Here is a 57196-nt window from a genome sequence, read left to right as displayed (position 1 = left end):
CCAGCCGGTGCAAGTCAGGCCGGGATCGATGCCGATGATGATCATGCCGGCGGGGGTTAGCCCAGCTTCTCCATCACCTCGTCGGGGATTTCATAATTGCCCCATACGGTCTGCACATCGTCATCGTCGTCGAGCGTGTCGATCAGCTTGAGCAGTGTGGCGGCGGTGTCGGCATCGACGGTGGCTTTCAGCGACGGGCGCCAGGCCAGCTTCACGCCTTCGGCTTCGCCCAGCGCTTTTTCCAGTTCGCGCGCGACGGGGTGCAGGTTTTCGATCGATACCCAGATCTGGTGCGAATCCTCGTCGCTTTCCACATCTTCGGCGCCGGCCTCGATCGCGGCTTCGAGCACTTTGTCCTCGTCGCCCGCTGTGCCCGGATATTCGATCAGGCCCAGCCGTTCGAACCCGTGGCTGACCGCGCCCGATGCGCCCAGATTGCCGCCGTTTTTGGCAAAGGCGGTGCGCACATTGGTGGCGGTGCGGTTGCGGTTGTCGGTCAGCGCCTCGACGATGATGGCCACGCCGCCGGGTCCATACCCTTCGTAGCGCACTTCTTCATAGTTCTCGCCATCGCCCTTCGAGGCCTTGTCGACCGCGCGCTGGATATTGTCCTTGGGCATCGACTGCGCCTTGGCGGCGTTGATCGCGGCACGCAGGCGCGGGTTCATGTCCGGGTCGGGCATGCCCATCTTGGCCGCGACGGTGATTTCGCGCGACAGCTTGGAAAACATCGCCGAACGCTTTTTGTCCTGCGCGCCCTTGCGGTGCATGATGTTCTTGAATTTGGAATGGCCTGCCATGGTCGTGCTTCTTGCCGGGCTTTCAGGTTTCTTGATGGATTGCCGCGGGCCCTAGCGTGTTGCGCGGGTTTGGGCAATCTCCACCCGGTTTTAACCCCGCGCGCGCTAGGATCAGGCCATGTTGCGCCAGACCTTTGCCGAATTCCGTGCTTTTCTTGCCGCCCCCCGCCTGATCGCGCCCATGCCGCTTGGCGGTCACTGGTCGCGCTGGGCGGCGATGGTCGGGCTGTACCTGATGGGCCTGCTGGTGATCGGGGCAGGCCTGGCGCTGTGGCAACGGACGTTCCACGTGCCCGCGCCAGCGGCGTTCGGGGGCTATTCGCCCGCGATTCTGGCGGTGATCGTGGTGCTGGTCGCACCGATCTGCGAAGAGGCGGCGTTTCGCGGCTGGCTGACGGGGCGCCCGCGCGCGCTGTGGTTGCTGGGCGTGGGACTGGTGGCGGGCGGATGGCTGGTCGCGGTCATGCTGCACTGGCATGATCAGGTGGCCAGCCTGTGCTTTGTGGCGACCGTGCTGATCGCGCTGATTGGCTGGCTGATCTTGCGCAAACGCACCGATCCGCCGCGTTGGTTCGCGCGGGGCTTTGGCGGGTGGTTCTATCTGTCGGTCGCTGTGTTCGGCCTGTCGCATCTGGCCAATTATCCGCACCTGTCGTGGGCGCTGGTGCCGATGGTGCTGCCGCAGGTCTGGGCGGGGCTGGTGTTCGGCTATCTGCGGATGCGCCACGGCCTGATCGCGTCGATCTTGGCCCATGCCGCGGGCAACGCGGCGGCACTGGCCGCCGCGTTGCTGATTGCGGGTTAATCGATCCCGAGCGCGTTCTTGTAGGTTTCCAGCACCGCTTCCATCTCGCGGCGGTCGTCTGGCTTCATCTTGCGCAGGCGGACGATCTGGCGGATGATCTTGGCGTCATAGCCGGTGGCCTTGGCTTCGCTGTAGACGTCCTTGATATCGTCGCCGATGCCCTTCTTTTCTTCTTCAAGGCGTTCGATGCGCTCGATCAGCAGGCGCAGGCGGTCATCGGCGGCGTCAGCCATGGGTAATCTCCGGATCAGGTCAGAAAGAGTGGGCCTTTAGGCCGGTCAGGGCGATTCGTGCAAAATCGATCCTGTGGAAATCGTGAGTGCGTTGCCTGCAGATCTGTCGCCAAGCCTCAGCGCGACCAGATCAGCGCAACCCCTTGAACCCTTGCGCAATCACGTACCATTCCGACGAATCCTTGCGGCTGGCGGGCGGCTTGGCGTGCTTGACGGTGGTGAAATTGCGCTTGAGCAGCGCCAGCAGCGCCGTGTCGGTGCCGCCTGCAAACACTTTGCCGACAAACGCCCCACCCGGGGCAAGCTGGGTAATCGCAAAATCAACCGCCGTTTCGACCAGCCCCATCGTGCGCAAATGGTCGGTCTGTTTGTGCCCGACGGTGTTGGCGGCCATGTCCGACAAGATCAGGTCGGGCGCGCCATCGAGCGCACCAGCCAGCGCGTCGGGCGCGGCATCGTCCATGAAATCCATCTGGAAAATGGTCACCCCCTCGATCGGGTCGGTGGGCAGCAGATCGATGCCGACCACTTTGGCGGCGGGCGATTTCAACCGCACCACCTGGCTCCAACCGCCCGGCGCGATACCCAGATCGACCACCCGGCGCGCGCCTTTCAACAGCGTGAACTTTTCATCGAGTTCGATCAGTTTGTACGCGGCGCGGCTGCGCCAGCCCTCGGCGCGGGCCTTTTGCACATATGGATCGTTGAGCTGGCGGGTCAGCCAGCGGTTGGATGAGGCGGTACGCCCCTTGGCCGATTTGAGGCGCGTGCCGGGGTCGCGGCCGGATCGGGTCATGGTGTGTCCTTGGCAAGCGGAGCGGCGTCGCGTCGGCGTACTGCCAGCCGGGCCTTTTCGGATTCGCTGGCGGTGGCCATTAGGCTGCGCAGGATGCCTTCGCGAATGCCGCGATCGGCGATGCCCAGCCGCTCGGCGGGCCAGATGTCGAGAATGGTTTCCAGAATGGCGCAGCCCGCCACCACCAGATCGGCGCGTTCACGCCCGATACACGGCACCGCCATGCGCTCGGTCGGGGAATAGTGCGCCAGCCGCTGGCTGATCGCGCGCATCGATGCGGCGGGCACGATTACGCCGTCAACCGCGCTGCGATCATATTGCGGCAGGCCCAGGTGCAGGCTGGCCAGCGTGGTAACCGTGCCGCTGGTGCCCAGCAGGCGGATCGCGGCGGTGTCGCTGTGCGCGGCATGTTCGCCCGCCACGCGCGCGGCAAAGCTGGCAAACCCTTCGCGCACCAGCCGCCGCATTTCGGCATAGGCGGCCACCCGCGCCGGGCCGTCATCGGCGACCGCGCCGATCACTTCGGTCAGCGAAACCACCCCCCACGGCACCGATTGCCAGTCGAGAATGCGCGGCACCGGATCGGTGGTATCGACCAGCACCATTTCCGTCGATCCGCCGCCGATGTCGAAAATCATCGCCGGGCCTTCGCCGTGCTCCAGCAGGATGTGGCAGCCCAGCACCGCCAGCCGCGCCTCTTCCTGCGCGGTGATCACGTCGAGCCGGATGCCGGTTTCGCGGCGCACGCGCTCGATGAATTCGGCGCCGTTGCCCGCGCGGCGACAGGCCTCGGTGGCGACCGAACGGGCCAGATGGACATTGCGCCGCCGCAACTTGTCGGCACAGATCTGCAAAGCGGCCAGTGCGCGGTCCATTGCCGCGTCGGACAGGCGCCCCGATTGCGCCAGCCCTTCGCCCAGCCGCACCACCCGGCTGAACGCATCGATCACCACGAAATGGTCGCCCGCCGGTCGCGCGATCAGCAGGCGGCAATTGTTGGTGCCAAGATCGATCGCGGCATAGGCCTGGCGGTGAAACGGCAGCGCGCGATTGCCACCGGGAAGGCCGCGCAACGCCGGTTCCGCCGTTGCCTGTTCCAGCGGTTGCGCCGGTCTGACCGGTAACGCCATCGGGGCGCCATCGGGCGCCGCAACTGGCGGGGTGTGGTCGGCCCGGGCGGTGTCCGCGCCGGAGGCGGCAGGGCAGGCGGGGGTCTGTTTCGCGGTTGCCCTGGCAGAGACATGCTTGCGCCGCCGCTTCCGCCCGGGCCGCTTGCCCGCGTGTCCTGCCGACGCTTTGGTGTCGGCCATGGTCGTGTCAAATCGCTTATGTTTTCCCGACGTCGGGTGATGCCGACCGGGTACTTATGACAACGTGTAGCGCCGGACAGGTCTGCCTGCAAGGCATGCCGCCGAATTTGGCGCTCACCCCGTCTTGACTCGGGCCACCCCCACGCCTAATTGCGCGCCTCCATTGCCCCGTCGTCTAATGGTAAGACAACGGATTCTGATTCCGTTTATCGAGGTTCGAATCCTCGCGGGGCATCCATTTTCCTGAAGAATTTTTCGTTAAAACAGCGTGTTACGGCTGGTGATTGTGTGGCGACACACATGATCCCCCACAGCGCACGGTGAATGGCAGCGATAGTAGGCGTGGAAATGCGTCGCTGGCTCGCTCTGGCGGGATGTGGTCAGTCGTGCTATACTGATCGGGTGCGGATCATTTTGCGGCTCGGCCATCCGGCTTGATGCGCTCCGCCATCCGTAGGGATGAATGCCGTGAACACTGACCAACGTGTAGCCACCGCCAAGAGGCTGCAGGCGCAAGGACTAAGTGATAGTCGGATTATAGCTGATCGGGTTGGGCTTTCCCGCGCGGCAGTCTGCAAAATCCTGGGTAGGATCTTATTCGTCGATGTGGCGGTCGGCAGGAAAGTGAAAGGCCGGTCGGTGCAATCAGAGCTTTGTGAGATTGCGTCTTTTAGGAATGTTCGGCCAAGGTGATCGATCGCTGACAAACGTGTCAGGGGGATTTTGTGGCCCGATCAATCAGGCCGTTTATTTGAGCGCGGGTTACAGCTCCCTGTATCGTACCCAAGACAGAGTCGACACCATCGACAAGCTTTGCCTTTGGGTGGTCAAGGCAGTAGCGATCGATGCGGTGTTCAACGGTGTAAAGGGTTGTTCCGGCGAGCACGTCGGACGCCTTCTTGCCACCCACTTGCCAAAGTGAGTTCGTTCCGCTGATATATCCGGTAATCCACGCCTCCTTAGCCACGGACCCGGCGTTGTTTTCCGCACGATCTATCGTCCATTCCGAGCAGTGCCGAGCACCTGCCCCGTATACCGTGTATGTCGTGCCAGCGTGAGCCAATGCTCCATAGCCCATCAAGGCAACTGTCATCAACCTGCGCATGATACCCCCTAAATAAATCATACGACAAGCTTACCATTTATATGAATCACGGGAATGATGCAATGCGCCAGGGGATGCTGTTGGAGCCATCGGTCAGGATTGTTGACTGCTTGGATAGGCTCAGAACACAAGCGATGCTATGGACATCGCGCGACACTGAGCTTTTATACATTACCTTACTACTGGTCATGACGGCGAGCATTGCTGACGTAGTGACTTGGTCGATCCCCTCGCGCTTTGTTGCTGCCCGCGCCCGGCGTCTAGGGTTGGTCACCGTTGCACTGTGGCCGTAACATCGACGGTGGCTTCTTGTCCGTCTTTGATATGCATCGTCAGCCGTGGGATGGCGTGGCGTATCACCACTTCGCCGCCCAGATGGCGGGTGATTTCATCGAGTGCGGCCTCGGCATTGGCGTGGGGGCCGCAGACGAAGATGTCGATGGCGGCCAGTGCGTGTTCGGGCCAAGTGTGGATAGAAATATGCGATTCGGCGAGCAGGACCACGCCGGTAACGCCGCTGCCTTCGCCGAAATGGTGCAGGCGCAGGTCCAGCACGGTGACATGCGCGGCCTGTGCGGCGGCGCGCAGTGCGGTCTCGATCGCGGCGCAATCGTCCAGGCTGTGCGCGCCGGCGATGTCGGCGATCAGGTGCAGGCCGAGTGCGGTCATGCCAGCACGCTGTCGAACGGGTGGCCCAGATGGTGCATGGCCGCCTCTGCGGCGCGCACGCCGTGATAGTGCGCCTCTTCAAAGATCGACATGCCCGACAGGTCTGAATGCGCGCGCAGCAGCGGCGCGGGCGCGTTTTGTGCGGCGATGCGTGCGGGATCGGTCAGGAAACCGGGGGTCGGGCGGATCATCGCATGGCCCCAGCGCCAGACATCGATGCGCGTGATCGCTTCGGCCAGATCGGGATGCAGGGCGATCAGATCGTCGGCAATTATCGCCTGCCATTGCGCCAGCGTGCGGTCTTGCATCACGTGGCGCGCCTGTGCCGGGGGCATCGCTGACAGCGGCATGTACCAGGTCAGCACGGTCGGGCCGTCGTTGTCGCTGTTGGTCTGATGCGTGGCGACGACATAGCCCAGGCTGTCGCTGCCGGCTGACACGTTGTCCCACGCCAGCGGCACGCCCACACCTTGCGGATGGTGGCGGGTGCTGACATTGGCGACCACCCACGGGGCATAGCTGAAGGTGCCGGGGGTGCCATTGTCCGGACCGATCCGCGTGGCGACGAAATGCGGCATTGCCAGGATCGCCACATCGGCGCGGATCTGCACACTGTGCCCGGCGTGGTGGTCGAAGGCGGTGATCAGCGCGCTCTGCCCGTCCTGGCGTGCGCCGAATACCGTGTGCGCGGGCTGGATGCGGTCCCCGATGTGTGCCGCCATCAGCGCTGCCAGGCGCCCGTTGCCTTCGGGCCAGGTCAATTCGCGTTCGCGCGCATCCTCGGCGGTCCAGCCGCGCCGTGATGCGAAATAGTGCACGCCTGCCCAGGCCGACACCTGTTCCGGCTCGGTGCCATAGTCGTCGCGGCAGCAATAGCGGACATAGGCGCGCAACGGCGCGCTGGTCCAGCCGCGCTGGTCGAGCCAGGCGGCAAAGCTGACGCGGTCGAGCGCGGTGAACGCCGGGTCGGCGCTGGAACAGGCGAGCGGGACGGCAAAGGCCGGTTTGCCGTCGCGGCCGATGGCGTCGGTAAGGCGCGCCATTTCGGCTTCGAAGGCGGCATGTTGGTCGCGTTCGTTGGCAGAAAGGCCTGACTGGGGAAACAGCCCTTCCTGCCAGGCGCCGCGCCAGAACAGCCGTTCATCCAGATCGGCGCAGACCTGATAGGGGTCATAGACCGGCGCGCCATCGGCCCCGGTGCCCACGATCATGCCGAACTGGCCGAGCATGCGGCGCAGCGCGCCCGCCTCGCGATTGGGAATCGGCAGGTAATGCGCGCCCAGCGGATAGGCCGAGATGGCGTTGCGCCCCGAACGCGCGTTGCCGCCGCTGCGGTCTTCCAGCTCCAGCAGCACGAAATCGTCGAACCCGGCATCGCGCAGCCGCCAGCCGGCCGCCAATCCGGCCACGCCGCCGCCCGCGATCACCAGCCGCGCGCGCTGTTCCGGCCCCGCGGGCGCGGGAAAGCGCCGGTCGCGCAAGGCATGGCCGCGCGTGAAATCGGCGCCATCGAGCGTGCCGGGCCAGACGGGCGCGGTGGCGCATCCGCCCAGCGCCAGCGCGCCGCCCAGCCCCGCACTGCCCGCGATCCACTGCCGCCGGGTCAGTTCACCCTTCATAATGCGCCCATTCCTCGTCGAAACTGCGCACCAGCGCCTGATTGTCGAGGCGGTTTACCGGGGTCGCGCGTCGCGCCATGTCGGGCGGAAACTGGAACATCAGATGTTCGCTGGCGGCATCGAGAAAGCGCAGGCCAGGCGGCAGATGCACCGCATCAGGCGGCGGATAGTGCGCGGCCAGCGTATAGCCCCATTCGCCAAAGCTGGGGACATAGACGTGATAACCGCGCGTGTGAAACCCGGCAGCCTCCAGCGTGGTGGCAACGGTCCAATAGGTGCGCGGGGCGATCAGCGGCGATGTGCTCTGCACCGTCATCATGCCGTCGGGTGCCAGCAGGCGGAACAGTTCGCGATAGAAGCTTTCGGTATAGAGCTTGCCCAGCGCATAGGCGGTGGGGTCGGGAAAATCGGCGATCACCGCGTCATAAGTCCCGTGCGCATGGCGCACCCACACAAAGGCATCGGTGTTGATCACCTGCAACCGGGGCGATGACAGCGATCCGCGATTGAGTGCGGCCAATTCGGCGTTGTCGCGGAACAGCCGGGTCATTTCGGGATCGAGATCGACCAGCGTGACGTGCACGACCGCCGGATCGCTTAGCACTTCGCGCGCGGCCAGCCCGTCGCCGCCGCCCAGGATCAGCACCGATCGCGGATGCGCCACGCGCCCCAGCACCGGCCAGACCAGCGCTTCGTGATAGCGGTATTCGTCGCGCGAGGAAAATTGCAGGTTGCCGTTGAGGTAGAGCCGCAAGTCGCTGGCCCGGCGCGTCAGCACGATCCGCTGATAGGGTGTCGACCGGGCATAGATCACCCCTTCGCCGTAATAGGCAACTTCGGACCAGCGCTGCAGCCGGTCGGCAATGGTCAGCCCGAACACCAGGCTGGCCAGCACCAGCAGGGCCACCACCAGATCGAACCGGCGCCCGCGCCGCCCTTTCAGCACCCAGGTCAGCGCGATCGCCACCGCGACATTGGCAATGCCGAACACCATTCCGGTGCGGATCATGCCCAGCCGGGGCACCAGCACCAGCGGGAACAGCAGCGATGCCACCAGCGCGCCAACATAGTCATAGGTCAGCACGTTCGACACCAGATCGGCAAAGCCATAGCGATGGCGCAGGATGCGGATCAGCAGTGGGATTTCCAGCCCAACCAGAATGCCGATCGCCAGCACCAGCGCATAGAGCACCAGCCGAAAATCCTCGACCACCGGAAACAGCAGGAACAGCCCCGCCGCCGACCACCCGCCCAGCGCGGCGATCAGCACTTCGACCCGGATGAATGCGCCGATTTCGTCGCCCCGCACAAACCGCGACAGATAGCTGCCGACGCCCATCGCAAACAGATAGCTGCCGATCACGATCGAAAACTGGGTGACGCTGTCGCCCAGCAGATAGCTGGCCAGCGTGCCCGCCAGCAATTCATAGATCAGCCCGCACGTCGCGACGACCAGCACCGACACGAGCAGGATCGCGGTATGCGCGCGCGACGGCGCGTGGGGATCGGTCTGGTCCATCGCCCTACTTGTGCATCGGGCCGTAGAAGTGTCCACCGCCATAGCCGCCGTGGCCCCCCACCGGTCCGCCGTGCGCATGGCCGCTGGCATCGGCATAGGGCGACCAGCCCGCCCATGCCGCGCCCGCCGCACCCGCGCCCAGCGCAAAGCACCACATCGCAAACAGGATCACCACTTTGCTCAAGACCATTGCCCCCGTCTGGCGCGCCAATAGACCAGCAGCGCGGGCGGCGTCGCGATCAGCGCCAGCACGGTCCAGAACACGCCCCATTCCATGCCGCCGACTTCGGCGGACAGCCAGATGTCGTGGGTATCGCCCATCACGGTTTCCCAGCCGGACGGGGTGGCGCCCGTCGTGGCGGCGGCAGTCTTCGGGTCGGACCAGTGATGCGCCTGGGCCTGGGCGACCACGTCATAACTGCCGCGCGGCACGCTGGCGATGGCGATCGTCGCCACGTGGCTGCCTTCGGTCCAGATGCTGCCGTCGGTGTCTCTGCCGCTGTAATATTCGATCGTGCCTTCGGCGCGGATCGCCTGCTGCGTGCTGCGGTTGACCAGCGCATAGTCCAGATCGACCCAGTCGTTGATCAGCGCGCCGTCGGCCACCGCCTGCACCCGCACCGCCTGGGTCGGGCGGGTGATGGTGATCGTGCCGAGCGTCAGTTCGACCGGCGGGCCATCGACCCGCACGGTCAGCTTGTTGTCGATCGATTGCGCCACATGGCCCAGCAGAGCCATGGCGCACAGCACGATGATGATCGCCGCGGTGGCGATCATAGTCATCCGGCGCGCATCGTCATCGGTATAAAACGGCAGGTCGGACCAGCGCGCCCACAGGCCATACGGCGCTGGTGCCGCATCGCCTGGTCCACCGCCTTCGGACAGGGGGTGGGTAAAGGCGTTGCGCACCGCGCTCGGGCGCAGGGCGATCAGCCGGGTCCAGTTGATCTCGTCGGCGTTGTGTTCCAGCGACAGCGTGTCGTCGCCATCGGCATAGGCGGCGGCGCCGACCTCTTCGCCCGCCTGCACCCGCCAGTAGAATTCGCCCAGCACCCGGTTGGTGACCACGCGGTCGGGGCGTTCGGACAGGCGAAATGTGCGCCCGCGCCAGACCACCTGATCATCGGCGATCCGGCCCGGCTGATCGACCAGCATGGCCCCGAATTGCCATTGCCCCTCGGCATGAACCAGCCAGCGATAGCCGGCATAAGGGTTGAACAGCAGGTATTCGGTCCAGACCGCATCGCTGCTCTGCCGTTCCTGCCAGCCGATCGCTTCCCATTCCACCCCGAACAGCGTGCCCCGGCTGCCCAGCGGCAAGGGCAGTTGCGCCACTGCTTCGCCATAGGCGGCGATCAGGCGCACATCGGGATTGGCGACATCGAGCAGCGCGCCGCAATAGTGGCAGGCCAGCGAAACGGTATAGCCCGCCGCGCGCACCGCGACCGTGCCGCCGCACGACGGGCAGGCGATGGTCTTGCCGCCGGTCATTGCAGGCCCTCCGGCATCGTCCAGTCATCAAACCGGCGCAGCCCGCTGGGGGCAAGTTCGGCCAGATCGACATAGCGCCCCGCCCACACGCTGGTTTCGCGCGCATCGCGCTGCACGCTCAGGCAGGCGCCGCCGGCCTGGCGAAAATCGACGCTGGCGATGGTCCAGTCGGCAGGGGTGGCAAACGGCAGTTCGCCTTCGCCGCCCAGACACGTCGCCTGCTTCACGTCGGCGGCGACATAGTGGCGCCCGTCGATTTCGACCGTGGCGCCCGGTGTGATCGTGCCGCCTTGCGCAAAGGCCTCGAAAATCGGCAGATGGCGTGCGTGCGGTGCGTCGGCCAGCGCCATGAATGTGCCCATCGCTTCGCCCAGCCAGCGGGTCGATCCGTCGGCCAGCGCCATCAGCCATTCGTTCCACGCGCCGTCGCGCCAGCCCCAGCGGACGCGGCCGACCACTTCGAACGCGATGCGGTCGATCGTGCCCCGCGTGCCGATCACGATCGGTGAAATGTCGAATGGCAGCACCGCGCTTTTGCCCACCGCGCGCAGATCGCCATCGCCACGCAGCACCAGGCTTTGGCAATAAGGGCACACCACATAGGCCAGCGCCGCGCGGCGCAGCGGCACCGCGCCCCCGCATGACGGGCAGGAAATCTCTGGCATCGGCCCCCCCTGACCCGTCGACTATTTCACGCGAGCCAGCAATTCGGCCTTTTTGGCGTCGAATTCAGCCTGGGTCAGCGCGCCGATGGTCAGCAGCTTGTGCAATCGCTCGATCTGTTCGAACGGGTCGGCCTCGGGCGCCGCCGGTGCCGGGGCGGCAGCCGGGGCCAGCCCCTGCGTCATCGCATTGCCCAGCGCCGCCGCGCTGGCCACGCCCGCTCCCAGGGCGGCCAGCCCGCCATCCTGATGCGCGGCGGCCTCGATCGCTTCGGCTGACTGGAACTGGGTATAGCGTGCCAGATCGCCGATCACCCGCATCGAACTGCCCTTGTCGAGATGCGCCTGCACGTCTTCGGGCAGCGACACGCTTTCGACAAAGAACGTCGCGCAGCCAAGCCCCCACACGGCAAAGGCCTTGTCCACTTCGGCCTTGATACGGTCGGACAGGGCTTGCTGATTGGCTGCCAGATCGAGAAAGGCGACACCGCTGCCCCCCAGCGCGGTAGCGATCGCGGTCTGGATGGTTGAACGCAATTGCGGTTCAAGCTCTGCCGTGGTCAATCCGCCCAGCGTGCCCAGCAGGCGGCGCAGAAAGGGATCGATTTCGGCGATCCTGAACGAATAGGACCCGAACGCGCGCAGCCGGATCGCCCCGAATTCGGCATCGCGCACGGTGATCGGTTGCGCGGTGCCCCATTTGTGGCCGACTTGCTCTTTCAGCGAAAAGAACACCACGTCGGATTTGAACGGCGACCGGAAACCTTTGTCCCAATGCATCAGATCGGTCAGCAGCGGCAGATTGGCGGTGTCGAGCCTGTGCAGCCCTGGCCCGAAGTAATCGGCCAATTGCCCCTCGTTCACGAACGCGGCAATCTGGCCCTCTCGCACGGTCAACTGCGCGCCGTTCATGATTTCCTGATCGTGAAACGGCACGCGCCAGGCCAATTGGCCCGGCTGTTCCAGCCATTCGATGGTTTCGACAAGCTGTTTCTTGAGAAAGTCGAACATGAAGCGATCCCACCTCCGCCAATATCGGGGATTGTAGTTACCGCCCCAGCGATAGCAATTATTTTATGGGCTGGGCGTGAAGCTGGGGGTTGAGCCCGATCAGATAGTTGAGCCAGGCCTTGGGGCGTTTTTCAAAGGATCTGGGCACTTCGGATTTCAGCCCGACCAGTTCGGCGATGCGCGCGACGAAATTGACGCAGTTGTGCGTTTCCAGATTGTAGGTGCTCTCGGGTCCGCTGCGCCAGCGTTCGATTTCCTGGCGGATGGCAAAATATTGCTGGTCGCTGATCGGCACGGCAAAATGGACATTGGTGCTTTTGACGTAGTCTTCCTTTTCGCTCGCAATCGTGCCGGGCATCGGGCCAGCCAGTGCCTGCATTGCGGTGCCGTTGCCGGTATAGCCATAGTTTTCGTGGATCACCCGGCCATCGGCATCGAGCGTGCCCGACAATTCGATAAAGGCATGCGGATAGCGCCCGAAGAACAGCGATCCGTTAAAGCTGTGGAACAGCACCATGACGCGCGCATGCGCCATGCCCGGCGTCAGCGCGCATAGGCAGGCAATCATCAGCAGGACCGGGTACAGGCTAGGGCGAGTCATCGCGGCGCACAAACTACCACGCCCGATTTCGTCTGTCATACGCCATCGGTGCCAAGCGCGGGGTCGGTGATGGCCGGCCAGGAACCGGCGATGCATCCCGCGAACCGGCGCACCCAGCCATCAGCGCCCGTCGCCTGCAGATCGTACCAGCCATGCGTGGCGGCCAGCGCCCAGTCCTGCGTGCCGCCAGCCGCCGCGGGGGTCCAGGCGCGGTGTGCATCGCCATAGGCACGCGGCGTGACGGTAATCCCGGCATGACCGGGGGCCAGCGCCAGCCGCAGGCGATCGCCCGCGATCAGCCAGCGCAGATCGGGTTCGTTCACGCCGGTCCCTGCAAAGGTGCGATGAAAACCGGCCGGGCCGAGCACCCACAGGTCATAGCCGTGACCGTCGCGATCGATGTCCCATTGCGCGGTCAGTTGCTTGCCCGGTTCGACCGTGAAGCGGCGCGGTATGCGGTCGAGCGCGGTGCGGTCATAGACGTGGAACACCGCCGCCAGCGGGCCATCGGCAGCGAATGTCAGCTCGATCGCGTGGCCGGCGATGATGCGCGCGGTGGTGTCGAGGCGGTATCGCACCGGGCAGGCCGGTCGTACGCCAGGGCCCTGCACCGGCAGCGGCTGGTCCTGCGGCGGGTGGGCGTCGGGCTGTTGCGCGATGGCGTGGGTGCGGTCGGCACGCGCCTGCGCCTGGTCCAGGCTGCTCGCCAGCGCCGGGCTCAACAGCGCGCCGCCCGGTTCGCCGCGCGCAAAATCGCAGGTGCTGGTCAGATCGCCGCACACTGCGCGGCGCCAGGCGCTGATATTGGGTTCGCGCACACCGAACCGCGCCTCCATGAAGCGGATCACCGAAGTGTGATCGGCGACTTCGGAATGGATGCGCCCCCCGCGCGACCATGGCGACAGCACATACATCGGCACGCGCGGGCCCAGACCATAGGGGCGTCCGCGAAAGGCCAGTTGATCATCGTCGGCGGCAGGTGCGGGATGGCGGTGATATTCGCCCTGCGTCGATACCGTGCTCGCCCCGGCAAAGCCGCCGGGCGCATCGACATCGGGCGATGGCGGGGCAGGTGGCGGCACATGGTCGAAAAAGCCGTCGTTTTCATCGAAATTGACGAACAGCACGGTGCGTGCCCAGACCGCCGGATTGGCGGTCAGCGCCTCGATCACTTTGGCGGTATAGGCCGCGCCTTGCGCCGGGCTCGACGGGCCGGGGTGTTCCGAACCCTCCGCCGTGGAGACGATCCAGCTTATCTGCGGCAGGCGGTCGGCCAGCGCATCGGCACGCAAGGCATCGAGCCCGCGCGTGGCCAGGCCCTTTTGCGCCAGCACCCGCTGCGATCCGGCATCGCCGCGCCAGGCGGCGCGGAATTGCAGCAGATTGGCGAGCGGATTGTCGGCAAAATTGTCGGCCATGTCCTGATAGATTGCCCAACTGACCCCCGCCGCTTCCAGCCGTTCGGGATAGCTGGCCCAGAAAAAGCGCGGCTTGCTGGCGGCGTCGGGCTTGTTGAGATCGTCGTCGGGATTCTCGATCGCCGGTCCGCCGCCCAGCCCGAACGGATCGTTGGTACCGGTCCAGTGGAACAGCCGGTTGGTATTGGTCCCGGTGTGCATCGAACAGTGATAGGCATCACACAGCGTGAACGCCTCGGCCATCGCCCATTGAAACGGCAGGTCGGCCTGTTCGAAATAGGCCATCGCGCGTTGGGTCTTGGCTTCGGGCCAGTGCCCCATCCGGCCATGGTCCCACGCGGCCTGCGCATTGGGCCAGGTGTGCGGCGTGCCCTTCATGCGCATCAGGTCGAAATGCGCCTGCGTCGAGATCGCGAACGGGCGGATCAGGCGTGGCGGATTGGCAGTGTCATCCTGTTGGTCCCACACGGTGCGCGCGCGGCCCCCGCCGCCTGCCACCGGAATGGGAAAGCGGTCACCAAACCCGCGCACCCCCGGCATCGTGCCGAAATAGTGATCGAAACTGCGGTTTTCCTGCATCAGCACGACAATATGCGCGACATCGCCCAGACTGCCGGTGCGCCGGTCGGGCGCGATTGCACGGGCTCGCGCCAGCACCGGGGCAAGCGCCCCCAGCGTGGCCGCGCCGAGCGAGTGGCGCAACACATCGCGGCGGTCGATCATGGGGCAAGTGTCCTTGATAGCAGGGCGGGCAGGCGGCGTTGGACCATGGCGGCGGGGCAGGCGCGTGCGGCCGCACCGCACAGGCCCATCGGCAACGACAATTCGGCCGGGCGATGGTCCGCGTCAAGCACCGTCAGGCGACGCACCTGTCGGGGCGTGGCGGCAATGTAGAACGCGCGCACGAAACGGTGCCCATCGGCCCGGCGCACCAGCGCCAGCCCCAGCGCACCGCCCGGCGGCGGGTCGTTCCACCCCAGGCCCGGCACGCGAAACCGGGTGCCGAGCAGGCTGGCGAGCGCGGCGATATTGTTGTCGTGCCCGACCAGCAGCGTCAGGCGCGGCTGATCGGGCGCGAACAGCGCGTCCAGCATGCGGCGTGCCAGCACCCCGGCATTGCGCGGGGCAAGGTAGGGCGAACGATCGAGCAGATCGAACAGCGCGGCATGGAGCGGGCTGATCCCGGCAATCGCCGCCGCATCGGCCCGGCCCCAGCCGACCTGCGCCATCGGCAGCCCCTCCATATATTGCAGCAGCAGGATCTGGGCCGTGCCCGAGGCATCGATCACTGGCCCGCTGACCGTCAGCCCCCGGCCATCGGCAGAGGGTGCGATCGTGCCTGGCCCATCAGGCAGTTTGCGGCCGACAATGTGCGCCATGGCCATCAGCGGGGCGTGCAGGCGGCGGGTCAGCATGGCCATGCCGCCCGTATAGGCGATGACATGGTTGGCGGCACGCGGGGCGTCGAACGGGTCTTTGCCGATCTCCGCCTGTTCGAACATCGCATCGTGCTGTCCGGCGGCCAGATGCCCCACCGGCAGCGCGCAATGCGGGGCCAGACCGCGTGCCAGCGCCTGGCCGCTGGCGATCGTGCGCGGCACGGTGTTGGTCCAGATCTGCACATCGCGCGCTGTCGGGCAGCGGTTCCGGGGTAACAGCCCGGCGGCTTGCCAGTCCTGCCGCTGATAGCGCGCCAGCAGTGTCAGCGCCCGCGCGCCGTGCGGGGTCAGCAGGCTTTCTGGCGTATCCCACACCGGCATCGGCGCGCGCTCCCACGCGGCCAGTCCGTTTTCATCAGCCAGCGGCGCGCGCACGCCGTGGCGATAGATCAGCACCATGCGCAAGGTCCGGTCGGGTGCCGCGCTTTTTGCAAAGGCGGCGCCCGATGCCAGGATGGCCAGCATCAGGCCACACAGGGCAGGCCGGATCATGCGGATCAGAAGCTGTATTTCAGGGCCAGCGAGAACGTCCGGCCCGAGAACACAAAGCTCGGGATGGTGTCCGCATACTGCCCGACCGTCGTGTGATAGCTGGCGGTGTTGAGCAGGTTGGCAATGCCGAAATCGACCCGCACACCAACCGGCGTAACATAGCCGAGGTGCAGATCGACTTTGTTGTTGGCCTGGGCCCAGCGATCGATGTTGGCGATGTCGTTGTACTGGCTGACATAGGCGCCGGTGTGGGTCAGCGTCAGGTCGGCCATGATCGGGCCGCGATAATAGAACAGCAGCGCGTTGGCCGCAAAGTCGGGCTGGTTGAGCAGCCGGTCGGTCGCGCTCGATCCCGCGACAAGATGCACCGAGGAATGTTCGATGGTGACATTGCCGCCCAGGCCCAGCCCGTCGAACGGTGCGGGCATCATCTTGAACTGGATGCGTCCGCTTGCCTCGATCCCTTCGACATGGCCATCGCCGCCGTTGAGCGGGGTAGTCACGCTGGTTGATCCGGTCTCGTTCTGCGCGGTCAGGTTGGTGTAGTTGTTGACCTGCGAATACATGAAATTGCGCAAGGACTTGTAGAACCCGCCCAGCGAGGCGCTGGCAAAGCGGTTGTTCGACCATTCCACCGAGGTGTCGAAATTGACCGCGTCGATCGCTTTCAGATTGGGGTTGCCGATGGTGATGCTGGTGGTGCCGCCATTGGCCGCGCCGCCGCCCGATTCCTGGATCTGTTCACCGCCGCCCAACTGGAAGAAGGCCGGGCGGACATAGCTGGTGGTGACCGACCCGCGTACGACGGTGGTGGTGTTGGGCCGGTAGTTGACCTGGATGCTGGGCAGGAACTTGTCGTATTTGGTGGTGCTGCTGGAAAAATAACCAGGCAGTTCATTGCCGCTGCCATCGGTCGGGGTGACCCAGTAGCGGTTCTTGATGAACGTGTGTTCGAACCGCGCGCCGGGCGTGATCTCGACATCGGCGACTTTCAGATTGGCCAGCACATAGGCGGCATAGACCGTTTCGGTGCCATGCTGGGTGTCGCAATTCTGGTTGTTGATGACCAGATTCGAACAGGTGTCGATGATGCTGGCCAGGCTCTGGCCATTGGCGACCGCCTGGTTGAACGCGCCGAACAGCGCGGATTCGCTGAACAGCGGCGCGGGAAAGTTGTAAAAACCCGGTGCGATCGCGTTGACCTGGCCATTGAGCAGCCCCGATTGCGCCAGCGTGGGGCCGGCACCGGTGGTGGAGTTGAACACTTTGCCGGTTTCATAGTCGGCATATTCGTGGTTGCGCACACTGGAACTGATCTTCACGCCGAACGCGATGCGTTGCAGAATGTCGCCACCCACATCGTAGGCCGCGTCGATTTTGCCGCCGTACTTGGTCTGGTTGCTCGCTTCGGGCGAGATTTCGCCCGCGCGGCGCTGAACATAGGCGCCGATGTTCTGGACCACCGCCATCTGCGCCGCGCTGAGCGTGGGATAGGGGATGCCGTTCGCATAAGTGAACAGGCTGCTGGCGCCATAGGCCGGGCCGTTGCCCACTTCGGGCTGGCGCGCAGACACTTCGATATGGTCCGCATCATCGATGCCCCAGCTCAGGAATGCCTGCGGCTTGACCGTCCAGCGGTCGGACCGGATGTTGACCCCCGCGCTGACCGTGCCCAGCACCGAAGTTTCGGGCTCGGTCGTGAAATAATAGCGCGGCTGGATATTGCCGATCACCGGGGAATAGGTCCCGGTGGTGCCGTTTTCGACATAGCCGTCGTTCTGGCCATACAGTTGCAGGTACTGGGTATCCTGCGTCACCTTGGAATTGGCGAACGTGGCGTTGAGATAGGCCGACACGCTGCTGCTGGGGCGCCAGTCGAGCGACAGGTTGCCGCCATAGCGCTTCACATCGCCCATCGTGGCGCCAATATCGAGCCCTTCGAGCACGAGGTTCTTCGACGGATCGACCCCTGGCGCGCTGTTGCCATTGGCATCGGCCACGGCCCAGGCATATTGCCCGTTCACGCTGGCGGGATATTCGCCGTCGATGATCGTGTTGGCAAACTTGTGGTGGTCGTAATACCCGCTGGCATAGACCCCGAATGTGCCATCGCGCGACCGCCACGACAGTCCGCCGCCAACGACATAGTTCAGGTTCTGCTGGCCATAGGCGGCTTCCTGCGAATTGAGGCTGCCCTTGACGAACATGCTGCCGTGCAGGCCAGGGCCGAAATCAAACGCGTTGGGGGTGCGAAAATCGATGATCCCGCCGATCGCGTCGCCATCCTGATCGGGGCTGAACGATTTGCTGACGGCGATTCGCTGCATGCCCTGCGGCGGCAACAGGTTCAGTTCGACGCCGCGACTATAGGGCCGGCCCTGGGCCACTTCGACCCCGTCGATCAGGTCGATATTGTATTCGGCGTCAAGCCCGCGCAGCGCGACCAGATTGCCTTCGCCGCGCGCGGCAAAATCGATGCTGACCCCGTTGGAGTTCTGCGCGCCGCCATAGAGGATGCTGACCCCGGGCAGCCGCGACAGCGTTTCGGTGACATTGGTATCGGGCGCGCGCGCGATGTCGGTTTCGGTCAGCACGCTGACCAGGGTGTTCGATCGCAGCGCGATGGCGGCGGCATTGCCGCGCTCGCCGGTCACCACGATATCGTCGCCGGGGATGCGCGCGCCGCCTTTGCTGCCTGCCGTCTCGATCACGATCGTGCCGTCGGGGCGTGTCGTGGCGACCAGCCCGGTCTGGCCGAGCAGCGTGGTCAGCGCGGCTTCGAGGGTTGACGCATGGTCGACCCGGGTGGCACGCTTGCCCGCCACGACCGACGCGGAATAAGTGATGGTGCGGCCGGACTCATCGGCCAGAATCGACAATGCGCTGCCCAGATCTGAAGTATCAACAGAATAAGATGTCGGCTGCGCAACGGAAACGTCACAAAAAAGGCCGAATGAGATCGGCAAAATCATTGCCGTTGCCAGCAGGCGTACCCGCATTGAACCAAAAATCATTGAATTTACCCCCGCAAAGACAATAGAAATCATGACGAATGCGTGATGCATCCGCCGTTTCATTTCGCTTGGCCGCTGGTTATCGCTACATTGTTGCGATGCAGCGTAAAATTCATGACAAACGTTTCTTTTTTGAATCCCGATCGTCGCTGGTGGCGCTGCTGATCTGGCTGGTGCCGGTTGCCGCCCATGCGGCGCCCGATGGCAATGGCGTGGCGCGGGCAACGGCGGCGGCATCGCCGCTGGTGCAACGCACGCGCGTCGATCTGCGCGCGCAAGTGGCCCTGATCGGCGACCGCGCGCTGCGCCGGGCCACGGCCGATGCGCTCGACAACCCGCAAACCTGCATCGTGCATCGCGCGCATCTCGATCGTGCCGAACAGGGTGCGATCGTGGCGCGGTTGATCGCGGCGCATCTGCTGCCCGATCAGGACCGCGCGCGGCTGATTGCCGGGGTGTTCCCGCCGTTGCGCGATGCCTCGGGCGATTGTCCGCAACTGCCGCAGCCGTTCTACGCCGCGCCCGGCGGTGATGGTGCGGGGCATCACCGCTGGCCGGGCGGGCTGGTGCTGCACACCGTGTTCAACACCCGCATCGCGGTGGCGCTGGCACGGGCTTATGATCACCAGACCGGGCTGCACAGCGATCGCGATGCGGTCGCGGCGGCGGCGCTGTGGCACGACTGGGCCAAGACGCTGGTATTCCAGTGGCAGGCCGATGGACGCGAATTCGACGAGATTGCGCTGGGCGGTCGCGGCGATGTCGACGATTTCGGCCGGCCCGGCGACAGCCGCACCGGGGCGCACCACATTCTCGGGCTGGCCGAGGCGATGGCGCGCAGTCTGTCACCGGGGCAAGTGCTGATCCAGGCCTGTGCCCATGGCACGCCGACCGATGGCCATGCCTTCCGGCTGGTCAACTGGTTGCGCGCGGCGGCGATCATCGCCCGTATCGATCCCGTTGCACGCGGCTATCTGGTGCGCGACGGGCAAGGCCAATTGGCCTTGCCCGTCCCTGCCGGGCCTGTCGCGACTGCCGCCGATGGCCCGTGGCGGGCCGAATGCCTGATCCACTTCCAGTCCGACCAGAACTGGGTCTTTGCCGAGAGCGCGGCCAATCTGGCCGATCTGGTGCTGGCCCGGCTGGCTGGGCAATTCGGCTATGACCCGGCCGATGGCCCGCGCTATCGCACCGCCTATCGCAATGTCGTGCTGGCCCGGTTGGGCGCCGACCATATCCAGTTGCGCAACCAGCGCGGCGGACTTGCGGCCGTCGCCGCAGACTTGCGCAACCTGCGGCGCAGGGGCGCGATCTGACAAAGGGTGGCGTGTGGCCCGCTGGCGGGGCCATAGGGCGTTGCGGCTGGGCGGCAAATCGCGCAAGGTCCGAAGCCATGATCAAGGCCGGATTGCACCACCTCACCCGCTATACATATGCTCGGCCCGTTCGACTGGGCCCCCAGGTGATCCGGCTGCGGCCTGCACCGCACAGCCGCACGGCAGTGCCCAATTATGCGTTGAAAATCAGCCCGGCCAACCATTTCATCAATTGGCAGCAGGACCCGTTCGGCAACTGGCAGGCGCGCGTGGTGTTTCCCGACCCGATCGATCATTTTTCGATCGAGGTCGACCTGCTGGCCGAACTGGCGGTGATCAATCCGTTCGACTTCTTCGTCGAGGACTACGCCGAAAACTATCCATTTGCCTATGACGACCGGCTGACGACCGATCTGGCCGCCTGCTTCGAGACCGAACCCCAAGACGTGCGGTTTGCCGCGCTGGTCGACCGGTTTCGCGGCTATGAAGGGCGCACCATCGATCTGCTGGTGGCGGTCAACCAAGCGGTGAACGCAGGGGTCGACTATGTCATCCGGCTGGAACCCGGCGTGCAGGAGCCCGAGGAAACGCTGCAGATCGGCAGCGGATCATGCCGCGATTCGGCCTGGCTGATGGTGCAGGTGTTGCGGCACCTGGGGTTCGCGGCGCGGTTCGTTTCGGGCTATTCGATCCAGTTGACGCCCGATGTGGCGGCGGTCGACGGCCCGCGCGGGGTGGCGCAGGATGTGTGCGACCTGCATGCCTGGACCGAGGTCTATCTGCCCGGCGCGGGCTGGCTGGGACTCGATGCGACCTGGGGCCTGTTCGCGGGCGAGGGGCATATTCCGCTCTGCGCCACGCCGCATTACCGGTCCGCCGCGCCGATCGAAGGCGCGGTGATGGAACGCGTGGACAGCGAATTCCATTTCGAAATGCAGGTTTCGCGCATTGCCGAGGCGGTGCGCATCACCAAGCCGTTTACCGACGCGCGCTGGGATGGGCTGATGGCGCTGGGCGACCGGGTCGATGCCGATCTGGCCGCGCAGGACGTGCGGCTGACCATTGGCGGCGAACCGACTTTTGTGCGCGACGGCGATTTCGAAGCGGGCGAATGGAATGCCGATGCGGTCGGACCGACCAAGGCGGTGTTCGCCGATCACCTGATCCGGCTGTTGCGCGACCGCTTTGCGCCCGGATCGCTGCTGCACCACGGGCAGGGCAAATGGTATCCGGGCGAAAGCCTGCCGCGCTGGGGCTATTCGCTGTACTGGCGCAAGGATGGCGTGCCGGTGTGGAACGATGCCCGGCTGATCGCGCGCAGCACGCTGGGCGAACTGCCCGATGTGCAGGTCGACCATCGCGATGCCGAACGGTTCCTGCGCGAAACCGCGCTGACGCTGGGGGTGGATGACGCGTTTACACAGCCGGTGTTCGAGGATGCGGTCGAATGGATCGTGCGCGAGGCGCAATTGCCCGCCAACACCGCGCCGACCGACCCCAAAATCGACAGCGCCGAAGAACGCGCGCGGATGATGCGCACGTTTCAGCGCGGGCTGACGCGGCCGGTCGGCTATGTCCTGCCGATTCAGGCCTGGTGGCAGGCGGCGGCGCGGCACCCCATGCGCAAATGGCGATCCGAACGCTGGAAAGTGCGGCGCGGGGTGCTGTTTGCAGCGCCCGGCGATGCGGCGCTGGGCTATCGCCTGCCGCTGGGGTCACTGCCCTATGTGGCGCCGTCGCATTATCCGTTCATCCACCCGCGCGACACCGCCGAACCGCGCGATCCCCTGCCCGACGTGCGCGCGCAAGTTGTCGCCCGTGCCAGCCATGTGCGCGAATCCGGCGAGCCGCTGCAACGCTCGGTGGCGGTCGATAGCGCGCAACCCAGCGGGCAGGGCTATGTCGAACAGACCATGATCGAAGGCGCGGTGCGCACCGCCATCACGGTCGAACCGCGCGGCGATCACTTGTGCGTGTTCATTCCGCCGGTTGAAACGCTGGAAGACTATCTCGATCTGGTTGCCAGCGTCGAAACCGTGGCCGAAACCACCGGGCTGCCGGTGCGCATCGAAGGCTATGCACCGCCGCCCGATCCGCGCCTGACGGTGCTGAAGATCACCCCCGATCCGGGCGTGATCGAGGTCAACATCCAGCCCGCGGCAAGCTGGCGCGAATCCGTTGCGATCACCGAAACGCTGTACGAATGCGCCGCGCAAGTCGGGCTGACCGCCGACAAATTCATGATCGACGGGCGCGCCACCGGCACCGGCGGGGGCAACCATATCGTGCTCGGCGGGCCCAGCCTGCTCGATTCGCCGTTCATCCGCCGTCCCGACCTGCTCAAATCCTTCGTGATCTACTGGCAGCGCCATCCCGCGCTCAGCTATCTGTTTTCGGGGCTGTTCATCGGCCCGACGTGCCAGGCCCCGCGTATCGACGAGGCGCGCCACGACGGATTGTACGAGCTGGAGATCGCGCTGGCGCAAGTGCCGCATCCGTCACAGATGCAGCCACCGGCCTGGTTGGTCGACCGGCTGTTCCGCAATCTGCTGGTCGATGTCACCGGCAACACCCACCGCACCGAAATCTGCATCGACAAGCTGTTTTCGCCCGACGGTCCGACCGGGCGGCTGGGGCTGGTCGAATTCCGGGGATTTGAAATGCCGCCCGAACCGCGCATGTCGCTGGCCGCGCAATTGCTGTTGCGCGCGCTGACCGCGTGGTTCTGGCGCGAACCGCAGGACGGCCCGCTGGTGCGCTGGGGCACGCAATTGCACGATCGGTTCATGCTGCCGCATTGCGTGTGGGCCGATTTCCTCGATGTGCTGGGCGATCTGCGCCAGGCGGGGTATAATTTCGATCCGGTGTGGTTCGAGGCACAGCGGCAGTTCCGCTTTCCGGTTCACGGCACGATCGCGGCGGGCGGGGTCACGCTGGAAATCAGCCATGCGCTCGAACCGTGGAACGTGCTGGGCGAAACCGGCGCGATCGGTGGCACCGTGCGCTATGTCGATGCCTCGACCGAGCGGTTGCAGGTGCGCGCCACGGGGCTGGTCGCCGGGCGCCATGTGATCGCCTGCAACGGACGGCGCGTGCCGCTGACGCCGACCGGCGTGCATGGCGAGGCGATCGGCGGCGTGCGCTACAAGGCATGGATGCCGGCCAATTGCCTGCATCCGCAAATGCCGCCACATGCGCCACTGACGTTCGACGTGATCGACACCTGGTCGGGGCGGTCGCTGGGCGGCTGCGTCTATCATGTCGCGCATCCCGGCGGTCGCAATCATGACACAGTGCCGATCAATGCGTATGAGGCCGAAGCACGGCGACTTGCCCGTTTTCAACCGCACGGCCATACTCCCGGCGCGATGGCGGCGCCGCCGTCGGAACAGCCGGGGGAATTTGCCATGACACTCGATCTGCGCCGACCCGCCTGGCTGGCCTGAGGCCGGGTCTTGGCAACAAAATCCAGATCGTCTCCGCCGGGCGCGCGGCTGACTGACTATGCGGTCGGCGCCGAGGCGCTCGATCTCTATCGGCTGGCCACGCCGGGGGTGGCGGCGATGTGGGAAAAGACCGCCACCGGCCTCGCCGCCTTGCGCGAAGATGCCGGGATCGCGGCGGCCGAAGTGGTCGCACGCCAGATTCAGGAGCTTGGCCTCAGCTTCCGGATGACCGGCGACAACGAGGAACGCGCCTGGCCGCTGTCGCCGATGCCGCTGGTGATCGGCGCGGCGCAATGGGGCGCGATCGAACGCGGGCTGATCCAGCGCGCCGAACTGATCGAGACGGTGACCGCCGATATCTATGGCGAACAGCGGCTGGTGGCCGAGGGCCATCTGCCGGCCGCGCTGGTGGCGGGCAGCCGCTATTTCGCCCGCAACGTGATCGGCGCGCGCCAGCCGGCGCATTATCTGTCGGTCTATGCCGCCGATCTGGTCTGCGGGCCGGGCGGGCAATGGCGCGTGGCGGGCGACCGGCTGCGGCTGGCCAACGGCATTGGCTATGCGCTGGAAAACCGGCTGGCCCTGTCGCGCAGCACCGGCGCATTGCTCAGCGATATCCATGTGCGGCGGCTGGCACGGTTCTTTTCGGAATTGCGCAGCGGCATGGCGCGGGCCTGTTCGCGCGAATCGCCGCGGATTGCGCTGCTGACGCCGGGGCGGCTCAACCAGTCCTATCCCGAACAGGCGCATCTGGCGCGCTATCTCGGGTTTCCGCTGGTCGAAGGACGCGATCTGACGGTCAGCGACGACCGGCTCTATGTGCGCACGATCGCCGGGCCGAAACGGATCGACGCGCTGTGGCGGTGGATCGACACCAACGCGCTCGATCCGCTGGCGTTCGATTCGCGTAGCGAGATCGGCGTGCCCGACGGGTTTGAGGCCTGGTTGCGCAGCGGGGTCGAACTGATCAACGCGCCCGGTGCCGAAGTGCTGGAGGCCCCGGCGTTTGCCGCGATCCTGCCGCGCCTGTGCACGGTGCTGCGCGATGAGGCGATGATCCTGCCTAGTGTCGCCACCTGGTGGGGGGCAGAGCCCGATCAGGCCGCCACGCTGCGCGACCGCATGGGTGACCTGATGCTGATTTCGGCGTTCGGGCGCAAAGTCGAAGGTCTGCCCGCCGGGCGCGGTCTGGCCGGTGGAACGCTGTCGCGCCACACCCGAGCGCTGTTGCTGGAGGCGATGGAGCGGCGCCCGCTCGATTATTGCGGGCAGGAGATTTCGGCGCTGGCCACCACCCCTGCGCTGATCGACGAACGCTTTGTGCCGCGCGCCTTCACCTTGCGCGCGTTTGTGGCGCGGGGCAGCGATGGCGAATGGATCGTGATGCCCGGCGGCTTTGCCCGGCTGTCATCCACCGACGATGTGCAGGGCGGGTGGATGGGCGAAGGCGATTTGTCCGCCGATGTCTGCATTGTCGACGAAGCCGCGCCCGCCAGCCCGGCGCCGACGCGCCTTGACGATACCCCCAAAGTGCGGCGCGGCGGGGGCATCCTGGCCAGCCAGGCGGCGGACAACCTGTTCTGGTTTGCCCGCTATGTCGAACGCGCCGAAACCACCTTGCGCGTGATTCGCGCGGTGCTGGGCAGTATGATCGAAGTCGATGCCGCGGCCGGCAGCAATCCCGAAACGGTGGCCGCGCTGTTGCACCTGCTGGTCGACTGGGGCGCGATCTCGCCCGCCACCGCGCGCCTGCCGGTGGTGCAGGCAGCGCGCGCCGCGCTGTCGGAAACCACGCTGCCGGGCGGGGTGGGCACGATTCTGGCGCGGGTTCGCGATGCCGGACTGACCTTGCGCGACCGGGTTACCCCCGATTTCTGGCGGATCATCAACCGCCCTTTGCCTTCGCTCGAATCGCATCGGCCCGGCGCGCTGCTGCGCGTCACGCGCGAACTGATCGAGCGGCTGAGCGCGCTGTCGGGCATGTTGGCGGAAAATTTCAACCGGGGACCGTCGTGGCGGTTCATCGACCTGGGGCGCCGGCTGGAACGCGCGCTGGCGGTGTGCACGACGATCGACATGCTCGGCCTGATTGCGCCGGCCGCCGCCGAACAGACCGAGGCGCTGGGCGTGTTGCTCGATCTGTCGGACAGCCAGATCACCTATCGCGCGCGCTATCTGGCCGGGCCCCGGCGCGATCCGGTGCTCGACATCCTGTTGCTCGATCCCGACAATCCGCGCAGCCTGATGTTTCAGGTCAACGCGATCTGCGACCACGTTGCCGAATTGCCCAGCCTGAATGAAGACATGATGCCCGAGGCGCCGCTGCTCGAAGCGCGCGCGATCCAGGGCCCGCTGCGTGCGGTGACCATCGACCGCTTTGACGAGGCGCTGCTGGACGATACCGAAGTGCGGTTGCTGGCGCTGTCCGACACGATCGCGGCGCGCTATTTCCTGCAATATGAAAAGAGCCGGAGCACCGGCGCGGACAGTCTGCTGGCCTGATGATCTACGATATTCGCCACCTGACCACGATGACATATGCCAGCCCGGTGCGGCTGGCCCGGTTCAACTTGCGGTTGCGTCCGGCGCCTTGGCCGGGGCAAGTGCTCGAAGGGTTCACTCTGGCGATCGATCCGGTGCCCTGGTCGATCCAGGACGAGACTGGCCCGTTCATCGTCAACCGCAGTCGCCTGACCATCCGCCGCCCGCTGTCGCGGCTGCGTATCGAAAGCCGGTTCCGCGTCGAAGTGTCCGAACCCTCGCTGATCGCGGCGATGTATCTGGGCGATGGCGCAGCGCCCAATACAGGGCCCGATATGGGCGGGCCGACCGTGGCGCAGATCCGCGAACGCGCCGCGCGCAACCGCGATCTGACCGCGATGGGCCCGGCCAGCTATCTCTACCCCTCGCCAATGGCGCCCAGCACGCCCGCGATCGCGGCGTGGGCTGCGCCGTTCTTTCCGACGCAGCAGAGCGTGCTGGAGGCGGGCCGTGCGCTGATGCGCGCGATCTATCAGGAATTCACCTATGACGGTGCGGCGACCACCACGCGCACCCTGCCCGAAGAGGCGTTTCAGGCCCGGCACGGGGTATGCCAGGATTTCGCCCATGTGATGATCGTGGCGGCGCGCGCGCACGGCATTCCGGCGGCCTATGTCAGCGGCTATCTGCGCACGATCCCGCCAGCGGGCCAGCCCCGGCTGGTCGGCGCTGACGCGACCCATGCCTGGGCCAACTTGTGGTGCGGGGATGAACTTGGCTGGGTCGGCTTTGACCCCACCAACGATACGCTGGCACGATCGGACCATATCTTTACCGCGATGGGCCGTGACTATGCCGATGTCGCCCCGCTCGACGGGGTGTTCCACGGCGGTGCGGGGCAGACCATGACCGTCTCGGTCGATGTCGCCCCGGTCGAGGGGTGAATTACCCCTTTACCCGCCAGAACAGCATGTTGCTGCCCGGTGCCAGATCGACCCGTTCCAGCCAGGGCGGGGTCTTGCCGCGCAACAGTTGCGCCATGAACCCGTTGGGCGCGTAGAATTTGTAATTTCCGGGCTCGGCAGTGTCGGGGCATACCGCGATCAGCGTGGCGTGGCGCCGCGTGATGATCGCATGGGCCTGATCGGGCGTGCCGAGGAACGCGTTCATCACATCGTCCATTCCGGCGATGCCGCGATGGTGGCCGGTGGCCACCGCGCGCTCGCGCGTGCGCACCAGAATGTCGGGCCCGATGTCGAGCGGCATGAACATGTCGGTGGGCGGCAGCGTGTTGAGCGCGCGCGCCGCAACCAGATAATGGCACTGCGATGGCGTCGGCACCCCGGCAATGGTCTTGCTGTGGGTGCGCAGCGCGTCCAGCCGCGCCCAGGCAATCGCGGGCAGCGGCGGCATCAGCAGCAGCAGGATGCCCAGATAGCCGGCCACGCGGCGCAGCGGCGACACCGTGCGCAAGGCCACGATATAGCGCACCACCAGCGCCGCCGTGGGCATGACGGCAAATCCGCAGGCTGTGGCCGATGCGCGCGCCAGCGCCGCACCGATCAACAGTGCACCGGCCAGCACCAGCGCATGATCGAACCACCAGGCGCGTTCCTCGGCGCTTTTGGCATGGCGCCACAGCACCGCGATGGCAAACAGCCCGACCAGCGGCACACCGATCATTTCGATCGCGGCCGGCAGGGGCGAATGCCAGAACGGCATGCCTTCGGCGATGTTCTCGTACCAGTATTTGTGGATCATCGGATCGAGCGCGACGAACGCCCCGCCCCGGCATTGCGGGGCAACCCCCAGATAGAGCCCCAGTGTGGCCGCGCCGGTCGCGCCAAGCATGGCCAGCGCCACCGGCCAGCGACGCGGCGCCACCGCGACGATCGCGCCGCTGCCCAGTGCAACCAGGCAAAACAGCGCCAGATGGATCGGCGAGATCTGGTCGCAATGGGTGGTCAGATCGCCCAGCCCGCGCGTGCCAAGAAAGATCGCCGCGCTCGACAGCGCCAGCGCGGCGCTGGCCGCAGCAAAACCTGCAAAACCGCGCCCGGTCAGGCCACGCAGCGCGAGCACGCCCAGGAACACCGCCGTGAGCGGCAGACCCTCGATCGAGATCGCCAGCAGCGCGGCGAGCGACAGGCCGATCACCAGCCCCCCACGCACCGCCCCTTCGCGCGTCGGGCGCGCGGCCAGTCCGTTGAGCGCCGCCAGCGCCAGCACGATCTGCCAGCCATGGTGATCGATGCGCATTGGCAGCATCTGCAGAATCAGCGGCGTGGCCACGGCCATGACCAGGCAGGCAATGCCGACCGTTTCGGTATCGAAGAATTTTGCCGTCAGCCGCCCGACCAGCATCAGCGCGGCGAGCAGGGTCAACAGCGGAACGGTGATCAGCGTGACCATTTCGGCCAACGGTGCGCCCAGCAGCGGGCGCAGGATCGCGATCATGCCGGCCAGCGGGATATCGACCAGTCGCGACCAGTGCATCGGCACGCCCTCGGGCGCGGCCACGCGATACTGGTGCAAATCGAACCAGCCTTGCCCGCCAAGCAAGTCGCGCACTTCCATCAGGCGCAGCGCATCGTCGGGATCGTTGAAGCGCACGGCGGCGATCTGTTGCGATGTGGCGATCAGCAGAATGATCACCAGCACCAGCCACATGGTCACCACGCGCACACGCCATGAAGCGCCCGGCCCGGCACTGGCCGGATTGGGCGCCCGGCTGTCGGCGACCGAAGAAGAATGGGGGATCGCAAGGTCGATCATCAGCGGAATGCCATTTTCCTGCGCGGCGTCCGGTGAACCCGTAACGCGTCAAATCGGATGCCGATAGAGCCGCCGACCCGGTTGGGGCGGCGGCTCTGTAGGGTGGCGTCAGGCCGCGATGCGGTTGGCCCTGGCAACACGCGCCGGAACGGCGCGTACCGAATCGAGTGCAGCCTGCTGATCGGCGCTGATGTCACGGTGGCCAGGGCGGTTGGGCAGCGTCTTGGTTTCGCCTTCATCGCCGGCTTCGTGGTATTCGGCATCTTCGTTGACGCACCAGATGTCATAGACCCGTTCACCGGCGATGATGTTTTCGACGCTGAGCATCGCGGTCATCATCGCGTGGTCCTGGTTGTTGTAACGGTGCATGCCGTTGCGTCCGACCATGTGCAAGGTCGGATAGGCGGCCTCCAGTTCGTCGCGCATGGCGGCAACATTGGCGGCATATTCGTCGTCATAGACCGGATAGGCCTTTTCCTGACGCACCACCGCGCCGCCGATCACCTGATCCGGGCGGACCAGCCCCAGGATGGCCATTTCGCGCGTGGCCAGTTCGATCAACGCATCGTCGGTCGATGCCCACAGATCGTCGCCTTCAAAGCAGAAATATTCCAGGCCGACGCAGGCAACCCCATCGTCGGGCACCATTTCGGGTGACCACGAGCGGAAGTTCTGGATACGGCCGACGCGCACTTTGCTGTCGTGGATATAGATCCAGTTGTCGGGAAACAGGTCTTCCGAACGGATCTTGAGCGCCACGGTCAGAAAATCGCGATAGCGCAGGCGGCTCGCTTCAAGCGTGGTCTGCGGCAACGGATGGATGCGCGCGGCCAGTTCGCGCATCGGCGCAGAACTGATCGCATGCGCGGCGCGGATCACCGTTTCGCCGCCCTCGGCGCGGGTCGCGGTCATGCGCCAGCCGCCCTGGCCATCGCTGGCCAGTTGCTTCAGGCCATGGCCCATCAGCACCGTGCTGCCCGCTTCGACAATGCGGTCGCGCGCGGCGTCCCACATCATGCCGGGCCCGAGGCGCGGATAGCGGAACGTTTCGAGCAGCGTCTTGGTCTGCATGCCGTTGTTGGGCCGCTTGTTGAGCCCCAGGCTGCGCTTCAGCCCGTCGAGCACGGCGGCGCCGAGCGACAGACCCTTGATCCGCTGCGCGGCCCAGTCGGCGCTCATTTCGTCGCAGGGCATGCCCCACACCTTTTCGGTGTAGGTCTTGAAGAAGATCGAATAGAGCTTTTTGCCGAACTGGTTACTGGTCCAGTCCTCGAAGCTCCTGACCTCCTTGATCGGGAAAAAGCGCGACCAGACATAGCTGGCCATGCAGGCGGTGGAGCGCATGATGCCCAGATTGCCCAGCGCTTCAAACGCGCGCAGCGGATAGCTGTAGAATTTGCCTTCGTAGTAGATCCGGCTCATCCGCGGGCGCTGGATGAAATCGTCGGGCAGGATCTCGTTCCACAGATCGACCACTGCCTGGCTCTTGGAAAAGAACCGGTGCCCGCCGATGTCGAAGCGATAGCCTTCGTGTTCCACCGTGCGGCTGATCCCGCCGACGTAAGTCTGGTCTTTTTCGATGATCGCGACTTTGTAGCCCTGACGCGACAGCAGATAGCCCGCAGTCAATCCAGCCGGCCCAGCGCCGATGATTGCCACATCCACATCGTATTGCGCTTGCACGGCGCCGTTGTCCGCCTGCGTGTCGACTGCGCTTGTCATCCCTTGCCCCTTGCACCGAGAGTTGCTGTCAAGGGAGGTGAACGAAATTGGATAAAGGATGGTTAACGCTGCGGTGTGGATTTGCGAAAAATGCTGGCGCGAATGTTAATCTCCACAGGCTTCGGCCCGCATGGCCATCACGCGCCGTTGCCGCTGTCGCGGCCGTGATCGAGCGGCGCGGGCAGCCCAGCGCAGCGCCGGGCCAGGTCTTCCAGTTGGAAGATCTGTTCGAAGATGACGCCATAGTGCGGGTGGTCGCGCCAGCGCACTTTGGCATAGATCGCGGGCAAGACGGGCAATTCGATGCGGACCAGTTCGTTGATCAACAACCATTTCTGGCTTTCCAGCCCGGCACCTTGTTGGGAAATGTCGCGCACGATCACCGGCACCGCCGTGTGGCCCGAATGCAATACGCCATCGAGCGTCATGCGCAGCCGGACATGCCGCCGCTTGCCGGTACTGCGTGCTTCATCGAGCAAGTGGTCGAGTTGGATCGGTTCGACAAAGCGCAAGCCCGCGTGATCGCTGGCGGTCCACATGCATTCGACGCGATGGCGATCGCCATTGGCCAATTCTACCCACAGCGCGGCAGGATGCGGCAGGGGTGCAAACAGGCGCACTTTCAGACCGGTGGCAGAGGCGTCGCGAATAACGCAAAACCGTTCGCGGCCGTCGACCACCAGCTTGGCCACGCGCAACAGCAACGCAAACCGGGGCGCGCCGCGCTGTTCGGCACCGGCATGCGACAGGCCATGCGAATCGGATGGGGGCGAGTCGGGTCGAGGCGAGCCGGATGGATCCGACCCGCCCGGAGGTTCCTGGCCCTCACTGTGCATGGACAAATCTGCCACCCTCTTGGATTGCATCCGACGGGGTTCGAATCCCGCAGCGGAGTTTCAGCACATACGCTTAGATACTTAGTATAAAACGCGTATCCTTGCCATGAAGTTACCAAGGTGTTGACAGAATTTTTGTCATGTTTGCCGGGTCTCGTCAGTGTTCCTTGATCAGAGCGTCAAGTTGGGCCTGGTATTCGCCAGAGTTGGCGGGAACAAAACCCTGATGGCGAAATCGCATTTTGCCCTTGCGGTCGAACAGCAGCGTGGTCGGCATTTCGTTTACCGTCCAGGTTTTGCCGATTGCGCCCTCGGCGTCCCAGATGACCGGCAGATTCGATCGGACCTGGCGCAAAAACACTTCTCCTGCAGCGCGTTGGCGCTCTTCATTGACGGTGATCACCACCAGATCGCCCGAAGGATAATGGCGCGCCAGTTGCGCCATGAAAGGAAATGCCTGCTTGCACGGGCCGCACCACGACGCCCAGAAATCGACCATCACGACTTTGCCGCGATATTTCGTCAGATCCAGCGCGGCCGGGTCGGCCCGTACAGCGGTTGGCGCCAGCGTGGCGAGCATCAGCGCGGCCAGCAATCGAACGGTCATCACGCATGCTCCTGCGGGGATAGCCTGACAGCCATCAGGATTTCGGGATCGACGTGATCGCCGACGGCAAACGTGATGTCGGCAATCTTGACCAATCCATAGCGGGCATAGAACCGCTGGGCCTCGGGGTTGTCGGCATAGACCGACAGTTGCAGTTCATCGGCACCGCGCCGACGGGCCTGATCGATCGCCCATTCCATCAGCCGTGCGCCCAGCCCGCGTCCAACCAGATCGGGATCGGTATAGAGCTGTTTCAGCTCGAACGGGGCCCTGGCCTCGCTGTGACGGGGAAGCGTGCTGACATGGACGATCTTGCAGAACGCCGCGATCGCGCCCCCGCTTTCGATGACCGCCACGGCCATGCCCGGATCGGCCAGTTCGCGGGCCACTGTGCCGGGGCTGTGACTGGCATCGAGAAAGGCGTCGAGATTGGCGCGGCTGTACAAGTGGCCGAATTTGACCACAAAAGCGCGGCGGCCGAGTTCGGCCAGCGCGTCGATGTCGTTGGGGGTGGCAAGGCGCAAGGTCATGCCCCGGCCTTAGCGGCCGAAGCGGGCGCTTGCCAAGCGCCGCTTATTTGGCCGGATTGACTGTGCGGGGCCGCGTATAGGGCACAAATTTGTCGAGACTGACGAACCCGCGCCAGATGCCCGACGCACGATCGTGCAATTGCACCGTGTCGATGCTGCACAAATCCGACGTGGTGAGGCGTGTGACCAGAATATCGTCGCGATCAAGCTGGTCGGCGCCATCGACCGGGCGCTGCACGTAATAGGTCGATCCCAACTGATAGACGATCGCGGTCTTGTCGATCACGGTCGACGAACTGACCATCGGCAGATCGATGCAATCCACCGGTTTGCCCGGCACGCGATCCTTCAGCATCTCGGCCAGTTCCTGCTCGCCGGTCAGCCGGGGGCGCGCATCGGCGACCACCGCACCGGCCAGAATCGCCACGACACACCCCAGCGTCAGCATGTGATAGTTGCGAATCATGGCGCGCATCCCTTGCAAGCAACAGCGAACGGTCGCACGCCGGACCTGAACCTAACCTGTCCCGCCCACGGTCAGCCCGTCGATCAGCAGCGTCGGCTGACCAACCCCGGCGGGCACGCTCTGGCCACCCTTGCCACAGATCCCCACGCCTTCGTCGATCGCCATGTCGTTGCCGATCCCGCTGACCCGCGTCAGCACGGTGGGGCCGTCGCCGATCAGCGTGGCACCCTTGATCGGTGCGCCGATCCGGCCATCCTTGACCACATAGGCTTCTGTGCAACTGAACACGAACTTGCCGCTGGTGATATCGACCTGCCCGCCGCCGAACGATTTGGCAAAAATGCCGTTCTTCACGCGCGACAGCAACTCGGCGGGATCGTCGTTGCCCGCACGCATGAACGTGTTGGTCATGCGCGGCATCGGCGCATGGGCATAGTTTTCGCGGCGACCGTTGCCGGTCGGGGCAACCCCCATCAGCCGGGCGTTGAGCCGGTCCTGCATATAGCCCTTGAGAATGCCGTCTTCGATCAGCACGTTTTCCTGCGTCGGGGTGCCTTCATCGTCGATCGACAACGACCCGCGCCGCCCGCCGCCGACTGTGCCGCTCAGGGTGCCGTCGTCGACCACGGTCACGCCGGGGGCCGCCACGCGCTGGCCGATACGGCCCGAAAAGGCGCTGGTGCCCTTGCGGTTGAAATCGCCTTCGAGCCCGTGGCCGACCGCTTCATGCAACAGCACGCCGGGCCAGCCGGGGCCGACCAGCACGGTCATTTCGCCAGCCGGAGCGGCGACCGCCTCCAGATTGACGAGCGCCTGTGCCAGCGCGCTGTCGATCGCGCGGTTCCATGTTTCGGGCAGGAACAGATCGTCATAGAGGCGGCGGCCGCCCAGGCCGAAATTGCCGGTTTCGCGGCGCCCTGCATGTTCGACCACGATGCCGACATTGAGGCGCACCAGCGGACGGATGTCATGCGCGACAAACCCGTCGGCGCGCACGATCTCGACCACCGACCAGCTTCCGGCGAGCGAGGCGGACACTTGCACCACGCGCGGATCGCGCGCCCGCGCGGCGGCATCGATCGATTCAAGCAGGCGCACTTTGGCCTCGAACGGCACGGCGTCGAGCGGCGAGGCATCGGTATAGAGATGGCGATTGCTGGCGCGCGGCGGCGCTGCCGGGGCGGCGCGGGCCGGGTCGAGTAGTTTAAGCGTTTCGCCTGCGCGCGCGATCGCGGCGGCGGAAATTTCGTTGGCGTGGGCAAAACCGGTCATTTCGCCAGAAACACCGCGCAGTCCGAACCCGGAATCGCGCGAATAATCGGCGGTTTTCAGCCGTCCGTCGTCAAACCCGAAGCTCTCGCTGGCGATGAATTGCAAATAGAGCTCGCCATCGTCGCATTGGCCCAGCGCATCCGCGGTCAGGCGGCGGGCGTCATCTGGGGTCAGCAGGCCGGGGCGATAGAGCAGCGAGCGGGGATCGTGTGGTGCGGTCATGGCATGGCATATAGGACGGGATTGCCCCGCTTGCCATGCGGGAATTCAGGCCGCCGCGCTGTTGCGCTCGTCTGCCGGGCCACCTTCGAGGATGAACCGCCGGTCGCAATAGCCGCAATCGGCATAGCCCTTCTCGTCGATTTCGAGCCAGACGCGTGGATGGCCCAGCGCGGATGGCGCAAAGCCGCCGGTCGAGCGGATCTGTCCGGCGCCGTCGCACCAGACTTTGGCAGAAGGGGTATAGCTGGTTTCAGGGGCGTTGCTCATGGCCTTTGCGCTAGCAAACGCAGCGACCGCCGACAAGCGGCTGCAAACCCTTGTTGGGCCTTTACGCCGGGGATGCGACACGGCAGGGAGGGTGTCATGGAATCGATCCCCGCCATCTCAATCCGCAATCTTGTCAAACGCTATGCCCCGGCCGGCAAAGGCCAGGGTGAAGGAAAGCTGGCGCTCGCCGGGGTCAGCCTCGACGTGCCGCGCGGGCAGGTGTTCGGTCTGCTGGGCCCCAACGGCGCCGGCAAATCAACGCTGATCAACACGCTCGCCGGGATGGTCGTCAAGACATCGGGCACGGTTGCGATCTGGGGCCACGACATCGATCATGATCGACGCAATGCCAAGGCGTCGATCGGCATCGTACCACAAGAAGTGGTGTTCGACCCGTTCTTCACGCCGCTCGAAGTGCTGGAAATCCAGGCCGGGCTCTATGGCGTGCCAAAATCGCGTCGCCGCTCGATGGAACTGCTTGAGGCGGTGCATCTGGCCGACAAGGCGCATGCCCATGCGCGCTCGTTGTCGGGCGGGATGCGGCGGCGGTTGCTGATTGCCAAGGCGATGGTGCATTCACCGCCAGTGCTGGTGCTCGACGAACCGACCGCCGGGGTCGATGTCGAATTGCGCCGCCAGTTGTGGGATCTGGTGCGCCAGCTCAACGCCGACGGGGTGACGGTGGTGCTGACGACGCATTACCTGGAAGAAGCCGAAGAGCTGTGCGACCGCATTGCCATCATTAACCATGGCCGGGTGATCACCGACCAGCCGACGCGGGACCTGGTCGACATGGCGCGCGAAAAAGTCGTCGTGCTGACGCTCGATCGGGCGATTGATGCTGCGCCGCAGCATGACCTGTTCCGGCGCAGCACGCTGGTCGCGGAACGGCAAATAGAAATTTCTTATGACAAGGATCTGACCAACGCCGGCGAAGTCATGGCCAAAGTTCAGGCGTTGGGCTGGGGCATTGTCGATGTTACCACGCGCGAAGCTGATCTTGAAGACGTGTTTGTTGCTCTGACCAGCGCCAGTGATAACGGTGATAATGCCATAATTTAAGCAAAGTCGAATGATTAAATCGCGTTAACCAGTCGAGTCGACGGTTTCCAGATCCGATTTCGCGATGCGGCGCCACTTTCCCGCGTGGGCCCGGGCGATCAGCCGACCGCAGGAACGGCAGTTGCCTTCATAGCTCAGGCCGGTCCATTTCACCGAGCGCCGGTTCGGCTTGTGAGAATTGAACAGGCAGGAAAGACGGCCGAAGTGCATGGGATCGTCCAAATGAATTCACTCGAGAAACTTATGTGTTTCTACCTACCATCCCGCACTTGCGAAGGCGAGTGCAAATTTCGTCGGTCAGGCTCCGTTCAGCAGATGTCAATTCAACCAAACATGCATTTTGCACGGGTGGGCGGGAAAAACCGGTTCCCATTTTTTTTCAGGATGGGGTACGCGGGGCACCGTTCGATTGCCCCAGGATCAGGATCAGACAGATTTGACGCAGCATGACGTATTGATCATCGGATCGGGCGCGGCGGGGTTGACCGCCGCGCTGGTGCTGGCGGAGCGGCTGAAGGTGCTGGTGCTGGCCAAAGGCGCGCTCGATGCAGGATCGACCGCCTGGGCCCAGGGCGGCATCGCCGCCGTGCTCGACGATGGCGACACCTTCGAGGATCACATTCGCGACACGATGATCGCAGGCGCCGGGCTCAACCGACGCGAAGCCGTCGAATTCGTGGTGGAGCATGCGCCACAGGCGATCAGCCGGCTGGTCGAACTGGGGGTTCCGTTCAACGCCGAGGCGGGCGCGTTGCATCTGACGCGCGAAGGCGGGCATTCGCACCGCCGGATCGTCCATGTCGATGATGCCACTGGCTTTGCCGTGCAACAGGCGCTGATCAAGGCGGCGCATGATCATCCCAATATCACCTTGCGCCCGCACAGCGTCGCGATCGATCTGGTGACCGACCGCCATCGCGCCGACAGCCAGGATGAACCGGGCAAGTCACGCGGCGGGGCCGGGCGCCGCGTCTGGGGCGTCTATGCGCTCGATGCGCAAAGCGGCAAAGTCGAATGCCATGTTGCGCGCAGCACCATTCTGGCAACCGGCGGGGCTGGGCGCACGTATCTGTTCAGCACCGCGCCGCGCGGTGCCACGGGCGATGGCATTGCCATGGCCTGGCGCGCGGGTGCGCGGGTGTCGAACATGGAATTCATGCAGTTCCACCCGACCTGCCTTTACAACCTCGACGTCAAGAACCTGCTGATCACCGAGGCGGTGCGCGGCGAAGGCGGGCACTTGCTGCTGCCGACCACCGGCGAACGTTTCATGCCCCGGTTTGACCCGCGGGCCGAACTGGCGCCGCGCGACATTGTCGCGCGCGCGATCGATCACGAGATCAAGCGGCTGGGGCTGGACTATGTCCATCTCGACATCAGCCACATGGACCCGGACTTTGTCCGCGGCCACTTCCCCAATATCCACGAACGGTTGCTGGCGCTGGGCATCGACATGACCCGCCAGCCGATCCCGGTGGTTCCGGCGCAGCACTATACCTGCGGCGGTGTGCTGATCGACCTGGCCGGGCGCACCGACCTGGCCGGGCTCTATGCGGTGGGCGAATGTTCGGAAAGCGGGCTGCACGGCGCCAACCGGCTGGCCTCGAACAGCCTGCTCGAATGCTTTGTGTTCGGCGATGCCGCCGCGCACGACATTTTGGCGCGGTGGGACGAATTTCCCCCGGTGCCCGCGATTCGTGCCTGGGATGAAAGCCGCGTGACCGATTCAGACGAGGAAGTGGTGATCAAGCAGAACTGGACCGAACTGCGCCGCTTCATGTGGAATTATGTCGGCATCGTACGCACCAACAAGCGGCTGGAGCGCGCAGCGCACCGCATCAAGCTGCTCAAGGGCGAAGTGAACGAATATTACGACCACTTCCGGGTAACCGCCGACCTGATCGAACTGCGCAATCTGCTCCAGACCGCCGAACTGATCGTGAAAAGCGCGCGCGCCCGCCGCGAAAGCCGCGGCCTGCATTACAACCAGGACTACCCGGCCACCCACCCCGCCGCGCGGGATACGGTTTTGGTTCCCTAGGAACGCGCAGACCCCCCGCCCCGCCTCCCTACCCGACCACCAAGATTACCATTATGGTATGGTGGTCGGGTAGGGAGGCGGGGCGGGGGGTCTGCGTCGCGCGTCAGCGCGACACCATCAAAAATGCCGCGCGATAAAGATCAGCAGCATGGCGCCCAGCACCGAGGCGATGCACCCGGCGCGGCTGACGCCTTCGCCCCACGGGCGCCCGTCACGCCAGCTTGCCGCCAGCCCCGCGACCAGCGACCCGCCGATGCCTAGCAGGATCGTCTTGCCCAACCCCATATGCAGGCTGGCCGGATAGAGCCAGCGTGCCACCAGCCCGGTGATCAGGCCGCCCAAAATCATCGATAACAGATTGAACACCGCGCCTTTGCCCCCCAAGCGAATCCCCGCAGCAACAGCGACGGTGGATAAGCGAACAGGTGGGTCTGGACAGGCTCCTTGTCCACAGTTTCGTTCGGGCACCCGAAATTTTGTCATCCGGCCTGCGATTGGTGCTTGAACTGCCGCTCGGCCCGCGCGTCGCTGCACTGCACAACGACTGTCATCGCGATGAAACGAATCGTGCGTGCGACGAACCGAATCGGGGTTAGGCGCTTTACCCTCTTGTCTCGGAATCTGGTTGAGGCACTATAGGTAGTGGTTGCATTGGCCGGGGACCTCAAGACCTAGTTACAGCCTTGTCGTGACAGTCTGTGTCACGAAACGGCGATGGCACGTCCGTGCTGGCGCCGGGGGGATGTGTTGACTTGGCTCTGGCGGGTGCCTGACCGGCAAATTTATTCATGGTTTGTTCCGAATTGTGGTACGCATTCGGACCCGGCCAGTGAGTCGCAATTTTGAATCCGCCAGGGTCCTGCACGGGGGTCTGGCAACAGCATATTCGGGGATTTTGGCGTGGATTTCAGGACTGGTGACGACGCAGCGGCGCAAGACGGGGCCCAGGGCGGGCTGGGCCTCGAAGATCATCGTCCAGGCGATGACCGTGCAGGCCATGCGGATGCGGCGCAATCAGGCACGGAAAAGGCTCTGGGCTTTATGACGAAGGATCTTGCGGCCGAGGCGCTGGTGGCCTCTGCGCTGGCGGCTGCGACGCGTCCGCGTGAAGAAGAGGATTCCAAGGCGGTGCACGCACGCCGCTTTGCGATCACCACCGACCCTGCGCGCGATGCGCTGTTGACCGTGTTCGGCAAGGACACGCTCGACGATCGCTATCTGTTGCCCGGCGAAAGCTACCAGGATCTGTTCGCGCGGGTTGCCGCCGCCTATGCCGACGATGCCGGCCATGCCCAGCGGCTCTATGATTATATTTCCCGCCTGTGGTTCATGCCCGCCACCCCGGTCCTGTCCAACGGCGGCACCGGTCGCGGCCTGCCGATCTCGTGCTATCTCAATTCGGTCGAAGACAGCCTCGAAGGCATTGTGGCCACCTGGAACGAAAATGTCTGGCTGGCCGCGCGCGGCGGCGGCATCGGCACGTATTGGGGCAAAGTGCGCGGCATCGGCGAAAACGTCGGCCTGAATGGCAAGACCAGCGGCATCATTCCGTTTGTGCGCGTGATGGACAGCCTGACGCTGGCGATCTCGCAAGGTTCGCTGCGTCGTGGCTCGGCGGCCTGCTATCTTGACGTGTCGCACCCCGAAATCGAGGAATTCCTCGAAATCCGCAAACCCAGCGGCGATTTCAACCGCAAGGCGCTCAATCTGCACCACGGCGTGCTGTTGACCGACGATTTCATGGAAGCGGTGCGCGACGGGCGCGAATTCGAACTGAAAAGCCCCAAGGACGGCGCCGTGCGCGGCAAAGTCGATGCCCGCGCGCTGTTCCAGAAACTGGTCGAAGTGCGTCTGGCCACCGGTGAGCCCTATATCGTGTTTTCCGACACGGTGAACCGCATGATGCCCAAGCATCACCGCGATCTGGGGCTCAAGGTCTCGACCTCGAACTTGTGTTCGGAAATCACCCTGCCCACCGGGCGCGACCACCTTGGCAACGATCGCACCGCGGTATGCTGCCTGTCGTCGCTCAATCTCGAAACCTGGGACGAATGGCACGAAGACAAGCGCTTCGTCGAAGACGTGCTGCGGTTCCTCGACAACGTGCTGCAGGATTTCATCGAACGCGCGCCAGACGAAATGGCCCGTGCCAAATATTCCGCCGCGCGTGAACGCTCGGTCGGCATGGGGGTGATGGGTTTCCACTCGTTCCTGCAGAAAAAGGGCATCGCCTTCGAAAGCGCGATGGCCAAGGCGTGGAACCTGAAAATGTTCCGCCACATCGCCTCGCGCGCCGATGAAGCCTCGCTGCTGTTGGCGCAGGAACGCGGGCCCTGCCCCGATGCCGCCGACATGGGCGCGATGCAGCGCTTTTCGTGCAAGATGGCGATCGCGCCGACCGCCTCGATCTCGATCATCTGCGGCGGCACCTCGGCCTGTATCGAGCCGATCCCGGCCAACATCTATACCCACAAGACGCTGTCCGGCTCGTTTGTGGTGAAGAACCCCTATCTCGAAAAGCTGCTGCAATCGAAATCAAAGGATTCCACCAATGTGTGGAACTCGATCCTTGAACACAACGGTTCGGTGCAGCACCTCGATTTTCTGTCTCCTGAGGAAAAGGGCGTCTACAAGACCAGCTTTGAAATCGATCAGCGCTGGCTGCTCGAATTCGCGGCCGATCGCACGCCCTATATCGACCAGGCCCAGTCGCTGAACCTCTATATTCCCGCCGATGTCGACAAGTGGGACTTGCTGATGTTGCACTATCAGGCATGGGAAAAAGGCATCAAATCGCTCTATTACCTCCGCTCGAAATCGGTGCAGCGCGCCGGGTTCGCCGGTGGGGTCGAAGCCGACAACACCGCCGATGCGCCCGTGATCGAACTGCAACAGACCGATTACGAGGAATGCCTGGCCTGCCAGTAAGGGCAGGCCGGTGGCCGGGTGCGCAAGCGTGCCCGGCTTTACCCGGTCCGTGGTTTCATTGTCTGCTCTATCGAGGCGTCGCCGTGATCCGTCCATTTCATGCCATGGCCAAGGGTCCATTACGCGTCGCGACGTTTGTCCGCTTGCCGTCGTCTGCTTGTCCAGTTATTATTGCGACCAATTCGCAATATCAAAAGGCAAGAGACTCGCATGCGCAAGTGGCACCGCTGGCTTTCGGCATTCTTTTCCGTGTTTCTCCTGTGGATCGCCGTGACCGGTGTGCTCAGCCAGATCGTGCCCTTGCTGGGGCCGCGCGAGGCGCATCGCGCGCCCGCGGCAGGATCGCCACCGGCCTTCGTCTGTCCGCCAGACTATCTCTGCCGTCCCAAGCCAAAACCGGGCGATCCACGCGCACTGGTCGGGTTTTTGCACCATCTCCACTCGGGCGAAAGCTTTGGCCCGCTGGGCGTGGCGGTGGCCACCTTGTCCGGTTTCGCAATGGTGTTCTTCAGCTTTTCGGGCCTGTGGCTCTACATCCAGATGTGGCGCCACCGTCACCGGCGCAACCAGACGCCGCGCTGGTTCTGGAAATAGCCCCACGCTGCGCGGTCCCGGATTCATGATTCACACCCGGCAGACCCGATGGGTCCGCCGGGCATTGCCGTTTTCGCCCACAGCGAACCCCTTGCACGATATTCTTTTCTTCGGAGTACCCCGCCATGTCCCTTCTCGAAGCCCGCAAGACCTACAAGCCGTTTGAATATCCGTGGGCATACGAGTTCTGGAAACGGCAGCAGCAGGTCCACTGGATGCCCGAGGAAGTGCCGTTGGGCGAAGATTGCCGTGACTGGGCGCAGAACATCAGCGAACACGAACGCAACCTGCTGACGCAGATATTTCGCTTCTTCACCCAGGCCGATGTCGAGGTGCAGGACTGCTATCACGAAAAATATGGCCGGGTGTTCAAACCGACCGAAATCAAGATGATGCTGGCCGCGTTTTCCAACATGGAAACCGTCCACATCGCGGCCTATTCGCACTTGCTCGACACCATCGGCATGCCCGAAAGCGAATATGGCATGTTCCTCGAATACGAGGAAATGAAGGCCAAGCACGATTACCTGCAACAGTTCGGCGTCGATACCGATGAAGACATTGCCCGCACCCTGGCGATGTTCGGCGGGTTTACCGAGGGGCTGCAACTGTTCGCATCGTTCGCCATGCTGATGAACTTCCCCCGCTTCAACAAGATGAAGGGCATGGGCCAGATCGTCACCTGGTCGGTGCGCGATGAATCGCTGCACTGCGAAGGCATCACGCGTCTGTTCCACGCTTTTGTCCAGGAACGCGGCTGCCTGACCAAGGCGGTCAAGGAAGACATCATCGATTGCTGCCAGAAAACCGTCCGGCTGGAAGACGCGTTCATCGACCTCGCGTTCGAACAGGGGCCCGTACCCGGCATGTCGGCCAAGGAAATCAAGCGTTACATCCGCTACATCGCCGACTGGCGGCTGGGCCAGCTCGGCTTCCAGCCGATCTATATGATCGAAGACCATCCGCTGCCGTGGCTTGCCCCGCTGCTTAACGGAGTCGAACACGCCAACTTCTTCGAAACCCGTGCGACCGAATATTCCAAGGCCGCCACGCGCGGCAATTGGAATGAAGTGTGGTCCTCGTTCGACAGCCGGCGCAAGGCGAACAAGGCTGCCGCCAATACCGAACTGAGCGGCGAAGTGTCGCTGGACATGTTCAACGCCGCCGGGATCGCCGCCGAATAACGGTCCCGCGTTGACATAAAAAAGGCCCGGTCTGCTGGTGCAGACCGGGCTTTTATTATGTCAACGGCAGGTGTCCCTGCCGTTGAAGACGGTACCGGCCCGCTCCCCCACCCGACCACCCTATTACAGGTATCCTATGGGTGGTCGGGTGGGGGAGCGGGCCGGTATCGTCTTCAAAATTCGCTCTTCCGCGAATTTTCAGTCAGACCTTTACGCCTCGTCGGTATTCGGCGCGGGTGCGGTGCCGTCGGCCTTGCCCTTGCGGCTCTTTTTCTTGACCACTTTGGGCGCGGCCGGGGTCAGCTCGAAGGACATGGCGTCGTCCTTCAGGCTGACATGGACTTCGCCGCCATTGGCCAGTTTGCCGAACAGCAACTCCTCGGCGAGCGGTTTCTTGACCTTTTCCTGGATCACGCGGCCCATCGGACGCGCACCATAGAGCCGGTCATACCCCGCCTTGGCCAGCCAGGCACGGGCATCGCTGTCGAACTGGATATGCACGTTCTGGTCGGCCAGTTGCAGTTCGAGCTGCAGGATGAACTTGTCGACCACGCGGCTGACCACTTCGGGCGGCAGATATCCGAACGGCACGATCGCATCGAGCCGGTTGCGGAATTCCGGGGTGAACAGGCGCTTGACCGCTTCGTCCCCGGCATCGGCCTTGGACACATCGCCGAACCCGATGCCGTTGCGGGTCATGTCCGACGCGCCCGCGTTGGTGGTCATGATCAGCACGACATTGCGGAAATCGACCGTCTTGCCGTGGTGATCGGTCAGTCGGCCATTATCCATCACCTGCAACAGGATGTTGAACAGATCGGGATGCGCCTTTTCGATTTCATCGAGCAACAGCACGCAATGCGGTTGCTGGTCGATGGCGTCGGTCAGCAACCCGCCCTGGTCAAACCCGACATAGCCCGGAGGGGCACCGATCAGGCGGCTGATCGAATGGCGTTCCATATATTCGGACATGTCAAAGCGTTGCAGCGGAATGCCCATGATCTGGGCCAGGCTGCGCGCCACTTCGGTCTTGCCGACGCCGGTCGGGCCGGAGAACAGGAATGAACCGATCGGCTTATCGGGGTCGCGCAGGCCCGCACGGCTCAGCTTCATGGCACTCGACAGCACCTCGATCGCCTTGTCCTGACCGAACACCAGCCGTTTCAGATCGCGGTCGAGGTGTTCGAGCACCCGCTTGTCGTCGGAACTGACCGATTTGGGCGGAATGCGTGCCATCGTCGCGATGACCTGTTCGATCTCGCGCGCGGTGATCGTCTTCTTGCGCTTTGACGGCGGCACCAGCATCTGCATCGCGCCGACTTCGTCGATCACATCGATCGCCTTGTCGGGCAATTTGCGGTCGTTGATATAGCGCGCCGACAGCTCGACCGCGCTCTTGATCGCATCGGGGGTGTATTTGACCTTGTGGTGTTCCTCGAACGCGGTGCGCAGGCCCTTGAGGATCTTGATGGTGTCTTCGACGCTGGGTTCGTTGACATCGATCTTCTGGAACCGGCGCAGCAGCGCGCGATCCTTTTCAAAGTGGTTGCGGAATTCCTTGTAGGTGGTCGAGCCGATGCAGCGGATCGCCCCGCTCGACAGCGCCGGCTTGAGCAAGTTCGAGGCATCCATCGCCCCGCCGCTGGTCGCGCCCGCGCCGATCACGGTGTGGATTTCATCGATGAACAGGATCGCGTGCGGCATCTTTTCCAGTTCGCCCACCACCTGTTTCAGGCGTTCCTCGAAATCGCCGCGATAGCGCGTGCCGGCCAGCAGGCTGCCCATGTCGAGCGAATAGATCACCGCCTGCGACAGCACCTCGGGCACTTCGCCTTCGACGATCTTGCGCGCCAGACCTTCGGCGATCGCGGTCTTGCCGACGCCGGGATCGCCCACATAGAGCGGGTTGTTCTTGGACCGGCGGCACAGGATCTGGATCGTGCGATCAACTTCGGGCCCGCGCCCGATCAGCGGATCGACTTTGCCCAGCAGCGCCTTTTCGTTGAGATTGACGCAGAACTGGTCGAGCGCGGAATCCTTCTTGTTGCTCTTGGCTTCCTGCTTTTCCTCGGGTTTGGGAGCTTCCTCCTCGGCACCCTTGGGGGTGCGGCTGTCGACCTGGCGACCGCCCTTGCCGATGCCGTGGCTGATATAGCTGACCGCGTCGAGCCGGCTCATGTCCTGCTGCTGCAGGAAATAGACCGCATAGGAATCGCGCTCGGAAAACAGCGCAACCAGCACGTTGGCGCCGGTCACGGTATCCTTGCCCGACGATTGCACGTGCAGGATCGCGCGCTGGATCACCCGCTGGAACCCGGCGGTGGGTTGCGGATCGGCCTTGTCCTGCGTTTTCAGCGACTGGTATTCCTGATCGAGATACTGGCGCACGACATCGCCGAGATCGCCCAGATCGACCCCGCAGGCCTGCATGACCTGGCTGGCGTCGGGATCGTCGATCAGCGCCAGCAACAAGTGCTCGAGCGTGGCATATTCGTGGCTGCGCTCCGAAGCATTGGCGAGCGCAGCGTGGAGCGTCTTTTCAAGGCTTTGGGCAAAACTGGGCATGGGCGCGCTCTTCAGACAGGCATCCGGCCACAAAGACCGGCTGCCGGGTGGAATCCCGGTGGGGACAATTGCACATCATGGTCTAGGCCACGGGTATTAACCGGGGCTAAACCACGATCTGCGCGATAGTGCCCGTATCGGCGGGCAGCGGCAGAATGGGTCACGTCGCGACACGCGGCGTGCGTTCGCAAAACCATATGGGAATGCCGCCCGGGGTTGAGAAGGGCGGCGCCGATCATGCTGTGCGATCCCCGGGCGGGGGATTGGCGGGGCGGGCAAACAGCGCATCGGCGGCGGCGCGGTGCGACTGGGCCCGGTCGCGGTGGGCGACGATGCGCGCGATCTCGGTTTCCAGCAGCCGAATGCGTTCGCCCAGTTCGTCGACCGAAAGATGGTCGAGCGATTCCCTTGCCAGTTGGCTGGCCAGATCCCCAAGCGGGCGCGGGCGATCGTCAATGTCCATTGTGGGTCACAATGTGGCGCCTTGGTTCTTGCTGTCAACCGGTCGTGTGGGTAGGGGGGTGAAAGGATTCCCATGTGGGGGGAAACCACTAGCATGTCTGCAAATTCCGATTTTCTTTCCGGCGCCCCGGCGCCGACGATGCTGGCTATCGGTATCGCCTCTCCCGGCGGGCCCGAAGTGCTGCGCGCGCAAACGCTGCCCGTCCCGGTACCGGGGCCGGGGCAAGTGCTGATTCGTGTGGCCCATGCGGGGGTCAACCGGCCCGATGTGGTGCAGCGGCAGGGATTCTACCCGCCCCCGCCCGGCGCCTCGCCGATCCCGGGGCTGGAGGTTTCGGGCCATGTCGTCGCGGTGGGCGAGGGGGTTGCCAATCCCCTGGTTGGCACGCCCGTCGCCGCGCTGGTCAACGGCGGCGGCTATGCGCAGTTCTGTCTGGCCGAGGCGGGGCATTGCCTGCCAGTGCCTGAAACGCTGTCGCTGGCCGAAGCGGCGGCCTTGCCCGAAACGCTGTTTACGGTGTGGCACAATGTGTTCGAACGCGCCTATGCGCGCGATGGCGAAACGATCCTGGTGCATGGCGGCACCAGCGGCATCGGCACGATGGCGATCACGCTGGCGCGGCTATTCGGGCTGACCACGATCGTCACTTGCGGCAGCGCCGACAAGTGCGCACGCGCGCTGGCGCTCGGCGCCGATCACGCGATCGATTACAAGGCCGCCGATTTCGTCGCCGAAGTCGCCGCGATCACCGGGGGCAAGGGGGTCGAGGTGGTGCTCGACATGGTGGCGGGCGACTATGTGCCGCGCAATCTCAAATGTCTGGGCGCCGATGGCCGCCATGTCACGATCGCGGTGCAGGGCGGGGTGCGCGCCGAAATCAACATGGCTGACGTGATGATGCGGCGGCTGATGCTGACCGGATCGACCCTGCGCGCGCGCAGCAACGCGTTCAAGGCCGCGCTGGCGCTGGAAATCGCCGAAAACGTCTGGCCTCTGGCGGGCGAGGGCCTGTTGCGCCCGGTGATGGACACCAGCTTCCCCTTGCTCGATGCCGCCGCCGCGCATGTGCGGATGGAATCGGGGGGCCATGTCGGCAAGATCGTGCTGGACGTGTCGGTCTGAATTCAGCTTGCCGTTTGGGCATAGCTGGCCTACATCGCAAAAGTCGAGGCCGCTCCGCAAGGGGCGGCCCTTATTGTTTCCGCTCGTTTTCAAAAGAGGTTCTCGTGAGCCAGCAGCCCACGTATCCGTTGATGCCACATGCCACGGCATCGTGGCTGGTCGACACCACCGCGTTGACTTTCGAACAGATCGCGGATTTCTGTGGCCTGCACATTCTTGAAGTGCAGGCGATGGCCGACGATCTGGCCGGGTCGAAATACACCGGGCGCGATCCGGTCCATTCGGGCGAATTGACCCAGGCCGAAATCGAACGCGGCCAGGCCAATCCCGACTATCGGCTGAAGATGCAGCGCGCGCCGCTGTCGATCAGCCGTACCAAGGGCCCGCGCTATACCCCGGTGTCAAAGCGCCAGGACAAGCCCGACGGGATCGCCTGGATCTTGCGCCACCATCCGGAAATTTCCGATGCCCAGGTGGGCAAGCTGATCGGCACCACGCGCAACACCATCGCCGCGATCCGCGATCGCAGCCACTGGAACATTGCCAACATCAACCCCAAGGACCCGGTCACGCTGGGCCTGTGTTCGCAACGCGAGCTTGATGCGCTGGTGGCCAAGGCCGCCAAGCGGTCGGGCATCGAGGACGAAGACATCAACGACAACCGCCTCGGCACCGACCGCGACGCGCTGATCGAGGAACTGCGCGCCGAGCGTCAGGCCCACACCCGCGCCGCCGCCGAAGCCGCACAGGAAGCCGAAGCCGCCGCATGGCTCGCCCAGCGCCGCGCCGAAGGCCGTTCCGACAGCTAAGCCGCACGGGCATGACGTCATCAAAAAAGGGGGCGATCCGGCATGCGGATCGCCCCCTTTTTGATGGCCGATCGTCGTTGATCAGCCGATCAGCGCCAGCCCCGGACTGCCCGCACCATCGCGGCGGGCGAAGTGGCCTTCGACATTGGCGCCCTGTTCAACGGTCAGCGCGTCATAGCGCACGTCGCCGCGCACCGTGGCAGTGCGCAGGATCACCACCTGGGCGGCTTCGATCGGGCCTTCTACCGTGCCAGACAGGCGCACGGCCTCGGCGCTGATCGATCCGCGGATTGTGCTGCTTTCGCCCTGGACCAGCGATTTGCAGGTGACATCGCCCTCGATCGTGCCGTCGATATGCAGATCGGCCTCGGCGCGCAGGCTGCCGCGCAGCACCAGATCGGCACCGAGCACCGAAAAGCTGGCATCCTGGCCACGGCTAGCCATGGTGGGCGTCCCTTCCGACGACGTGGTTTTCCGGGAAAACATGCGGGAACGGGGCCTCCAGAAACGGGCGCGGATTGACCGGACGGTCGTTGATGCGAACTTCGAAATGCAGATGTGGCCCGGTCGACCGGCCGGTGCTGCCGATCAGGCCGATCGGCGTGCCTGCGGTGACCGGTTGTCCCATGTGCGTGGTGATCCGCGACATATGCGCATAGCGCGTGACCAATCCGTGACCGTGGCTGATCTCGACGCAATTGCCATAGCCCTGGCGCTGTCCGGCAAAGCTGACCGTTCCGGCGGCGGCGGCATAGATTGGCGCACCCTTGGGGCCCTTGAAATCGAGCCCCGGGTGGAACGCGGCGCCACCCTCGATCGGATCGGTGCGTACGCCGAAACCCGACGAGATATATTGGAAACTGGCCGGCATGGCATTGGGGATATGCGCCAGGCCGGTGTTCATCGCGCTCATCTGGCCCAGGCTGGCGGCCAGCCGCAGGAACCGCGGATCGACCCCCGCGCCCAGCCGGATCAGCGGCCCGCCTTCGGCGCGGGCATCATCGGCGATCACGGTGGCCGGGTTCAGCCCAACCTTGCGGATCGCCCCGCTGGCGGCGCGCGCGCGATCATCGGCAAACCGGGTCAGGCGTTCGGCAAAGGCGATCTGGCGCGCCTCGATCCGCGCCAACGGCGCCGCCTCGGGCATTTGCAGTGAAATCTTGTGCACGGTCCTGGCGGTTTCGCCCGAACTGTCGCTGACGGTGCCTTTGGGCAGGGTGTCGGGGATCGGGCCGATCACGCCCTGGACCGCCTTTTCGAGGAAATCCTGCCGCCGCTTCAGATCGCCCGCCACCGCATCGAGATTGGCGCGATAGCGCGATACGCGACTTTCGGCGCTGGCCACGGCGGCCTCGCGCGTCAGCAGCGATTGGCGATTCGATCCGGCCAGAATCTGGCCGACCAGCGCCCAGCCCAGCACGCCGATCCACAGCAGCACGGCCAGCGCGACGCCACCGGCCACACTCGCCTGCAACCGCGTCGACACGCGCAGAAACCGCACATGCCCTTCGCTGCGCATGAAGAATTCGCGGTTGGGAAACCACCGCACCAGCCGCGCCGCGATGCGCGCGCGCGCATCCAGCCAGGCCTGCTCCATACGCACCAGCACAAACGCCGATGGCGCACGCGTCTTCCCGCGTTTTTTCACGTCGATGCGACCTGGCAAGCGGGCGACCCCTGGCTTTCACTCTCCGGCGGCCATTGCTGCGCCCCCGCGCAGAACAGTCCCACCCCACGCCGCGCCGCATAGGCGGGTCGGGACCGTGGGGCACTAGCGCATGGCGCTGGAATCGGTGGACCGTGCCGGATCAACGCTCAATCGAACCGGACCGGACTGAATCCAGTCACCGGGGTCTGCGCACAAGCCGGCGACTCGGATGGGTGTCGCGCGACTCGCGGGGGCTGACACACTGGCACCGGCATGATAGGCCTCGGCACATGGCTACTACCCTTGATCACCCCGCCCAAACCGGGGCAGAAAGCGTTATCGAACTGGTCCATGGACTGGCGCGCGAGGCAAAGGCGGCACAGGCCGTGCTGGCGCGGATGCCCGCATCGGCGCGCGAACGCGGTTTGTTGCTGGCGGCAGATGCCTTGCGACGGGCGGCGCCCGACGTGCTGGCGGCCAATGCGCGCGATGTTGCGGCGGCCGAGGCCAATGGCCTGTCGGGCGCGCTGCTCGATCGCTTGCGGCTCGATGCCAAACGGCTCGACGCAGTGGCGAGTGCCGTTGGCGACGTGGCGGTGCTGCCCGATCCGACCGGCGCGGTGATCGATCGCGCAACGCGGCCCAACGGCATGGTGCTCGAACGCGTGCGCATTCCGATCGGGGTGATCGGGATCATTTATGAAAGCCGCCCGAATGTCACCGCCGATGCGGCCGCGCTGTGCGTGCGGGCGGGCAACGCGGTGCTGTTGCGCGGCGGCAGCGAGGCAGTGCAGTCGAATCGCGCGATCCATGCCGCGCTGGTCGAAGGGCTGGTGGCGGGCGGCGTGCCGGCCGCTGCGGTGCAGCTTCTGCCGACGCAGGACCGCGCCGCAGTCGGCGCGTTGCTCGGCGCGGCGGGCCTGATCGACATGATCGTGCCGCGCGGGGGCAAAAGCCTGGTGGCGCGCGTCCAGTCCGATGCACGCGTGCCGGTGCTGGCGCATCTAGATGGCAACAATCACACCTTTGTCGATCGCTCGGCCGATCCGGCGATGGCCAGCGCGATCGTGCGCAACGCCAAATTGCGCCGCACCGGTATCTGCGGCGCAATGGAAACCCTGCTGATCGATGCCTGCTACCCCGATCCGCACGGGCTGGTCGAACCGCTGATCGCGGCGGGGTGCGAATTGCGTGGCGACGCGCGCGCGCGGGCGATCGATCCGCGGATCCTGCCCGCCACCGACGCCGATTGGGACACCGAATATCTCGAAGCGATCCTGGCCGTCAAAGTGGTCGACGGGCTGGACGAGGCTTTGGCGCATATCGCGGCGCATGGATCGGGGCATACCGATGCCATTGTCGCCGCCGATCCGGAAGTGACCGAACGGTTCCTGGCCGAAGTCGACAGCGCCATCGTGATGGCCAACGCGTCGAGCCAGTTTGCCGATGGCGGCGAATTCGGGCTGGGCGCGGAAATCGGCATTGCCACCGGGCGCTTGCACGCGCGCGGGCCGGTCGCGGTCGAAGGCCTGACCACCTACAAGTGGCTGGTGCGTGGCACCGGCCAGATCCGGCCCTGACCAGACGCCTGATCGGGCTGCTGGGCGGCAGTTTCAATCCGGCGCATGCGGCGCATCGCCGGATCAGCCTGCATGCGCGCGCCGCGCTCGGGCTGGATGAAGTGTGGTGGCTGGTGTCGCCCGGCAATGTGCTGAAACCGGTCGAGGGGATGGCGGCGCTGGGCGCACGGGTGGCGGGCGCACGCAAGATGGCGCGCCGCGCGCCGATTCGGGTCAGCGCGATCGAGGCCGAACTGGGCACGCGCTATACCGTCGATACCTTGGCGCGGCTGCAGCGGCGATACCCCAATTTCCGCTTTGTCTGGCTGATGGGGGCCGACAATCTGGCGCAGTTTCACCGTTGGCGCGCCTGGCGCACGATCGCGCGGATGATGCCGATTGCGGTAATCGCGCGTCCGGGCTATGATGGCGCCGCCGTGGCGAGCCCCGCCATGGTCTGGCTGCGCCGCTGGCGCCGGCGGCTCGGGCAGGACAGGTTGGTTCCGGATGCTTCCGGTTCCCGCCGATTTGGCGCAAGGCGGGATACCCCGGCGCTGTATCAATTGCGATTCGATCCCGATCCCCTGTCGGCCACGGCGATCCGCGCCGCCGACCCGGATTGGCATCGTCGCATTCCTGCCTCGGCTCCGCGCGACATGCTGACATTCCGCCTGGTCCGCCCGGGAAAGGCCCTTTCGTCGTCGCGAAAGGCCCGATCCTGAACGGGACCGTTCCTTTGGTCGTTCGCCGCGATGGCGAGCCACCTGTCGCGTACGTTATTTTTGGATCTGCTACCCCATGACTGCCACCAACCACGGAGACCATCCTCCCCACATGACCAACGTCCAACCGATCCTGGCCGAAGCCAGCACCGCCCCACGCCCCACCCCGGCCACCCTGCTCGATCTGATCCTGCAATCGCTCGACGATGACCAGGCGCTCGAAGTGGTGACGATCCCGCTCGAAGGGAAAAGCAGCATCGCCGATCACATGGTGATCGCGTCGGGCCGTTCGACCCGACAAGTGGCGACGATGGCGCAAAAGCTGGCCGAACGGGTCAAACACGGCGGTTATGGCCATTCGCGTATCGAGGGCCTGCCGGCTGCCGACTGGGTGCTGGTCGATACCGGCGACGTGGTGGTGCATGTGTTCCGCCCCGAAGTGCGTTCGTTCTACAATCTGGAACGGATGTGGGCCTTTGGCGACCAGGGCGCCGCGTAACACATAAAAACCGGTATTTCCGGTTGTGGCCAATCTCGGCTAGGACCGGGTGATGCTGTTGCACGTCATCGCCCGGGGCAAGATCGGCCGCTCACCCGAGGCGGACATGGTCGATCGCTATGCCCGGCGCATGGCGACCGGCGCGCTGGGCCCGTTGCGCGTGACCGAACTGCCCGATCGGGGCGGCCAACCGCCTCCTGTACCGGCCGGGCCAGTGCGCACGGTGGTGCTCGATGAACGCGGGCGGCAACTGGGCTCATCCGAATTTGCCCGCGTGCTCGAACGCTGGCGCGATGACGGGGTGCGCGAGGCGCGCTTTCTGATCGGCGCCGCCGATGGCCATGACGAGGCGCAGCGCGGTGCGGCCGATCTGCTGCTCGGCTTCGGGGCGATGACCTGGCCGCACATGCTGGCGCGGGTCATGCTGGTCGAACAGTTGTGGCGCGCGACCAGCATCGTGTCGGGCCATCCCTATCATCGCGAGGGCTGAGGCAGCGTGTCGATCCTGCACCCAGACGCGGTTGGCACAGACAAAGCCCCGCCCCTCAGGGGAGGGGTTGGGGAGGGGTGTGCGAAGCGGGCGATGGTGCGTGTCGATCCGGCGTCGCACACCCCCACCCAACCCTCCCCCAGCAGGTGGAGGGCTTTGCGGTTTGCTTGGCTGGGGCCGGTCTTGCCGATTCTGGCCCTTGCCATGGTGGCGGGCGCGGCCTGGGCACTCGATGCGCCCTATGCCGATCGCGGCGAGGCGGGTGCGGCGCTGGGCGACGCGACACGCGCGCTGTCCGACGCACAGGCACGCGTCGCCCGGCTCGATCACGAAGCCGCCGCCGCCACACAGGCTGCCGATCGCACCGCGCGCGACGCCGCCGCCACCGCCGCACGAATCCAGCAGGCCCAGGCCGAGATCGGTCTGGCGCGGGTGCGCATCGCGGTGATCGATCGTGACCGGCAGGATCTGCGCGACCGCATCGCGCGGCGCGAACAGCCGCTGGTGCGGCTGACCGCGGCCTTGCAGATGATGGCGCGTCGCCCGCTGGCGTTCAGCCTGATGCGCGCCGACTCCTTGCGCGAAACGGTGTGGTTGCGTGCCACGCTCGAAACGATGCTGCCCGAAGTCGCGCAGCGCACCGCCGCCTTGCGCGCCGAAATTGCGCATGGGCGCCAGTTGCAGGATCAGGCACGCGCGCTGGCCGCAAGTCTGGGGCAAAGCGAGCGCGATCTGGCCGCGCGGCAGCAGCAACTGGTGATGCTCGAAAGCCATCAGCGCATCGCCAGCCGGGCGGCGGTGGGCAATGCCGGTCGCGAATCCGACCGTGTGCTCGCGCTGGCCGAACAGACGCGTGATCTGGGTGCGCTGGTTACCCGGCTGGAGGCGGACGATGCGCTGGCCGGGCGGCTCGCCGCGCTGCCCGGGCCCCTGCCGCGCCCGGCCGATCTGGGCCGTGCCGCGCCCGTGGCCGGCCATCTGTTGCAGATCGAACAGGTCAGCGCGGGGCCACCGGTGCTGCGGTTTTCCGGGTTGCTGCCGGTCGCCGGGCGCCTGCTGAGCGGATTTGGCGAAACCGGCCCGACCGGGCCGCAACATGGCATCGTGCTGGCGCCCGCTGGCCTCGCCCAGGTGGTTGCCCCGGCTGCGGGGCGGGTGGCGTTTGCCGGGGCCTATCGCGGTTATGCCCATATCGTGATCATCGCGCACGATGGCGGGTGGTCGTCGCTGATCACCGGGCTGGGGCGGATCGATGTCGCGGTGGGCGAATCGATCGTCCAGGGCGCGCCGCTGGGGGTGGCCGAACCGGGCCATCCGCGCATGACGGTCGAATTGCGCAAGGATGGCGCCCCGGTCAACCCGATGGAATACCTGCATCCCTGATCGCAGGGGCGTGCCCAAACCGATCGAATGCACGCTTACCCAATCGCCTATCTGGTATTCATGCGATTGCAGCGTTACATGCATGGGACGAAGCGCCCCAATGCAGCGACAGACGTGCTGCGACAGAACTTTATCGAAAGTCCCCCATGGCGAAACGCCTTACGCTTGCCTTGCGTGCCACTGCCCTTGCCACTGCCATTGCGCTCGTTCCGGTGGCGACCGCCGGGCTGGCGGCGATCGATGCGCGATCGGGTCCGGGATTTGGCCGCCTGATCGCGGTCTACGACAAAGTCAAAGCCGACTATGTCGACCCGGTCGATGATGACAAGCTGATCAAGGGCGCGATCAACGGCATGCTGGCCTCGCTCGATCCGCACAGTTCCTATCTCGATGCGCGCGATTTCACCAATCTCAAGACCCAGACCGAAGGGTCCTACGGCGGTCTGGGGTTGACCGTGTCGATGGAAGACGGCGCGGTAAAGGTGATCGCGCCGACCAAGGGCAGCCCCGCCGACAAGGCCGGGGTGAAGGCTGGCGATTTCATCACCCACCTCGATGGCAAGCTGATCTATGGCGGCACGCTGGACGATGCGGTCGATCAGATGCGCGGTGCGCCCGGCACGTCGGTGCGGCTGACTCTCTATCGCGCCGGCCGCGACGATCCCATCGATGTGACCATCACGCGCCAGATCATCGAGCTGCGTCCGGTCGATTTCAAGGTGGTGAACGGCGTCGGCGTGATCTCGGTGTCAAGCTTCAGCGCCAATGTCGCAACGCAAGTCAACGATGCCTGGGCCAAAGTGCGGGCCGAGACCGGTGGCAAGCCGGCGGGACTGATCCTCGATCTGCGCGGCAACCCCGGTGGCCTGCTCGATGAAGCGGTGGCGCTGTCCGACTTGTTCCTCGATCACGGCACGATCGTGTCGCAGCGCGGCCGGTACTCGCGCGATACCGAGACCTATACCGCCACCCCCGGCGATATCGCGCGGGATCTGCCGCTGGTCGTGCTGATCGACGAAGGGTCGGCCTCTGCCTCGGAAATCGTCGCCGGGGCGCTGCAGGACCAGCACCGCGCGGTGATCATGGGGCAGCGCAGTTTCGGCAAGGGCAGCGTGCAGACGCTGATCCCGCTCGACAAGGACACCGCGCTGAAATTGACCACCGCGCGCTATTACACCCCGTCGGGCCGCTCGGTGCAGGAAGGCGGGATTACCCCCGATATCGCCGTGCCGCAGATTTCCGACCCCGATCTGCGCAAACGCGCGGCGCGGTCCTATCGCGAAAGCGATCTGCGCGGGCACCTGGTCAACGAGATCAAGGACGACAAGGAACTGGAAAAGGACACCATTGACGATCCCCGGTTCAAGATGACGCCCGAACAGCTCAAGGCCAAGTCGATCGACGATTTCCAACTGTGGTACGCGCTGCAGACGATCGGCCGCGCCACTCCGGCGGCGCTTGCCGCGCGCAAGCACTAGGGCGGGGCCGATGACGCTGCGTCTTTCGCGCACGCTGGCCGTGCTCGTGCCCGCAGGGGCGATGGCGACCGCGCTGGTCGCGCAATATGGCTATGGCCTGGCGCCGTGCGAGATGTGCTGGTGGCAGCGTTATGCGCATATTGCCGCGCTGGTGCTGGCGCTGGGCGCCTGGATCGCGCGCGATGCGCGCGCGGTGCGCACGCTGGTCTGGCTGGCGGTGCTGGCGATTGCGGTCAGCGGGCTGATCGGCGGCTTTCACGCCGGGGTCGAATACCACTGGTGGCAAGGGCTGACGAGCTGTTCGACCTCGCGGCTCAGCGGCGATCCGCTCGATGCGATCATGAATGCGCCCGTCATCCGGTGCGACGTGGCAGCCTGGACGCTGTTCGGGATCAGCATGGCGGGATACAACTGCATTGGATCGCTGACGGCGGCGGCGGTCATTGCCGGGCTCATCCGGCGGGGACGGTGAACAGCATGACGCAGCAGCACAAGGCGATGATCCGGGTCGATCAGGCAGGCGAATATGGCGCCACGCGGATCTATGCGGGGCAACTGGCGGTGATGGGCGACCGCGCGCCGCATTCGGCCGAAATCCTGCACATGGCCCAGCAGGAAGAGGCGCATCGTGCGCGGTTTGACGCGATGATCGTCGAACGCGGGGTGCGCCCGACCTTGTTGCAACCGTTGTGGTCGGTGGCGGGCTTTGCGCTGGGCGCGGCCACCGCGCTGATCGGGCCGGAGGCGGCGATGGCCTGCACCGCCGCGATCGAAACCGAGATCGACCGGCACTATACCGAACAGCTTGACGAACTGGGCGACGACGATCCTGAACTTGGCGCGGTGATCCGCGAGTTCCGCGATGACGAACGCGAACATCGCGATGCGGCCTTTGCCGCCGGGGCGGAACGTGCACCGGCCTATCCGTTGCTGTTCCACGCCATCCGGCTGGGGTGCCGCACCGCGATTCGGCTGTCCGCCAAAATTTGATTGGCCGCAAAGCCCGCACTTCAGCTACCGTTAAAGGCAGGAAGTGCCTATAGAGATGGTGGTTTCCGCCTGGAGTTTGCCGTGATGAAGCGCTTGATCCCGTTCGCCGCCCTTGCAGTCTGGGCGCTGGCCGCGCCGCAGCCGGTGCTGGCCGCGGATTCCAGTGGGGAAAAGGTCAACCAGTTGATCGTGTTCGGCAGCGACCCGTGCCCGCCATCGACCAGCAACGAGATCACCGTCTGCGCGCGCAAGGATGAAGGCGAACGCTTTCGCATTCCCGAACCATTGCGTGATGATCCCAACAAGATTTCGAACCAGGCCTGGACCGAGCGGGTCAAGGCCTATGAAACGGTGGGCGCATTCGGCACCAATTCGTGTTCGCCGGTCGGGTCGGGCGGCGACACCGGCTGCCTGGCCAAGCTGATCAACAATGCCTATGCCGAAAAGAAGCAGTCGACCGACGTACACTTTGCCAAGCTGATCGAGGCCGAACGCGCCAAGCGGCTGGAATCGGTCGATGCCGATGCCGCCGCCGAACAGGCGCGCGTCGAATCGCTGGAAAAGGAATACGAGGCCCGGCTGGCCAAGGAACGCACCTCTGACGATGTGCAATCCGGCGCGGCGCCTGCGCCCAATGCGCTGGCCATTCCGCCCGCCGATGTCGATCCGCCCTCACACCAGTAACCGGTCGGGCATCCTCCCCGTTGCCGGGGAGGATGGTCTCCGCTCCGGACT

51 protein-coding genes and 1 tRNA gene (1 of these 52 cut by a window edge) are annotated in these 57196 nt (G+C 65.0%); 22 read left to right on the top strand and 30 right to left on the bottom strand.

Annotated elements, in window-relative coordinates:
* Positions 1-45, bottom strand: the start of a protein-coding gene (gene ruvC, locus AQZ49_RS12790; RefSeq protein WP_067616240.1) for a crossover junction endodeoxyribonuclease RuvC. 432 nt of this gene lie to the left of the window's left edge; the window shows 45 of its 477 coding nt (coding positions 1-45); its start codon is at positions 43-45; its stop codon lies off the left edge, out of view.
* Positions 46-56: 11 nt separating this feature from the next.
* Positions 57-800: a YebC/PmpR family DNA-binding transcriptional regulator gene (locus tag AQZ49_RS12785; RefSeq protein WP_067616238.1), complete on the bottom strand. Its 744-nt coding sequence runs from the start codon at positions 798-800 to the stop codon at positions 57-59.
* 118 nt (positions 801-918) lie between these two features.
* Between AQZ49_RS12785 and AQZ49_RS12780 the strand changes: the two genes are divergently transcribed.
* A complete protein-coding gene (locus AQZ49_RS12780) occupies positions 919-1605 on the top strand; it encodes a CPBP family glutamic-type intramembrane protease (protein WP_067616236.1) in 687 nt (228 codons plus the stop codon).
* Here AQZ49_RS12780 and AQZ49_RS12775 read toward each other — a convergent pair.
* The 3 genes from AQZ49_RS12775 to AQZ49_RS12765 form a co-directional block, all read right to left on the bottom strand.
* Positions 1602-1838, bottom strand: a complete 237-nt coding sequence (locus AQZ49_RS12775) for a DUF2312 domain-containing protein (protein WP_067616234.1) — start codon at positions 1836-1838, stop codon at positions 1602-1604. The genes AQZ49_RS12780 and AQZ49_RS12775 overlap by 4 nt on opposite strands.
* 130 nt (positions 1839-1968) lie before the next feature.
* Positions 1969-2634: an RlmE family RNA methyltransferase gene (locus tag AQZ49_RS12770; RefSeq protein WP_067616233.1), complete on the bottom strand. Its 666-nt coding sequence runs from the start codon at positions 2632-2634 to the stop codon at positions 1969-1971.
* Positions 2631-3944, bottom strand: coding sequence for a Ppx/GppA phosphatase family protein (locus AQZ49_RS12765; RefSeq protein WP_067616231.1), 1314 nt, complete (start codon positions 3942-3944; stop codon positions 2631-2633). The genes AQZ49_RS12770 and AQZ49_RS12765 overlap by 4 nt, the downstream gene beginning before the upstream one ends.
* A gap of 164 nt (positions 3945-4108) precedes the next feature.
* On the opposite strand from AQZ49_RS12765, the gene AQZ49_RS12760 reads away from it, so the two are divergent.
* A tRNA-Gln gene (locus AQZ49_RS12760) sits at positions 4109-4182 on the top strand.
* Between the two features lie 1137 nt (positions 4183-5319).
* Here the strand turns inward: AQZ49_RS12760 and speD are convergent.
* From speD to AQZ49_RS12700, 11 genes are read right to left on the bottom strand one after another with little or no spacing between them, the layout of a single operon-like run.
* Positions 5320-5718 carry an adenosylmethionine decarboxylase gene (gene speD, locus AQZ49_RS12750; RefSeq protein WP_082701757.1) on the bottom strand — a complete coding sequence of 133 codons (399 nt, stop codon included), beginning with the start codon at positions 5716-5718 and terminating at the stop codon, positions 5320-5322.
* On the bottom strand, positions 5715-7337 hold the full coding sequence (locus tag AQZ49_RS12745; protein WP_067616226.1) for an NAD(P)-binding protein: 1623 nt from the start codon (positions 7335-7337) through the stop codon (positions 5715-5717). Before AQZ49_RS12745 ends, speD begins: the two co-directional genes overlap by 4 nt.
* Entirely contained in the window at positions 7327-8856 is a 1530-nt protein-coding gene (locus AQZ49_RS12740) for a polyamine aminopropyltransferase (protein ID WP_067616224.1), read from the bottom strand. Before AQZ49_RS12740 ends, AQZ49_RS12745 begins: the two co-directional genes overlap by 11 nt.
* A 4-nt stretch (positions 8857-8860) precedes the next feature.
* Positions 8861-9040, bottom strand: coding sequence for a hypothetical protein (locus AQZ49_RS12735; protein ID WP_156428290.1), 180 nt, complete (start codon positions 9038-9040; stop codon positions 8861-8863).
* The gene (locus AQZ49_RS12730; RefSeq protein WP_067616221.1) at positions 9037-10347 is read right to left on the bottom strand and encodes a DUF4178 domain-containing protein; all 1311 of its coding nucleotides are present in this window, start codon (positions 10345-10347) and stop codon (positions 9037-9039) included. Before AQZ49_RS12730 ends, AQZ49_RS12735 begins: the two co-directional genes overlap by 4 nt.
* The gene (locus tag AQZ49_RS12725; protein ID WP_067616219.1) at positions 10344-11012 is read right to left on the bottom strand and encodes a DUF4178 domain-containing protein; all 669 of its coding nucleotides are present in this window, start codon (positions 11010-11012) and stop codon (positions 10344-10346) included. Before AQZ49_RS12725 ends, AQZ49_RS12730 begins: the two co-directional genes overlap by 4 nt.
* A 21-nt stretch (positions 11013-11033) precedes the next feature.
* Positions 11034-12020: an SPFH domain-containing protein gene (locus AQZ49_RS12720; protein ID WP_067616218.1), complete on the bottom strand. Its 987-nt coding sequence runs from the start codon at positions 12018-12020 to the stop codon at positions 11034-11036.
* Positions 12021-12078: 58 nt separating this feature from the next.
* Positions 12079-12621 carry a hypothetical protein gene (locus AQZ49_RS12715; RefSeq protein ID WP_156428289.1) on the bottom strand — a complete coding sequence of 181 codons (543 nt, stop codon included), beginning with the start codon at positions 12619-12621 and terminating at the stop codon, positions 12079-12081.
* A 35-nt stretch (positions 12622-12656) separates the two neighbouring features.
* Positions 12657-14762: a phosphocholine-specific phospholipase C gene (locus AQZ49_RS12710; RefSeq protein ID WP_067616213.1), complete on the bottom strand. Its 2106-nt coding sequence runs from the start codon at positions 14760-14762 to the stop codon at positions 12657-12659.
* Positions 14759-15970: a histidine-type phosphatase gene (locus AQZ49_RS12705; RefSeq protein ID WP_067616211.1), complete on the bottom strand. Its 1212-nt coding sequence runs from the start codon at positions 15968-15970 to the stop codon at positions 14759-14761. The genes AQZ49_RS12710 and AQZ49_RS12705 overlap by 4 nt, the downstream gene beginning before the upstream one ends.
* Before the next feature lie 5 nt (positions 15971-15975).
* Entirely contained in the window at positions 15976-18849 is a 2874-nt protein-coding gene (locus tag AQZ49_RS12700) for a TonB-dependent receptor (protein WP_197411032.1), read from the bottom strand.
* 233 nt (positions 18850-19082) lie between these two features.
* Between AQZ49_RS12700 and AQZ49_RS12695 the strand changes: the two genes are divergently transcribed.
* The 4 genes from AQZ49_RS12695 to AQZ49_RS12680 all read left to right on the top strand — a co-directional run bounded on the left by AQZ49_RS12695 (position 19083) and on the right by AQZ49_RS12680 (position 27171).
* Positions 19083-20300: a hypothetical protein gene (locus AQZ49_RS12695; protein ID WP_231739218.1), complete on the top strand. Its 1218-nt coding sequence runs from the start codon at positions 19083-19085 to the stop codon at positions 20298-20300.
* Between the two features lie 77 nt (positions 20301-20377).
* Entirely contained in the window at positions 20378-23746 is a 3369-nt protein-coding gene (locus AQZ49_RS12690) for a transglutaminase family protein (RefSeq protein WP_067616205.1), read from the top strand.
* A gap of 9 nt (positions 23747-23755) precedes the next feature.
* Complete coding sequence (locus AQZ49_RS12685; RefSeq protein WP_067616203.1) at positions 23756-26248, top strand: circularly permuted type 2 ATP-grasp protein; 2493 nt, start codon at positions 23756-23758, stop codon at positions 26246-26248.
* The gene (locus AQZ49_RS12680; RefSeq protein WP_067616201.1) at positions 26248-27171 is read left to right on the top strand and encodes a transglutaminase family protein; all 924 of its coding nucleotides are present in this window, start codon (positions 26248-26250) and stop codon (positions 27169-27171) included. Before AQZ49_RS12685 ends, AQZ49_RS12680 begins: the two co-directional genes overlap by 1 nt.
* A 1-nt stretch (position 27172) precedes the next feature.
* Here the strand turns inward: AQZ49_RS12680 and AQZ49_RS12675 are convergent, their stop codons facing one another.
* From AQZ49_RS12675 to AQZ49_RS12640, 8 genes are all read right to left on the bottom strand, one after another.
* The gene (locus AQZ49_RS12675; protein ID WP_067616199.1) at positions 27173-29002 is read right to left on the bottom strand and encodes a hypothetical protein; all 1830 of its coding nucleotides are present in this window, start codon (positions 29000-29002) and stop codon (positions 27173-27175) included.
* Between the two features lie 108 nt (positions 29003-29110).
* Positions 29111-30724: an NAD(P)/FAD-dependent oxidoreductase gene (locus AQZ49_RS12670; protein ID WP_067616197.1), complete on the bottom strand. Its 1614-nt coding sequence runs from the start codon at positions 30722-30724 to the stop codon at positions 29111-29113.
* Positions 30725-30861: 137 nt separating this feature from the next.
* Positions 30862-31560 (bottom strand): PilZ domain-containing protein, encoded by a 699-nt coding sequence (locus AQZ49_RS12665; RefSeq protein WP_082701754.1) that lies wholly within the window; start codon positions 31558-31560, stop codon positions 30862-30864.
* Between the two features lie 157 nt (positions 31561-31717).
* Positions 31718-32167 carry a TlpA family protein disulfide reductase gene (locus AQZ49_RS12660; RefSeq protein WP_067616194.1) on the bottom strand — a complete coding sequence of 150 codons (450 nt, stop codon included), beginning with the start codon at positions 32165-32167 and terminating at the stop codon, positions 31718-31720.
* Positions 32167-32697, bottom strand: a complete 531-nt coding sequence (locus tag AQZ49_RS12655) for a GNAT family N-acetyltransferase (protein WP_067616191.1) — start codon at positions 32695-32697, stop codon at positions 32167-32169. Before AQZ49_RS12655 ends, AQZ49_RS12660 begins: the two co-directional genes overlap by 1 nt.
* A gap of 43 nt (positions 32698-32740) precedes the next feature.
* Positions 32741-33163, bottom strand: a complete 423-nt coding sequence (locus tag AQZ49_RS12650) for a hypothetical protein (RefSeq protein WP_231739217.1) — start codon at positions 33161-33163, stop codon at positions 32741-32743.
* 51 nt (positions 33164-33214) lie between these two features.
* On the bottom strand, positions 33215-34657 hold the full coding sequence (gene tldD, locus AQZ49_RS12645; protein ID WP_067616189.1) for a metalloprotease TldD: 1443 nt from the start codon (positions 34655-34657) through the stop codon (positions 33215-33217).
* 45 nt (positions 34658-34702) lie between these two features.
* On the bottom strand, positions 34703-34924 hold the full coding sequence (locus AQZ49_RS12640; protein ID WP_067616187.1) for a zinc-finger domain-containing protein: 222 nt from the start codon (positions 34922-34924) through the stop codon (positions 34703-34705).
* Positions 34925-35020: 96 nt separating this feature from the next.
* Here AQZ49_RS12640 and AQZ49_RS12635 point away from each other — a divergent pair, with 96 nt between their 5' ends.
* Positions 35021-35986 carry an ABC transporter ATP-binding protein gene (locus AQZ49_RS12635; protein WP_067616185.1) on the top strand — a complete coding sequence of 322 codons (966 nt, stop codon included), beginning with the start codon at positions 35021-35023 and terminating at the stop codon, positions 35984-35986.
* Positions 35987-36010: 24 nt separating this feature from the next.
* On the opposite strand, the gene AQZ49_RS12630 is transcribed toward AQZ49_RS12635, so the two are convergent.
* On the bottom strand, positions 36011-36208 hold the full coding sequence (locus tag AQZ49_RS12630) for a hypothetical protein (RefSeq protein WP_156428287.1): 198 nt from the start codon (positions 36206-36208) through the stop codon (positions 36011-36013).
* A gap of 187 nt (positions 36209-36395) precedes the next feature.
* On the opposite strand from AQZ49_RS12630, the gene nadB reads away from it, so the two are divergent.
* Positions 36396-38027: an L-aspartate oxidase gene (gene nadB / locus AQZ49_RS12625; protein ID WP_067616181.1), complete on the top strand. Its 1632-nt coding sequence runs from the start codon at positions 36396-36398 to the stop codon at positions 38025-38027.
* A 117-nt stretch (positions 38028-38144) separates the two neighbouring features.
* On the opposite strand, the gene AQZ49_RS12620 is transcribed toward nadB, so the two are convergent.
* Positions 38145-38375 (bottom strand): GlsB/YeaQ/YmgE family stress response membrane protein, encoded by a 231-nt coding sequence (locus AQZ49_RS12620; RefSeq protein ID WP_369819124.1) that lies wholly within the window; start codon positions 38373-38375, stop codon positions 38145-38147.
* Between the two features lie 552 nt (positions 38376-38927).
* On the opposite strand from AQZ49_RS12620, the gene AQZ49_RS12615 reads away from it, so the two are divergent.
* The 3 genes from AQZ49_RS12615 to AQZ49_RS12605 all read left to right on the top strand — a co-directional run bounded on the left by AQZ49_RS12615 (position 38928) and on the right by AQZ49_RS12605 (position 42733).
* Entirely contained in the window at positions 38928-40955 is a 2028-nt protein-coding gene (locus AQZ49_RS12615; protein ID WP_067616179.1) for a ribonucleoside-diphosphate reductase subunit alpha, read from the top strand.
* A gap of 210 nt (positions 40956-41165) precedes the next feature.
* Positions 41166-41549, top strand: coding sequence for a PepSY-associated TM helix domain-containing protein (locus AQZ49_RS12610; protein WP_067616177.1), 384 nt, complete (start codon positions 41166-41168; stop codon positions 41547-41549).
* Positions 41550-41674: 125 nt separating this feature from the next.
* Positions 41675-42733 carry a ribonucleotide-diphosphate reductase subunit beta gene (locus AQZ49_RS12605; protein WP_067616175.1) on the top strand — a complete coding sequence of 353 codons (1059 nt, stop codon included), beginning with the start codon at positions 41675-41677 and terminating at the stop codon, positions 42731-42733.
* Positions 42734-42943: 210 nt separating this feature from the next.
* Here AQZ49_RS12605 and clpA read toward each other — a convergent pair whose 3' ends face one another.
* Together clpA and AQZ49_RS12595 are read right to left on the bottom strand one after the other, a co-directional pair.
* On the bottom strand, positions 42944-45298 hold the full coding sequence (gene clpA, locus AQZ49_RS12600; protein ID WP_067616173.1) for an ATP-dependent Clp protease ATP-binding subunit ClpA: 2355 nt from the start codon (positions 45296-45298) through the stop codon (positions 42944-42946).
* A gap of 235 nt (positions 45299-45533) precedes the next feature.
* Complete coding sequence (locus tag AQZ49_RS12595; protein WP_067616171.1) at positions 45534-45761, bottom strand: DUF1192 domain-containing protein; 228 nt, start codon at positions 45759-45761, stop codon at positions 45534-45536.
* A gap of 93 nt (positions 45762-45854) precedes the next feature.
* Between AQZ49_RS12595 and AQZ49_RS12590 the strand changes: the two genes are divergently transcribed.
* Positions 45855-46883, top strand: a complete 1029-nt coding sequence (locus AQZ49_RS12590) for an NAD(P)H-quinone oxidoreductase (RefSeq protein ID WP_067616169.1) — start codon at positions 45855-45857, stop codon at positions 46881-46883.
* Positions 46884-47014: 131 nt separating this feature from the next.
* Positions 47015-47692: a DUF1013 domain-containing protein gene (locus tag AQZ49_RS12585; protein ID WP_197411037.1), complete on the top strand. Its 678-nt coding sequence runs from the start codon at positions 47015-47017 to the stop codon at positions 47690-47692.
* A gap of 81 nt (positions 47693-47773) precedes the next feature.
* Here the strand turns inward: AQZ49_RS12585 and AQZ49_RS12580 are convergent, their stop codons facing one another.
* Positions 47774-48136, bottom strand: a complete 363-nt coding sequence (locus AQZ49_RS12580; RefSeq protein ID WP_067616165.1) for a bactofilin family protein — start codon at positions 48134-48136, stop codon at positions 47774-47776.
* A complete protein-coding gene (locus tag AQZ49_RS12575; RefSeq protein WP_231739215.1) occupies positions 48129-49340 on the bottom strand; it encodes a M23 family metallopeptidase in 1212 nt (403 codons plus the stop codon). Before AQZ49_RS12575 ends, AQZ49_RS12580 begins: the two co-directional genes overlap by 8 nt.
* A gap of 290 nt (positions 49341-49630) precedes the next feature.
* Between AQZ49_RS12575 and AQZ49_RS12570 the strand changes: the two genes are divergently transcribed.
* From AQZ49_RS12570 to AQZ49_RS12530, 9 genes are all read left to right on the top strand, one after another.
* Positions 49631-50920 carry a glutamate-5-semialdehyde dehydrogenase gene (locus AQZ49_RS12570; RefSeq protein ID WP_067616163.1) on the top strand — a complete coding sequence of 430 codons (1290 nt, stop codon included), beginning with the start codon at positions 49631-49633 and terminating at the stop codon, positions 50918-50920.
* The gene (locus AQZ49_RS12565; RefSeq protein WP_082701752.1) at positions 50884-51621 is read left to right on the top strand and encodes a nicotinate-nucleotide adenylyltransferase; all 738 of its coding nucleotides are present in this window, start codon (positions 50884-50886) and stop codon (positions 51619-51621) included. The genes AQZ49_RS12570 and AQZ49_RS12565 overlap by 37 nt, the downstream gene beginning before the upstream one ends.
* A 112-nt stretch (positions 51622-51733) precedes the next feature.
* A complete protein-coding gene (rsfS, locus tag AQZ49_RS12560; protein WP_067616160.1) occupies positions 51734-52120 on the top strand; it encodes a ribosome silencing factor in 387 nt (128 codons plus the stop codon).
* 52 nt (positions 52121-52172) lie between these two features.
* Entirely contained in the window at positions 52173-52610 is a 438-nt protein-coding gene (locus tag AQZ49_RS12555) for a 23S rRNA (pseudouridine(1915)-N(3))-methyltransferase RlmH (RefSeq protein WP_067616158.1), read from the top strand.
* A 183-nt stretch (positions 52611-52793) separates the two neighbouring features.
* Positions 52794-53993, top strand: coding sequence for a murein hydrolase activator EnvC family protein (locus AQZ49_RS12550; RefSeq protein WP_231739214.1), 1200 nt, complete (start codon positions 52794-52796; stop codon positions 53991-53993).
* 146 nt (positions 53994-54139) lie between these two features.
* Positions 54140-55471, top strand: coding sequence for a S41 family peptidase (locus AQZ49_RS12545; protein WP_067616154.1), 1332 nt, complete (start codon positions 54140-54142; stop codon positions 55469-55471).
* Between the two features lie 10 nt (positions 55472-55481).
* Complete coding sequence (locus AQZ49_RS12540) at positions 55482-55943, top strand: disulfide bond formation protein B (RefSeq protein WP_067616152.1); 462 nt, start codon at positions 55482-55484, stop codon at positions 55941-55943.
* 5 nt (positions 55944-55948) lie between these two features.
* Positions 55949-56461: a demethoxyubiquinone hydroxylase family protein gene (locus tag AQZ49_RS12535; protein ID WP_197411031.1), complete on the top strand. Its 513-nt coding sequence runs from the start codon at positions 55949-55951 to the stop codon at positions 56459-56461.
* A gap of 84 nt (positions 56462-56545) precedes the next feature.
* Positions 56546-57145, top strand: a complete 600-nt coding sequence (locus tag AQZ49_RS12530) for a hypothetical protein (protein WP_231739213.1) — start codon at positions 56546-56548, stop codon at positions 57143-57145.
* The last annotated feature ends 51 nt before the right edge of the window (positions 57146-57196 follow it).

Origin of the sequence: Novosphingobium sp. FSW06-99, from assembly GCF_001519065.1 — a bacterium.
Lineage (GTDB): Bacteria > Pseudomonadota > Alphaproteobacteria > Sphingomonadales > Sphingomonadaceae > Novosphingobium.
Note: the sequence above shows the minus strand (reverse complement) of the source record. Positions and strands in the feature narration are given on the sequence as shown.

Coding starts and splice junctions, on each gene's coding strand:
- AQZ49_RS12785 (WP_067616238.1), bottom strand. CDS start 800: ATGGCAGGCCATTCCAAATTCAAGAACATCATGCACCGCAAGGGCGCG.
- AQZ49_RS12780 (WP_067616236.1), top strand. CDS start 919: ATGTTGCGCCAGACCTTTGCCGAATTCCGTGCTTTTCTTGCCGCCCCC.
- AQZ49_RS12775 (WP_067616234.1), bottom strand. CDS start 1,838: ATGGCTGACGCCGCCGATGACCGCCTGCGCCTGCTGATCGAGCGCATC.
- AQZ49_RS12770 (WP_067616233.1), bottom strand. CDS start 2,634: ATGACCCGATCCGGCCGCGACCCCGGCACGCGCCTCAAATCGGCCAAG.
- AQZ49_RS12765 (WP_067616231.1), bottom strand. CDS start 3,944: ATGGCCGACACCAAAGCGTCGGCAGGACACGCGGGCAAGCGGCCCGGG.
- speD (WP_082701757.1), bottom strand. CDS start 5,718: ATGACCGCACTCGGCCTGCACCTGATCGCCGACATCGCCGGCGCGCAC.
- AQZ49_RS12745 (WP_067616226.1), bottom strand. CDS start 7,337: ATGAAGGGTGAACTGACCCGGCGGCAGTGGATCGCGGGCAGTGCGGGG.
- AQZ49_RS12740 (WP_067616224.1), bottom strand. CDS start 8,856: ATGGACCAGACCGATCCCCACGCGCCGTCGCGCGCGCATACCGCGATC.
- AQZ49_RS12730 (WP_067616221.1), bottom strand. CDS start 10,347: ATGACCGGCGGCAAGACCATCGCCTGCCCGTCGTGCGGCGGCACGGTC.
- AQZ49_RS12725 (WP_067616219.1), bottom strand. CDS start 11,012: ATGCCAGAGATTTCCTGCCCGTCATGCGGGGGCGCGGTGCCGCTGCGC.
- AQZ49_RS12720 (WP_067616218.1), bottom strand. CDS start 12,020: ATGTTCGACTTTCTCAAGAAACAGCTTGTCGAAACCATCGAATGGCTG.
- AQZ49_RS12715 (WP_156428289.1), bottom strand. CDS start 12,621: ATGACTCGCCCTAGCCTGTACCCGGTCCTGCTGATGATTGCCTGCCTA.
- AQZ49_RS12710 (WP_067616213.1), bottom strand. CDS start 14,762: ATGATCGACCGCCGCGATGTGTTGCGCCACTCGCTCGGCGCGGCCACG.
- AQZ49_RS12705 (WP_067616211.1), bottom strand. CDS start 15,970: ATGATCCGGCCTGCCCTGTGTGGCCTGATGCTGGCCATCCTGGCATCG.
- AQZ49_RS12695 (WP_231739218.1), top strand. CDS start 19,083: ATGCAGCGTAAAATTCATGACAAACGTTTCTTTTTTGAATCCCGATCG.
- AQZ49_RS12690 (WP_067616205.1), top strand. CDS start 20,378: ATGATCAAGGCCGGATTGCACCACCTCACCCGCTATACATATGCTCGG.
- AQZ49_RS12680 (WP_067616201.1), top strand. CDS start 26,248: ATGATCTACGATATTCGCCACCTGACCACGATGACATATGCCAGCCCG.
- AQZ49_RS12675 (WP_067616199.1), bottom strand. CDS start 29,002: ATGATCGACCTTGCGATCCCCCATTCTTCTTCGGTCGCCGACAGCCGG.
- AQZ49_RS12670 (WP_067616197.1), bottom strand. CDS start 30,724: ATGACAAGCGCAGTCGACACGCAGGCGGACAACGGCGCCGTGCAAGCG.
- AQZ49_RS12665 (WP_082701754.1), bottom strand. CDS start 31,560: ATGCACAGTGAGGGCCAGGAACCTCCGGGCGGGTCGGATCCATCCGGC.
- AQZ49_RS12660 (WP_067616194.1), bottom strand. CDS start 32,167: ATGACCGTTCGATTGCTGGCCGCGCTGATGCTCGCCACGCTGGCGCCA.
- AQZ49_RS12655 (WP_067616191.1), bottom strand. CDS start 32,697: ATGACCTTGCGCCTTGCCACCCCCAACGACATCGACGCGCTGGCCGAA.
- AQZ49_RS12650 (WP_231739217.1), bottom strand. CDS start 33,163: ATGATTCGCAACTATCACATGCTGACGCTGGGGTGTGTCGTGGCGATT.
- tldD (WP_067616189.1), bottom strand. CDS start 34,657: ATGACCGCACCACACGATCCCCGCTCGCTGCTCTATCGCCCCGGCCTG.
- AQZ49_RS12640 (WP_067616187.1), bottom strand. CDS start 34,924: ATGAGCAACGCCCCTGAAACCAGCTATACCCCTTCTGCCAAAGTCTGG.
- AQZ49_RS12635 (WP_067616185.1), top strand. CDS start 35,021: ATGGAATCGATCCCCGCCATCTCAATCCGCAATCTTGTCAAACGCTAT.
- AQZ49_RS12620 (WP_369819124.1), bottom strand. CDS start 38,375: ATGATTTTGGGCGGCCTGATCACCGGGCTGGTGGCACGCTGGCTCTAT.
- AQZ49_RS12610 (WP_067616177.1), top strand. CDS start 41,166: ATGCGCAAGTGGCACCGCTGGCTTTCGGCATTCTTTTCCGTGTTTCTC.
- AQZ49_RS12605 (WP_067616175.1), top strand. CDS start 41,675: ATGTCCCTTCTCGAAGCCCGCAAGACCTACAAGCCGTTTGAATATCCG.
- clpA (WP_067616173.1), bottom strand. CDS start 45,298: ATGCCCAGTTTTGCCCAAAGCCTTGAAAAGACGCTCCACGCTGCGCTC.
- AQZ49_RS12595 (WP_067616171.1), bottom strand. CDS start 45,761: ATGGACATTGACGATCGCCCGCGCCCGCTTGGGGATCTGGCCAGCCAA.
- AQZ49_RS12590 (WP_067616169.1), top strand. CDS start 45,855: ATGTCTGCAAATTCCGATTTTCTTTCCGGCGCCCCGGCGCCGACGATG.
- AQZ49_RS12585 (WP_197411037.1), top strand. CDS start 47,015: ATGCCACATGCCACGGCATCGTGGCTGGTCGACACCACCGCGTTGACT.
- AQZ49_RS12580 (WP_067616165.1), bottom strand. CDS start 48,136: ATGGCTAGCCGTGGCCAGGATGCCAGCTTTTCGGTGCTCGGTGCCGAT.
- AQZ49_RS12570 (WP_067616163.1), top strand. CDS start 49,631: ATGGCTACTACCCTTGATCACCCCGCCCAAACCGGGGCAGAAAGCGTT.
- rsfS (WP_067616160.1), top strand. CDS start 51,734: ATGACCAACGTCCAACCGATCCTGGCCGAAGCCAGCACCGCCCCACGC.
- AQZ49_RS12555 (WP_067616158.1), top strand. CDS start 52,173: ATGCTGTTGCACGTCATCGCCCGGGGCAAGATCGGCCGCTCACCCGAG.
- AQZ49_RS12545 (WP_067616154.1), top strand. CDS start 54,140: ATGGCGAAACGCCTTACGCTTGCCTTGCGTGCCACTGCCCTTGCCACT.
- AQZ49_RS12540 (WP_067616152.1), top strand. CDS start 55,482: ATGACGCTGCGTCTTTCGCGCACGCTGGCCGTGCTCGTGCCCGCAGGG.
- AQZ49_RS12535 (WP_197411031.1), top strand. CDS start 55,949: ATGACGCAGCAGCACAAGGCGATGATCCGGGTCGATCAGGCAGGCGAA.
- AQZ49_RS12530 (WP_231739213.1), top strand. CDS start 56,546: ATGAAGCGCTTGATCCCGTTCGCCGCCCTTGCAGTCTGGGCGCTGGCC.